Source organism: Dehalococcoidia bacterium (assembly GCA_030018455.1).
In the GTDB taxonomy this organism is placed as follows: domain Bacteria; phylum Chloroflexota; class Dehalococcoidia; order DSTF01; family JALHUB01; genus JASEFU01.
This window is the reverse complement of record JASEFU010000004.1, coordinates 1-57,671: the sequence shown is the minus strand read 5'-3', so window position 1 is coordinate 57,671 and position 57,671 is coordinate 1. Positions and strand designations below refer to the sequence as shown.

At 64.9% G+C, this 57,671-nt stretch carries 44 protein-coding genes, 6 tRNA genes and 1 pseudogene (1 of these 51 running past the window's edge); 32 read left to right on the top strand and 19 right to left on the bottom strand.

Annotation, left to right across the window (positions count from 1 at the left end):
* Together rpoD and QME71_06990 are read left to right on the top strand one after the other, a co-directional pair.
* Positions 1-106: the end of an RNA polymerase sigma factor RpoD gene (rpoD, locus tag QME71_06995; protein ID MDI6858039.1), read on the top strand. It extends 1,439 nt beyond the left edge of the window; only the last 106 of its 1,545 coding nucleotides appear in the window; its start codon lies beyond the left edge, outside the window; the stop codon is at positions 104-106.
* 147 nt (positions 107-253) lie between these two features.
* On the top strand, positions 254-481 hold the full coding sequence (locus QME71_06990) for a zinc ribbon domain-containing protein (protein ID MDI6858038.1): 228 nt from the start codon (positions 254-256) through the stop codon (positions 479-481).
* Positions 482-543: 62 nt separating this feature from the next.
* Here the strand turns inward: QME71_06990 and QME71_06985 are convergent, their stop codons facing one another.
* The gene (locus tag QME71_06985; protein MDI6858037.1) at positions 544-1,266 is read right to left on the bottom strand and encodes a TIGR01906 family membrane protein; all 723 of its coding nucleotides are present in this window, start codon (positions 1,264-1,266) and stop codon (positions 544-546) included.
* A 121-nt stretch (positions 1,267-1,387) separates the two neighbouring features.
* Here QME71_06985 and mazG point away from each other — a divergent pair, with 121 nt between their 5' ends.
* The 3 genes from mazG to QME71_06970 all read left to right on the top strand — a co-directional run bounded on the left by mazG (position 1,388) and on the right by QME71_06970 (position 4,350).
* A complete protein-coding gene (mazG, locus tag QME71_06980; protein MDI6858036.1) occupies positions 1,388-2,167 on the top strand; it encodes a nucleoside triphosphate pyrophosphohydrolase in 780 nt (259 codons plus the stop codon).
* A 264-nt stretch (positions 2,168-2,431) separates the two neighbouring features.
* Entirely contained in the window at positions 2,432-2,860 is a 429-nt protein-coding gene (locus QME71_06975; GenBank protein MDI6858035.1) for an archease, read from the top strand.
* Between the two features lie 26 nt (positions 2,861-2,886).
* Positions 2,887-4,350: an RtcB family protein gene (locus QME71_06970; protein MDI6858034.1), complete on the top strand. Its 1,464-nt coding sequence runs from the start codon at positions 2,887-2,889 to the stop codon at positions 4,348-4,350.
* A 105-nt stretch (positions 4,351-4,455) separates the two neighbouring features.
* Here QME71_06970 and QME71_06965 read toward each other — a convergent pair whose 3' ends face one another.
* From QME71_06965 to QME71_06955, 3 genes are all read right to left on the bottom strand, one after another.
* The gene (locus QME71_06965; protein MDI6858033.1) at positions 4,456-4,917 is read right to left on the bottom strand and encodes a hypothetical protein; all 462 of its coding nucleotides are present in this window, start codon (positions 4,915-4,917) and stop codon (positions 4,456-4,458) included.
* A 188-nt stretch (positions 4,918-5,105) separates the two neighbouring features.
* Positions 5,106-5,951, bottom strand: coding sequence for a mechanosensitive ion channel family protein (locus QME71_06960; protein ID MDI6858032.1), 846 nt, complete (start codon positions 5,949-5,951; stop codon positions 5,106-5,108).
* Positions 5,952-6,086: 135 nt separating this feature from the next.
* Positions 6,087-8,330, bottom strand: coding sequence for a UvrD-helicase domain-containing protein (locus QME71_06955; GenBank protein MDI6858031.1), 2,244 nt, complete (start codon positions 8,328-8,330; stop codon positions 6,087-6,089).
* 207 nt (positions 8,331-8,537) lie between these two features.
* Between QME71_06955 and QME71_06950 the strand changes: the two genes are divergently transcribed.
* Positions 8,538-9,071, top strand: a complete 534-nt coding sequence (locus tag QME71_06950; GenBank protein MDI6858030.1) for a zinc ribbon domain-containing protein — start codon at positions 8,538-8,540, stop codon at positions 9,069-9,071.
* Between the two features lie 160 nt (positions 9,072-9,231).
* Here the strand turns inward: QME71_06950 and QME71_06945 are convergent, their stop codons facing one another.
* Positions 9,232-10,188 (bottom strand): DRTGG domain-containing protein, encoded by a 957-nt coding sequence (locus QME71_06945; protein MDI6858029.1) that lies wholly within the window; start codon positions 10,186-10,188, stop codon positions 9,232-9,234.
* Positions 10,189-10,364: 176 nt separating this feature from the next.
* Positions 10,365-11,447 carry a hypothetical protein gene (locus QME71_06940; GenBank protein MDI6858028.1) on the bottom strand — a complete coding sequence of 361 codons (1,083 nt, stop codon included), beginning with the start codon at positions 11,445-11,447 and terminating at the stop codon, positions 10,365-10,367.
* A gap of 490 nt (positions 11,448-11,937) precedes the next feature.
* On the opposite strand from QME71_06940, the gene QME71_06935 reads away from it, so the two are divergent.
* The 9 genes from QME71_06935 (at position 11,938) to QME71_06895 (ending at position 16,276) form a co-directional block, all read left to right on the top strand.
* A tRNA-Phe gene (locus QME71_06935) sits at positions 11,938-12,013 on the top strand.
* 133 nt (positions 12,014-12,146) lie between these two features.
* The gene (locus QME71_06930) at positions 12,147-13,625 is read left to right on the top strand and encodes a right-handed parallel beta-helix repeat-containing protein (protein ID MDI6858027.1); all 1,479 of its coding nucleotides are present in this window, start codon (positions 12,147-12,149) and stop codon (positions 13,623-13,625) included.
* 159 nt (positions 13,626-13,784) lie between these two features.
* The gene (locus QME71_06925) at positions 13,785-14,357 is read left to right on the top strand and encodes a rubrerythrin family protein (protein ID MDI6858026.1); all 573 of its coding nucleotides are present in this window, start codon (positions 13,785-13,787) and stop codon (positions 14,355-14,357) included.
* A gap of 57 nt (positions 14,358-14,414) precedes the next feature.
* On the top strand, positions 14,415-15,194 hold the full coding sequence (locus tag QME71_06920; GenBank protein ID MDI6858025.1) for an enoyl-CoA hydratase-related protein: 780 nt from the start codon (positions 14,415-14,417) through the stop codon (positions 15,192-15,194).
* 105 nt (positions 15,195-15,299) lie between these two features.
* Positions 15,300-15,374: transfer RNA gene (locus QME71_06915), tRNA-Gly, on the top strand.
* 3 nt (positions 15,375-15,377) lie between these two features.
* Positions 15,378-15,466 (top strand) — tRNA-Leu (locus QME71_06910).
* Between the two features lie 56 nt (positions 15,467-15,522).
* Positions 15,523-15,596: transfer RNA gene (locus QME71_06905), tRNA-Gln, on the top strand.
* A gap of 26 nt (positions 15,597-15,622) precedes the next feature.
* A tRNA-Asn gene (locus QME71_06900) sits at positions 15,623-15,698 on the top strand.
* 305 nt (positions 15,699-16,003) lie between these two features.
* Positions 16,004-16,276, top strand: a complete 273-nt coding sequence (locus QME71_06895) for a hypothetical protein (GenBank protein ID MDI6858024.1) — start codon at positions 16,004-16,006, stop codon at positions 16,274-16,276.
* An 897-nt stretch (positions 16,277-17,173) separates the two neighbouring features.
* On the opposite strand, the gene QME71_06890 is transcribed toward QME71_06895, so the two are convergent.
* The 4 genes from QME71_06890 to QME71_06875 all read right to left on the bottom strand — a co-directional run bounded on the left by QME71_06890 (position 17,174) and on the right by QME71_06875 (position 18,913).
* Positions 17,174-17,329, bottom strand: coding sequence for a recombinase family protein (locus QME71_06890; GenBank protein MDI6858023.1), 156 nt, complete (start codon positions 17,327-17,329; stop codon positions 17,174-17,176).
* 32 nt (positions 17,330-17,361) lie between these two features.
* A complete protein-coding gene (locus QME71_06885) occupies positions 17,362-17,826 on the bottom strand; it encodes a type II toxin-antitoxin system VapC family toxin (GenBank protein MDI6858022.1) in 465 nt (154 codons plus the stop codon).
* A gap of 4 nt (positions 17,827-17,830) precedes the next feature.
* Complete coding sequence (locus tag QME71_06880; GenBank protein ID MDI6858021.1) at positions 17,831-18,175, bottom strand: hypothetical protein; 345 nt, start codon at positions 18,173-18,175, stop codon at positions 17,831-17,833.
* Positions 18,176-18,754: 579 nt separating this feature from the next.
* Positions 18,755-18,913 carry a hypothetical protein gene (locus tag QME71_06875; GenBank protein ID MDI6858020.1) on the bottom strand — a complete coding sequence of 53 codons (159 nt, stop codon included), beginning with the start codon at positions 18,911-18,913 and terminating at the stop codon, positions 18,755-18,757.
* 633 nt (positions 18,914-19,546) lie between these two features.
* Between QME71_06875 and QME71_06870 the strand changes: the two genes are divergently transcribed.
* From QME71_06870 to QME71_06820, 11 genes and pseudogenes are all read left to right on the top strand, one after another.
* Positions 19,547-22,852, top strand: a complete 3,306-nt coding sequence (locus QME71_06870; protein MDI6858019.1) for a helicase-related protein — start codon at positions 19,547-19,549, stop codon at positions 22,850-22,852.
* 700 nt (positions 22,853-23,552) lie between these two features.
* Positions 23,553-26,582, top strand: coding sequence for a DUF1156 domain-containing protein (locus tag QME71_06865; protein ID MDI6858018.1), 3,030 nt, complete (start codon positions 23,553-23,555; stop codon positions 26,580-26,582).
* 1 nt (position 26,583) lies between these two features.
* Positions 26,584-29,892, top strand: coding sequence for a DUF499 domain-containing protein (locus tag QME71_06860; GenBank protein MDI6858017.1), 3,309 nt, complete (start codon positions 26,584-26,586; stop codon positions 29,890-29,892).
* A gap of 58 nt (positions 29,893-29,950) precedes the next feature.
* The gene (locus QME71_06855) at positions 29,951-30,919 is read left to right on the top strand and encodes a DNA repair exonuclease (protein MDI6858016.1); all 969 of its coding nucleotides are present in this window, start codon (positions 29,951-29,953) and stop codon (positions 30,917-30,919) included.
* A 171-nt stretch (positions 30,920-31,090) separates the two neighbouring features.
* Positions 31,091-31,477, top strand: a complete 387-nt coding sequence (locus tag QME71_06850) for an AAA family ATPase (protein ID MDI6858015.1) — start codon at positions 31,091-31,093, stop codon at positions 31,475-31,477.
* 55 nt (positions 31,478-31,532) lie between these two features.
* Positions 31,533-31,775, top strand: coding sequence for a hypothetical protein (locus tag QME71_06845; protein MDI6858014.1), 243 nt, complete (start codon positions 31,533-31,535; stop codon positions 31,773-31,775).
* A 34-nt stretch (positions 31,776-31,809) separates the two neighbouring features.
* Positions 31,810-31,956, top strand: a complete 147-nt coding sequence (locus QME71_06840) for a hypothetical protein (protein ID MDI6858013.1) — start codon at positions 31,810-31,812, stop codon at positions 31,954-31,956.
* A 187-nt stretch (positions 31,957-32,143) separates the two neighbouring features.
* Complete coding sequence (locus QME71_06835; protein ID MDI6858012.1) at positions 32,144-33,715, top strand: class I SAM-dependent DNA methyltransferase; 1,572 nt, start codon at positions 32,144-32,146, stop codon at positions 33,713-33,715.
* A complete protein-coding gene (locus QME71_06830; protein ID MDI6858011.1) occupies positions 33,705-34,955 on the top strand; it encodes a restriction endonuclease subunit S in 1,251 nt (416 codons plus the stop codon). Before QME71_06835 ends, QME71_06830 begins: the two co-directional genes overlap by 11 nt.
* Positions 34,952-36,028: a hypothetical protein gene (locus QME71_06825; GenBank protein MDI6858010.1), complete on the top strand. Its 1,077-nt coding sequence runs from the start codon at positions 34,952-34,954 to the stop codon at positions 36,026-36,028. The genes QME71_06830 and QME71_06825 overlap by 4 nt, the downstream gene beginning before the upstream one ends.
* A pseudogene (locus QME71_06820) lies at positions 36,025-39,017 on the top strand (type I restriction endonuclease subunit R). The gene QME71_06825 and the pseudogene QME71_06820 overlap by 4 nt, the downstream one beginning before the upstream one ends.
* Positions 39,018-39,473: 456 nt before the next feature.
* Here the strand turns inward: QME71_06820 and QME71_06815 are convergent.
* On the bottom strand, positions 39,474-39,899 hold the full coding sequence (locus QME71_06815) for a putative toxin-antitoxin system toxin component, PIN family (protein ID MDI6858009.1): 426 nt from the start codon (positions 39,897-39,899) through the stop codon (positions 39,474-39,476).
* A gap of 161 nt (positions 39,900-40,060) precedes the next feature.
* Between QME71_06815 and QME71_06810 the strand changes: the two genes are divergently transcribed.
* The gene (locus QME71_06810; protein MDI6858008.1) at positions 40,061-41,068 is read left to right on the top strand and encodes an aldo/keto reductase; all 1,008 of its coding nucleotides are present in this window, start codon (positions 40,061-40,063) and stop codon (positions 41,066-41,068) included.
* Positions 41,069-41,236: 168 nt separating this feature from the next.
* Complete coding sequence (locus tag QME71_06805; protein MDI6858007.1) at positions 41,237-43,993, top strand: cation-translocating P-type ATPase; 2,757 nt, start codon at positions 41,237-41,239, stop codon at positions 43,991-43,993.
* A gap of 9 nt (positions 43,994-44,002) precedes the next feature.
* Here the strand turns inward: QME71_06805 and QME71_06800 are convergent, their stop codons facing one another.
* The gene (locus tag QME71_06800) at positions 44,003-45,397 is read right to left on the bottom strand and encodes a lactate racemase domain-containing protein (protein MDI6858006.1); all 1,395 of its coding nucleotides are present in this window, start codon (positions 45,395-45,397) and stop codon (positions 44,003-44,005) included.
* 128 nt (positions 45,398-45,525) lie between these two features.
* Here QME71_06800 and QME71_06795 point away from each other — a divergent pair, with 128 nt between their 5' ends.
* The 3 genes from QME71_06795 (at position 45,526) to QME71_06785 (ending at position 48,774) form a co-directional block, all read left to right on the top strand.
* Positions 45,526-46,527, top strand: coding sequence for a C-terminal binding protein (locus QME71_06795; protein MDI6858005.1), 1,002 nt, complete (start codon positions 45,526-45,528; stop codon positions 46,525-46,527).
* Between the two features lie 156 nt (positions 46,528-46,683).
* A complete protein-coding gene (locus QME71_06790) occupies positions 46,684-47,358 on the top strand; it encodes a TIGR00730 family Rossman fold protein (GenBank protein MDI6858004.1) in 675 nt (224 codons plus the stop codon).
* Positions 47,359-47,385: 27 nt separating this feature from the next.
* The gene (locus QME71_06785; protein MDI6858003.1) at positions 47,386-48,774 is read left to right on the top strand and encodes an MBL fold metallo-hydrolase; all 1,389 of its coding nucleotides are present in this window, start codon (positions 47,386-47,388) and stop codon (positions 48,772-48,774) included.
* Positions 48,775-48,832: 58 nt separating this feature from the next.
* Here QME71_06785 and QME71_06780 read toward each other — a convergent pair whose 3' ends face one another.
* Positions 48,833-50,047: a DUF3089 domain-containing protein gene (locus QME71_06780; GenBank protein MDI6858002.1), complete on the bottom strand. Its 1,215-nt coding sequence runs from the start codon at positions 50,045-50,047 to the stop codon at positions 48,833-48,835.
* 195 nt (positions 50,048-50,242) lie between these two features.
* On the opposite strand from QME71_06780, the gene QME71_06775 reads away from it, so the two are divergent.
* A complete protein-coding gene (locus QME71_06775) occupies positions 50,243-51,109 on the top strand; it encodes a DUF2520 domain-containing protein (GenBank protein ID MDI6858001.1) in 867 nt (288 codons plus the stop codon).
* A gap of 17 nt (positions 51,110-51,126) precedes the next feature.
* Here the strand turns inward: QME71_06775 and QME71_06770 are convergent, their stop codons facing one another.
* From QME71_06770 to QME71_06745, 6 genes are all read right to left on the bottom strand, one after another.
* Complete coding sequence (locus QME71_06770) at positions 51,127-54,498, bottom strand: methylmalonyl-CoA mutase family protein (GenBank protein MDI6858000.1); 3,372 nt, start codon at positions 54,496-54,498, stop codon at positions 51,127-51,129.
* A gap of 171 nt (positions 54,499-54,669) precedes the next feature.
* A tRNA-Arg gene (locus QME71_06765) sits at positions 54,670-54,745 on the bottom strand.
* A gap of 90 nt (positions 54,746-54,835) precedes the next feature.
* Positions 54,836-55,027, bottom strand: coding sequence for a hypothetical protein (locus QME71_06760; GenBank protein MDI6857999.1), 192 nt, complete (start codon positions 55,025-55,027; stop codon positions 54,836-54,838).
* 60 nt (positions 55,028-55,087) lie between these two features.
* Positions 55,088-55,504 (bottom strand): CBS domain-containing protein, encoded by a 417-nt coding sequence (locus QME71_06755; GenBank protein ID MDI6857998.1) that lies wholly within the window; start codon positions 55,502-55,504, stop codon positions 55,088-55,090.
* A gap of 145 nt (positions 55,505-55,649) precedes the next feature.
* On the bottom strand, positions 55,650-56,927 hold the full coding sequence (locus QME71_06750; GenBank protein ID MDI6857997.1) for an ArsB/NhaD family transporter: 1,278 nt from the start codon (positions 56,925-56,927) through the stop codon (positions 55,650-55,652).
* Positions 56,928-56,959: 32 nt separating this feature from the next.
* Complete coding sequence (locus tag QME71_06745; GenBank protein MDI6857996.1) at positions 56,960-57,496, bottom strand: CBS domain-containing protein; 537 nt, start codon at positions 57,494-57,496, stop codon at positions 56,960-56,962.
* Positions 57,497-57,671 lie beyond the last annotated feature (175 nt).

Sequence of the window (57,671 nt, the reverse complement as noted above, 5' to 3'; positions counted from 1 at the left end):
CGAATTCAACGTGACGCGCGAGCGCATCCGCCAGATAGAGGCGAAGGCGCTGCGCAAGCTGCGGCATCCCACGCGCAGCCGCAAACTGAAAGACTACCTCGAGTAGCGAGGCTTCCCCCAGTGGGCGTGTGGGCGCCTCACGTGGCGGGCATCCCGCCTGCGGCGGACAGGCCTGCCCGCCACGGCGTTTGACTTCTCCTTCGCCCCGTCCTACGATATCAATAGATGGCGTTATCGAAGTCAGGAGCGCAAGATGCCCCTTTACGAGTACTACTGTCCAACTTGCGAGAAGAAGTTCGAGCTGCTGCGGCCGATGAGCCGCGCCGGCGACCCCGCCTCCTGCCCCGAGGGACACGAGGGCGCCGAGCGCGTCATTTCCGTCTTCTCCGCCCTAACGAAGAGCGCCGAGGGCGACGTTTCATCTGTGGCCAGCGCCTGCAGCACCTGCTCGACGGGAGACTGCAGTAGCTGTTCTATCTAAGGTACAATCGAGGAGGGTTTGGAAAGGGAGCGACTCGCTCCCTTTCTCGTTTGCGGCCGGGGTCATACCCGTTCGCCGCTGGCCACGAACGAGGCCGCTTCCACCCGACGGCTCACCCCGATGTGTATCGTGGCCAGTATGCAGATGATCGCCGCCTCGACCACCGTCAGCAGGCCCGTCAGTATTGTCACGTCGAACCAGAACTCCTCCGGGAACATCTGGATCAGGCGGTCCGTCGCCGGGTCGAGCTGCCAGAGGTCGTTCGTGAAGGCGATGAGGTGAAACTGCTCGAACGCGCGCTCGAAGCCGCTGATAGCGAACACGGCCAGGAAGGCGATGAAGCCTATCGTCAGCGCGCTTCCGATGAGCGACTGCACGGCAAGCGAGCGCAGCGGTTTCTCCCGCGCCCAGATGAATATCGCAACCACGTACGCTAGTATGTACACGAAGGCTATTTCGTGCGCCGTGAACACGAAGCCGAAGAGCTGCTTGACGTCCTTCAGGTGGGCAATCTCGCGGTCGTTGAACAGCGGCACTTCCTTGCCGCCCGTCTCGACGCGGGTGAAGAACGCATCGGCGTCGTTGTTGAAGTACTCGCGCAGCTCGGCGCTCGCCCGCATGAGCTCGGCGCGCGCGATGCCCATCCGTGCGGGGGCGTCGTACTCATCGAAAGCGTACTCGTAGACGCGCTCCTCATTCGCCAGATAGCGCACGTTCGTCCCGATGAGGGCGACAGGGATAGCAATGATGAAGAGAAGTGTCGCCAGGCCGCGGATGACCCCCAAGCCGCTCCTCCTCCGGATATCAGCCCGCCGACAAGCAGGAGAGCTTAGAAGTATACTAGATAAGCGCTTTAGCACTGTCAAGCGTTTGGCAGACAGTTTTCGAACCTGAAGGGAGAGGCCCATGCCGCCGCTGCCGCCCGATCTCGACGTTCGCTCCTTCGCCGCCCTCGAACACATCATCACCCGCCTGCGCGCCCCCGACGGCTGCCCCTGGGACCGCGCCCAGACCCACGACAGCCTGCGCCCCTTCCTCCTCGAAGAAGCGTACGAGACCGCCGGCGCCCTCGACGACGGCGACATCACTAAGCTGCGCGAGGAGCTGGGCGACCTGCTCCTCCAGATCATGCTCCACTCGCAGATAGCCTCCGAGGCGGGCCAGTTCGACGTGCATGACGTCATCGAAGGCATCGCGACCAAGCTGCTGCGCCGCCACCCGCACGTCTTCGGCGACACCCCCGTCGAGACGGCGGAGGAGGTCGTGCTCAAGTGGGAGGCGATAAAGGAGCGAGAACGCGGCGAAGGTCGCTCCGCCCTCGAAGGCGTCACGCTGGCGATGCCCGCCCTCGCCTACAGCCAGGCGCTACAGGAGCGGGCCGCCGCGACGGGATTCGAGTGGCCGCGCGTGGACGACGTGCTCGACAAGCTGTCGGAGGAGGTGCGCGAGCTGCGAGAGGCGTCGACACCGGAGGAGCGTCGCGAGGAGCTGGGCGACGTGCTGTGGCTGCTGGTAAGCCTCGCCCGCAAGCTGGAGCTGGATGCAGAGGACTCGCTGCGGGCGGCCGCGCGCCGCTTCGTCGAGCGTTTCACGGCTCTCGAGTCGCTGGTGCGCGAGCGCTCGCTCGACCTGTCATCGCTGCCCATCGAAGAGCTCGAATCGCTCTGGCGGGAGACGAGGCGCTAGCGGCGCGGGTGCGCGAGGGTTGCTTGCAGCCAGGCGACGCTTCAGCAGAAAGACGCTGCGATGCTAGCGGCCCAAACGCCGCTTCAGCAGCGCGCCGACCACGCCGCCTAACGAGAAGCCGCGGGATTCATCCCGCAGAACTGTACACCAATCATACGCTCGCTCGCTCATCCGCTTATCCGTTAACCATCCGTTGACAGACCGCCCGCCCCCGTCATTGACCCCCTCGATCCGGCGATGCCATACTTGACCTGAGGGAGCCCGATGATGGAGCAGCCGCCGCCCTTCGAGGTCTTCGACCACACCGCCGACGTCGGCATCGTCGCCCGCGGCGACACCCTCGCCGAGGCGTTCGCCAACGCCGCCCGCGGCATGTTCTCGCTTATGGTCGATCTCGAGCGCGTGGCGGAGCGCGAGGAGCGCTGCATCGACGTGCAAGCGGACGACCCTGAGGGGCTCGTCGTCCACTGGCTGAGCGAGCTGCTGTTCATCAGCGAGGTCGACGGCCTCGTGTTCAGGCGCTTCGATGTCGACGCGCTGTCGGACACCAGGCTGGCCGCCCGCGCGTTCGGGGAGCCGCTCGATATCGGGCGGCACAACCCGCAGCTCATGATCAAGGCGGTGACGCGGCACCAGCTCCAGGTGGGCCGCGAGGACGGCGGCTACCGCGTCCGCGTAATCTTCGACATCTAGCCCGGCGGGACGATGGAGGTGTCGCCATGGCGAAAGGATGGTTCAATGTCCTCGAGAAGGTGGACGACTACCGCTGGCGCTTACCCACCGGCTACAAGACGGGGATGCGCGTCCCCGGCCTCATCTTCGCCGACGAGCCAATGCTCCGCTCCATGGCCGAGGACGAAGCGATCGAGCAGGTGGCGAACGTCGCCTTCCTCCCCGGTATCGTGGGCCACTCGCTCGCCATGCCCGACATCCACTGGGGCTACGGCTTTCCCATTGGCGGCGTGGCGGCGATGCGCCTCGACGACGGCGTCGTCTCCCCGGGCGGCGTCGGCTTCGACATCAACTGCGGCACCCGCCTCCTGCGCACGAACCTGATGGAGGACGAAGTCCGCCCCGTCATGAAGCCGCTTGTCGACCAGCTCTTCCGAGACGTTCCCTCCGGCCTCGGCGCCCACGGCCCGCTGCGTGTCTCCAACGCCGAGCTCGACGAGATCATGGTGCGCGGCGCCGCCTGGATGGTCGAGCGCGGCTACGGCACGGAAGCCGACCTCGACGCCACGGAGTCGCGTGGAGCGATTCCCGGCGCCAGCCCCGCGACCGTCAGCCAGCGGGCGCGTCAGCGCGGCCACGAACAGCTCGGCACGCTGGGCGCCGGCAACCACTTCCTCGAAGTGCAGGCCGTTGAGGCCGTGTACGATGAGGCCGCCGCCCGCGCCTTCGGCCTCGACCTCGGCGTCGGGCAGGTCGTCGTCTTCTTCCATTGCGGGTCGCGCGGCTTCGGCCATCAGGTCTGCCAGGACTACCTCGACGTCATGGAGAAGGCGGCCCGTAAGTACCACATCTCGCTGCCAGACAAGCAGCTCGCCTGCGCGCCCATCAAGTCGAAGGAGGGGAAAGACTACCTCGCCGCCATGGCCGCCGCCGCCAATTTCGCCTGGGCCAACCGCCAGGCCATCGCCCACTGGACGCGACAGGCCGTCGCGCGCGTCCTCGGCCGCAGCGTCGAAGAGATTGGCCTCCAGCAGGTGTACGACGTCGCCCATAACATCGCCAAGATCGAGGAGCACCGCGTCGACGCCCGGCGAACGCGCCTCTGCGTCCACCGCAAGGGGGCGACGCGCGCCTTCCCCGCCGGCCATCCCGAGGTGCCCACGAAGTACCGCGACGTCGGCCAACCCGTGCTCGTGCCCGGCGACATGGGGCGCTACTCGTACCTCTGCGTGGGGACGGAGCAGGCGATGGCGGAGACGTGGGGCTCGACCTGTCACGGCGCGGGACGGATGCAGAGCCGGGGCGCGGCGAAGCGGGCGCTGAAGGGCATCGACATCGCCGCGCGGCTACAGGCGCAGGGGATCGTGATACGGGCGCAGAACCGCGCGCTGCTGGCGGAGGAAGCAAGCGAGGCCTACAAGGACGTGGCGGACGTGGTCGAGGTGCTGGACCGCGCGGGGATAGCGCGCAAAGTCGCCCGCATGCGCCCGCTCGGCGTGATCAAGGGCTAACGACAGCGCGAGTCTCGGACCCGCTCCCAGTCCGGCAGGGTCGGCCTCCGTGCCCCGTCCGCACCCGCCTGCAACCACGCAGGGGAGGGCTTCACCTCATAGCATCTACGCCGCGTCTCTCTTACCGCGGCGGCCTCTCTTCGACAGCCGTTCGAAGCGCCGGTCAACCTCATTCCGGACGCTTTTCATCCTCGCGTTTTCGTTCGGGGACAAGGACGAGGGCAAACCATCACCCGCTTCCAACTCCGATCGTTGCGCCCTGAAAGCTTCCATGAAGACCAGATTCGCGGGCTCGGTTGGGACGTCCTCTCCGGGAGCGAGATCGACCGCTGAAGGAGGCAAAGGCTCTTCCGACTGTGCAGGAGTCTGCGCGGCGTCGTCATCTTCGCAGGCGGGCGCGGGAGAACGCCGTGCCGCGCTTCCGCGACGGGCGTCACCCGCCGCCTGCGGCTCGCCCGGCAGTCTTATCGCCGGCAGGGCAGGCCGGTTCTTGTCCAGACCCAGGATCCTGCCGACCGCCCAGCCGGTAGCGACCGTGCCAATGACAAGTGCCAGCAACTTGCGCATCGAATTCACGCCTCTCAACAGGATAATCGGCGCTTCCGGGTTCGCCCGCAGGCCGGGCGCGTCGCCGTGTCGGGACGACGATGCGGCTCAGCGACAGCGCAGAAGGCAGCGCCAGCCCGCGAGTCCGCGCCGGTCGCTGCAGATGTAGGGGAGGGCTTCAGCCCTGCCGAAGTCGAGTTGTGCCATGCCTACCAGCGGAGTTCGATGCCCTCTGACTCCAGCGCCTTCTTCAAGCGACGCCGCATCTCCCCCATCACCTCCCACTGACGCACCGGCTTGGTCACGCCCATCACCTTCAGCGATACCCCCGAGTCCTTGAACGCCTCCACCCGCACCACGTGCGGCGCCTCCACGATCTGCGGCCCCCACTCCGCGTCCGACGCCATCTCGCGGCCCACGGCGTCGATCACCGCCGTCGCCCGGTCGAGGTCGGCGCTGTAGGCCACCGTCACGTTCATGTTCACGCCCGACCATTCGCGCGTGTGGTTGCTCGCCACCCCAATCTGGCTGTTGGGGATGCTGTGCACCGTCCCGTCGAGGTCGCGCAGCACGGTGCGCCGCAGGCTCACGTCCTCCACGCGCCCGAAGATGCCCGCCACCGTTACGCTGTCGCCGATGCCGTACTGGTTCTCGATGAGGATGAACAGACCGTTTATCGTGTCGCGGACGAGCGTCTGGGCGCCGAAGCCGACGGCGATGCCGACGATGCCGACGCCCGCCAGCACGGGGGCGATGTTTATCCCCAGCTCCGGCAGGGCGGTGAACAGCCCGGCGACGACGATCACGACCTCGCCAGTGCGCACGAAGACCAGCGTCAGGGTGTTGACGCGCTTCACCGCCTCCTCTTCCGTGCGGCCGAGCAGGCGGCGTCGCATCATGGCGTCGACGGCGCCGGGGACGAGGCGTCGTAGCGCGACGACAAGAACGGCGGCGACGGCGGCGATAACGAGGATGCGCAGCCCGTGCGTGACCAGCCAATCGGTGACGCGGTCATGGCTGATCCCGGCGACAAGCGCGGTGGTCAGAGCCTCCATACTTCCTTCCCCCGTTGGTAGGCGCACACCACACCCGGCTTCGGCGCGGCGCACATGCAGACCCCCGGCAGAGGGATTCCCCTCTGCACTCCCCTTCGACCGGCGGGGAAGACGCCCGCCCTATGGCGCGGGCGGCTACTGGGGGACGCGCTCCAGCGGCGCGTAGCTCAGCAGCAGCTTCTTGATCCCCGCTTCGCCCTTGAAGGCCACCGTCACCTTCTGGTCCATCCCGTCGATCTCGCAGCTCACGACGATCCCCTCGCCGAAGCGGGCGTGCCGCACGCGGTCGCCGGCCACGAACGCGGGCTCCGCGGGCGTGTCGCGCGAGACATCGCTGGGGAACGACCACGCCTGCCGTCCCGCCGCTCCCGCCCGACGCCGCGTCACCGGCTCGCCATAGCGAGTCGACGTCTCCGCCGCGACCAGCAGCTCGGGCGGTATGTCCTTCAGGAAGCGCGACGGCGGGTTGTGCGTCCCCATCCCCATGTGGTGGCGGCGGAAGGCCCGCACCAGGTACAGCCGCTCCTTCGCGCGCGTCACGCCGACGTAGCACAAGCGCCGCTCCTCCTCCATCTGCGCCGGGTCGTCGTAAGAGCGGATGTGCGGCAACATCCCCTCCTCCATGCCGACGATGAACACCACTGGGAACTCCAGCCCCTTCGCCGCGTGCAGCGTTATCAGCGTGACGGCGTCCACCTTCTCATCGTACTCGTCCGTATCGGTCATCAGCGCCACGTCCTCGAGGAAGGAGATTAGCGCCTGCTCCGGCGCCAGGCCGTCGTACTCCGCGGCCACGTTGCGCAGCTCCTGGACATTGTCCCAGCGCTCTTCGCCGTCCTCGAACTCGCCCAGCAGGAACTGCCGGTACTCGATGCGCTCGATGAGGCGGGTCAGCAGCTCGGAGAGCGTCAGGTCGGGCGCTTCGGCGATGAGCTCGTTCACCAGGTCGAGAAAGGGTAGCAGGTTGCGCACGACGCGCGCCGCGAAGGGGTGCCGCGGCGTCTCCGCGCCCTCCCCCGTCGCTTCCGCCCGCTCCTGCTCCGCGACGAGCTGGAGGGCAGCGTACATCGGCACCTGGAGCTCGTTCGCCCAGCGCCCCAGTTCTTCCATCGTCCGCTGCCCGATGCCCCTCGCCGGGACGTTGATCACCCGCGCCAGGCTCACGCTGTCGAACGGGTTGTGGATCAGGCGCAGGTAGGCCATGATGTCCTTCACCTCGCGCCGTTCGTAGAAGCGGGTGCCGCCGATAAGGCGATAGCGTATGTTCTCGCGCACGAACGCCTCCTCCAGCGGCCGCGACTGCGCGTTCGTCCGGTACATCACCGCGATGTCTCCCCAGCGGTGCTCGCCGCCGCTCACCAGCGACTGTACCTGCGCCGCCACGAACTCCGCCTCCTCCTCTTCATCGTACGCCTCGTACGCCATGACCGGCTTACCCGGCCCCCTGTCCGTCCAGAGGCTCTTCTCCTTGCGCTGCTCATTTCGGCTGATTATCGAGTGCGCCGAGTCGAGAATGGTCTGCGTCGAGCGGTAGTTCTGCTCGAGATAGACCACACGCGCGTTCGGGAAGTCGCGCTCGAAGTTGAGGATGTTGCGCAAATCGGCGGAGCGCCAGGAGTAGATCGACTGGTCGGGGTCACCGACGACGCAGATGTTGCCGTGGCGGGCCGCGAGTTGCCGCGCCAGCGCGTACTGCGCGACGTTCGTGTCCTGGAACTCGTCGATCAGCAGGTAGCGATAGCGCTCCTGGTACTTTTCGAGCACGTCCGCATGCTCGCGAAAGAGCAGCACCGCCTTCAGGAGCAGATCGTCGAAGTCGAGGGCGTTGTTCTCCGTCAGCAGCGACTGGTAGCGCTCGTAGGCGCGCGCCACCACCTCCTCGAAGTAGCTCGACACCGACTGCGCGTACGTTTCGGGCGTCGCCAGTTCGCTCTTCGCCTTCGAGATGATCGCCAGGAGCGCCTTTGGGTGGTACCGCTTCTGGTCGAGCTGAAGTTCCGCCAGGGCGCGTCGCATGACGGCAATCTGGTCGGCCTCGTCGTAGATGGCGAAGCCGCGCCCGACGCCGGTCCGCTCGCCGTCGACGCGGAGGATGCGGGCGCAGATGGCGTGGAACGTGCCGAGCGCTATCGCCTGCATCTGCTCGCCTATCAGGCCGAAGACGCGCTCCTTCATCTCCCGCGCCGCCTTGTTGGTGAAGGTCACGGCCATGATCCGGTACGGACTGACGCGGCGGTGCGCGACCAGGTAAGCGATGCGATGGGCGATGACCCGCGTCTTGCCGCTCCCCGGGCCGGCGAGTATCAGCAGGGGGCCGTCCGTGGTCTCGACGGCTTCTCTCTGGGGCGGGTTCAGCCCTTCAAGGATATCGGTGGACAATTGCTGTTCCCTGACAAGGAGGATCGGGCGCTGAGACGGCTGCTGTAGACGCCGCAAACCTGGAGGCAGCTTCCGCAACAACATTCTATCATCGCCCTGTGGGAGCTTCAACGCGAGGCCCGGCGGCCCGCGAAGCAATAGCACGAGCCGCATTCTCGTGCTATAATCGCCGCGAATACAGACGGGGAACGCCTTCCGGGAGGAAACATGCTCGAAGTAGGCCCGTTCAGCGACTGGAACGCCGTGATCCGGCTGGTGGCAGCCCTCGCCGGCTCCTATCTCGCGATCCTCTGGCTAAGCGCCGTCGTCTGGACATACCGCGACGTGAAAGACCGCAGCAATGACACGCTTTCGCAGGTAATCGCCGTCCTCCTCGTCATCGTCTTCAACGTCCCCGGTCTGATCATTTACCTCATTCTGCGCCCGCATCAGACGCTGGCGGAAGCGTACGAGCGCAACCTGGAAATGGAGGCGATGCTGCACGAGATGGGCGAGCAGAGCTTCTGCCCCACCTGCCGCCGGCGTGTCCAGGCCGACTTCCTCTACTGCCCCCACTGCTCGGTCGCTTTGCGGACGCCCTGCTCCGACTGCGGCAAACCCCTCGTGCTGAGCTGGTCGGTTTGCCCCTACTGCGGCACGCGACAGCCCGCAGCGCGCCCACAGCCCAGCGTAGCCGCCGTGCCGGAAACGGCCCCGGTCGATACCGCCCCCAAGCTGTCGGTGACGCCGCCCCCTTCGTAGCCGGAATCTGTCGGTGGGAAACAGTTAAGCGGAAGGCTCTCCAGCCGTCTGGCTCCGCGTACGCGACGCGCTTTCGAAGCGAGGGCATCGCTGAAACAAACACCTGGTCAGGCGTGGCACATTCGCGAAACGGCTGGAGGGCAGGCGAAGATGACGGCTCTCAGATCGGCAGCATGTCCCGGCGCAGGCGTTCCTTCATTAGCTCGCCGGCGCGCTCGATCTTGCGCCGGCCCGTGAAGCGCGCGCCTTCGTACAGCCGCTCCAGACGCTGCATCACTGCGGGCGTCTCTTCGGCGACCAGCAGCACCGTCATCTTCTGCCGCGATGCCCTGTCGAGCAGGTACGGGCTGGGATCGACCCCGCCGGTCAGAATGATGTGCGATAGGCCGGTGTCGAGGGCGGCAAGCTGAAGATCGGTCCGGTCGCTGCGGGTCACTACCGTCTTGTCCGACCAGCGATAGAAGTAGGGGCGGCCGGCGTCGGCGCTGACGGGGCCGATGACGGGAAACTCCACCGGCTCCTGCCCGCTGCCGTTGCCCAGGAGCACCTTTGCCTGGAGGTCGGCTATCACCTGTTCGAGCGTGGGCGACGCCAGCGTCCGGTCTTCGGGGAGGGCTGCAAGGCAGCTCAGGCCTTCGCGGCCGAAGGCATCGAGGGTGCGTTGGAGGTTCTTCTCGGGCACGAAGTTGGCGACGACGCCGATGAGCTTTTCTCCCAACGACTGCGCCGTCGCCTGCACGCCGGCGAACGCCCCTGAAAGCGGGTCACGCATCGCCAGCACGATCTTTGCGCCCAGAGCGTCTGCGGCCTCCTCAATCGACGGTGCGGAGGCGTGCTCGATAAGGCACAAGTCGGCTCCTGTCTTCTTAATCTCCTGGTCAAGCTGTTTCAAGGTGAGCGCGTGTCCAGGCGTCTGAACACCGGGTAGCGACAGAAGGAGGTTTGCGTCCTCGTCGGCGCTCGCTTCGTCGGTTTTGTCGCTCCGGAGTCGGCAAGCCCAGACAGCGCGCCCCTCCGCGGCGAGGCACTGGGCGAGACCCGCGAGGACGGCCGTCTTGCCGACGCGCGCGTTGGAATCGGGCCTAGAGCGTTGGAACGCTATCAGCATCCTGTACATCGTTGCCTCCGGCCGGGGAATTGAGCTGGTCGCAGACGTCTCTAGACTAAGGGCATACCGCCTTAATCGCAAGAGCGGACCGGAAGCGGGCCGCCGGGCCGCTACGGCTCCAGGCAGAACGGGATACAGTTGCCGGGCCCCTCCGGGCTTTCCGTGGAGCCTTTGGGCACGCTGCGCTAGCGCGCCTTCCACCGTCTCCATCCGACCCAGGCGCCACCCACCACGGCCGCCGCCGCGATGAGCCCCACGACGATCCCCACAGTGGTGCCGGTTGAACCGCCCTCATCCGATTCGTCCCCGGCCGGCTTCGGGGTCGCTGTGCGGCCGGGGGTCTTCGCCGCAACGGCCGTCTGAGCGGCCGCCGCAGTCCTGGTAGCGGCTGTCAGGCCGGGCGTCCCTCCCGCTTCAGCCGTTTGGACGGCGGCAGCCGTCCCTGTGGCGGCCACGGGCGGAAGCGTGGCCCCGGGGGGCAGCGGCGTCTGGCCTGCGGGAGTTTGGCCTGCAGGTGCGCCTTCCCCTCCCGGCGGGGTGGGCGAGGGACCGGTGACGGGAGGCTCGGCGGTCGGCACTGCGGCGGCCCCGTTCACGTGAGTGCCCCCAAAGCACTGCATGGGGAAGAGCACGCCGGGACACGTGCCCATTTCGGTCGCATCGGTGTATCCCAGTAGACCGTCCGATACAGTGAAAACGTTAGACCCTTCCGCAAGGGCGCGGAACTCGATCACGGCTATCGCGCCCGATGTCTCATCATCCCCCAGCGTCCACGGGCCGAGGAGGCTTGCGCAGGTGATGAACGCCTCGCCGTTGCCCGCGCCGCTGGCCGGATTGAGGTCGCCCCTGGGCGGCGCTATGCCCATGCTCGAGCAGTCCCAGTCGGAGCCCAGGCCGTCGCCCCAGACAGTGTTGCCGCCGTTCGCGTCGGGGTTCGAGTCCAGGCAAGCCCCCGTGCACTCCACGTCGGGCGCCTTGTCGATGGTGTCGTCATAGGTCACTTTGAAAGAGATTGTGCCGGGTGGGTAGCCGGGGTAAAGGCCTGTCGCGCAGATGGCGACCCCGTACTCCTGCCCGACCTCGTGCCTGCTCGACGTATCGATGTCAGCGCAAGGGCCGTCGCTCGTATCCATGTCGAGGCGAATGGCCAGCTCTTCATCCGCCATGGCGTCGCTGTCTCGCTGCGAGAGGAGAAGAGCGGCGATCGCCAGGCAGGTCAACAACAAGAAGGAAAGCGCGAGGAGCGCTGTACGGTTGATGAGTCGCATGCCGTATCTCCTTCGAGGTACTCGCCCGTAGTGTCACTGATGACAGTCGTTGAACATAACGCGTTGTCAAGCGGCTTGTCAAGGAGAGCCGCCGGCAACCAAAGCGGCGGCCGGTAACAAGGTGTCTGATGGTTTATCGACCGAGGGCGGGAGAAGGCAAACCCCCCAGGCGCCGTGGGCAAAGGGCCTGCGAACGGCTCTACCTGACTGAACGAGAACGACGGCCGCCGCGCGAGGGGCCGCGCGCGGGAAGCGATGAGGCATATGCGCAGCCTCGGCCCGTTCGTGTTATGCGGGGGAGAGGGCGGGACTGGCGGTACGCCGTATCCTAAGTTCTATCCGATGAAGGGCCAACCTGCCCTGCTACGCGGCGACATCCGGTTGACGGGGCGGCGGCCCTTTTGCGACAATAAGAACGGTCAAATCCGCAGGCAGCTTCTCGCCCAGGTCGAAGAGCCGGGATTCTGCGTTTCCGAGAAGCGTTGCCGGTGCCGAGGTAGCTCAGTCGGTAGAGCACATGACTGAAAATCATGGTGTCGGCGGTTCGATTCCGCCCCTCGGCACCAACGACTGCTTCCCGCTTACCCGTCGCGGATGATCGTCCCATCGAACCGATTGCGCTGTCCGCGTTTCTCCTCTATGATTGCCGCGACGTTGAGCGTCGTCTGCCTCTGTCGCTGAACGGACAAGGAGGGAACCATGTCGAAGGGCATCCTTAAACTCGCCATCTCGACGCTGACGGTTCTCGTCGCCCTGCTCCTGGCGGGAATGCCTCCACAACCCGCTTCGGCGGCGGTCCTCACTGTGGATGATGACGGATCGGACTGCGTGGACGGGGGCGCGCCGGACTTTGCCACCATCGGCGCGGCGGTAGCAGCCGCCGCTCCCGGGGACACGATCCGCGTCTGCGAAGGCGACTACACACAGACTTCCCTCAGCATTAACTCGCCGAGCCCCCTCACGATTACCGGCCCGGGCGACACACCTGAGGCCGACGGCGAGGCCGTTGTCCACCACGGCGGCGGGTTCACGACCCTTTTCGACATCAACGCCAGCAACATCAGGGTCAGCGGCCTCATCCTTGACCTGACGCCGAGCGGCCCGGCCACCAGCGGCTTTGAGATTTCCGGCGACAACGTTGTCATAGCCAACAACGAGATCATGAACGGAACAGCGGGGGCGATGTCCATTACCGGTACCCCTAGGCCGGCGGGCGTAGTTGTGGACAACAACAACATCCACGACAACGGTGACGGCGTCGTAGCCTACTGCAACTCATGTGAGATCACAGACAATACCCTCGATGCCGAAGGCACGCGCGGGATCGACGTTAACGGCGATAATGCCGTCATTACCGGCAACACGGTCACGGAGGGCTGGTCGGCAATAAGAGTCGCCGGCAACAACGCGCTGGTCGAAGGAAACAACGTTTCTCCGGCCGCAGACCACGTGGCGATTCAGATACTTCCCGGCAGCGCAGTCGTGCGCGGTAACACGATTACGGGCGCCTCGGGGACGGGGATCTCTGCCCGAATCTCGAGTCCTGCCTACGCCGACATCGATGTCGACATCGTGGGCAACTCTCTCACCGGCCTCGATAAAGGGATCGAGCTCTACGACACCGATTTCGACGACGAATACGAGATCACGGCCCTCATAGGCGGTTCCGCCCCCGATGCCAACACCTTCCGGTCGAGCGGCGGCGCCCTCGGCGACAACCACTACCTGCTGGACAATGAGTCCCCCACTAACGTCAACGCTGAATACAATGATTGGGGGTGGTGCTTCGAGAACGAGATTGCCGGTGAGATAAGGGACCAGGCGGACGATCCGACCCGAGGCGTCGTCGATTTCGTGCCCTTCATCGAACCGGAAATCTGCAGCGAGCTGACGGCCACTCCTTCCCCCACCCCGTTCCGTCGCTCGACAAGCACGCCCGAGCCGACCGCGACCTCCACGCCGGGCGCGGCCACATCGACGCCTCTCCCGCAGCCCACGGCGCCGCTAGCGACCGCTACCGCAACACCGGGAGGTGCGCCGGCTGCGACCGTCATTCCGCCTCCCACCGGCAGCGGCCCCTCGGGAGGCCCCTTCTTGCCGGCAGCCGCGCTGGGATTCCTCGCGATAGTGGGAGCAGTGGCGGCGCTCAAGGCCGCGCGCAGGGCGCTGCGCCACTGACGAGCGCAGAGTCGTCGGCAGGACAACCGGCGGCAGCCGCCCCGTAGCGAAGCGGAAGGGACCGGCCAGTTGTCCCTCATCGCCGGGTTCTCTTCGACCGTAATCATTCCTTGGGCTACACTTGGCCTATCTCATCCTGCTTCAGAGAAGGAGGCGGCAATGGAGCTCAAGGGATCGCAGACGGAGAAGAACCTGCTCACCGCGTTCGCCGGCGAGTCGCAGGCCAGAAACCGCTACACGTACTTCGCGACGAAGGCCCGCGAGGAAGGCTACGAGCAGATCGCCGAGCTCTTCCTCGAAACGGCAGAGAACGAGCGAGAGCACGCCAAGGTCTTCTTCCAGTACCTCGAGGGCGGCGAAGCTGAGGTCAGCGCCGCTTTCCCCGCCGGCGTCATCGGCGACACCGCCGCAAATCTGGCAGCGGCGGCGGCCGGCGAGCGCTACGAGCACTCCCAGATGTACCCGGAGTTCGCGCGCGTGGCGCAGGAAGAGGGCTTCGCCGAGATCGCGAAGAGCTACCGCGCCGTCGCCGTCGTCGAGCGGCAGCACGAGAAGCGCTACAACGAGCTGCTGGCCAACGTGCGCGAGGGCAAGGTGTTCAAGAAGGACGAGCCTGTCCGCTGGAAGTGCCGCAACTGCGGCTACGTCCACACGGGGAAGGAGCCGCCGGAGACGTGCCCGGCGTGCCGCTACGCAAAGAACCACTTCGAAGTGCTGGCAGAGAACTGGTAAGCGCCCGGCCCCCACGCAACCGGCGCCGGTCAAGAAGGGTAGCGAAGGAGAACACCCATGTCGGTCGTGCTCTACGAGAAGAAAGGACATACGGTCGTAATCACGTTGAACCGGCCGGAGGCGATGAACGCCATCAACCAGGAGGTGCGGGCCGGCTATCGAGACGCGCTGCTCCGGTTCCGCGACGACGACGACGCCCGCACGGCTATCATCACCGGCGCGGGGGAGAAGTCGTTCTCCGCGGGCGCCGACCTCAAAGAGATGAGCCGGCGCCAGCTCGAGGGCGGCCCCAATCCCTTCTGGGGCGGGACGCCCGCCGTCCTTTTGCGCCAGATAGAGCTTTGGAAGCCGGTTGTCGCCGCCGTCAACGGCTACTGCATCGCCGGCGGGCTCGAGCTGGCGCTTGCCTGCGACATACGTCTCGCGTCCGAGAACGCCTCCTTCGCCCTCACCGAGGTCACCCGCGGCATCATTCCCGGCAACGGCGGCACCCAGCTCTTGCCCCGTACGGTGCCCCTCGGCATGGCGTTGCAGATGCTTTACACCGGCGAACGGATCGACGCCCAGGAGGCATACCGCATCGGCCTCGTGAATAAGGTCGTGCCCCAGGCCGAGCTGATGTCAGAGGCGCTGGCGCTGGCGGAGCGCATCAACGCCAGCGCGCCGATTTCGGTGCGGCTGGTGAAGGAGGTCGCGCTGCGCGGCCTCGACCTGCCCTTCGTCGATGGCTTGCGGCTGGAGTCGATGTTTTCGCTGTTCGTGCACACGACGGAGGACGCGAAGGAAGGACCGCTTGCGTTCGCGCAAAAACGGCAACCGGTCTACAAGGGACGATAGTACGCGCACGCTGATTTGCCCGCGCCTTGTCGATCGGTTACGGATTGGCTATAATTAGGGGCGCTGAGGTCAGGGTAGACTTACCGGCCGGCAGCAAGTTCGGGAGCGGAAGTAGCTCAGCGGTAGAGCACCTCCTTGCCAAGGAGGGGGTCGCGGGTTCGAATCCCGTCTTCCGCTCCAAACGCCGAAGTGGCGGAATTGGTAGACGCGACAGTCTCAAAAACTGTTGGGGGGCGACCCCCGTGCCGGTTCGATCCCGGCCTTCGGCACCAACCGCGCTCGGGAGCAAGGCGGGGATGAGCCCGCCTTATTGATGTCGCGAAGTCGCTGCCGAGTGGTGTAATGGTAGCACCAGGGACTTTGGATCCCTTAGTCCAGGTTCGAGTCCTGGCTCGGCAGCCAGAATACGGATCGTTCCACATCGGCGCTCCCCGATAGCTCAATCGGTAGAGCGGGCGGCTGTTAACCGCTAGGTTGCAGGTTCGAGTCCTGCTCGGGGAGCCAGTTCTCTCATTATCCGAACTCACAACGTAGGCCCGCTCTCCCAGGTCCACCCCTGGAAGATGGTGCAGGGTCACGTTGACTCGGTACCACTTCGAGCGCACCCTCGTCGCGAACGCTCCACGGGCCTTCGGCAACTTCTCCTTGGAGGGGTCGAACGGGTGGACCTCCACCTCCCGGATTAGCAGCTGGAACAGCTCCTTCTGGTCCTCCAGGGGAAGCAGGTTCACTAGCCTCTCGAAGTCCTGGAGACTCCGGCGGATGATTTCCGCGTCCAGGACCCGTTTCTGTCGCCGCTCGATGTCGAGTTGCAGCTTCTCGCACAAGGCGAGGAGCCGCTCCTTCTCCCGCACGAGTTGCTTGTACTCTTCTCGCACGTCCTCGGAGAGCATGTCCTCCTGCTTCATAACCTCGACGATACGCCGGATACCGACCGTCAAGTCGCCGATCTCCTCCTGGTGCCGGCGTTGCTCTTTTTTCAAAGAGGTCAACGACCGAGTCGCGTCGCGATTGGCGGCATCCACGCACGCCTGGAGGATGCTGGGGTTGTTGCCGAGGTCGGTCAGAACCTGCTTGATTAGGGCTTCGAACTCCCGTGCCGGCAAGGCGCGCACCGAACACCCCGAGTGGCTGCCGTCCTGTGTTACGGAAGTGCATGCGTAGTACAGGTAGGGCCTCCCGTCTTTCGTCTTCTTACCCGAAGGATACGGAGTCATTGCCAGTCCACACGCGCCGCACCGCAGGATGCCCTTCAAGAGGTGCACATGGTCATCCTTGTAGTGGAGGCCGTTGCCCTCTCGGCCATTCCCGATAGCTCTATTCGCTTGCTCCCAGGTCTCCTGATCGACGATGGGTTCGTGGTTGCCCGGGTAGAGGTCGCCGTTGTAGCGGATAAAGCCTTTGTAGATGGGGTTGCGCACAATCGCCTTCACCGTGTCCTCGTCGAAGCGCTTACCACCTACCTCTTGGCTGGACCCTTGGCGCCTAACGACGGTGCGCATCTTCGTTCGGTAACCGAGGCTGTTGGCCTCGTTGGCTACCGCGCGGGGAGAACGGGTCTCGACCAGACGCCGAAAGACGAATGTTACGGTCTCGGCCTCACGCTCGTTGCGCCGAAGCTGCTGGGTCTGCCGCGAATAGTCAAATCCGATGGGCACGTAGCCGCCGTTCCACAATCCCCTTTCTGCCCGGCCCGCCATCTTGCTCAGCGTTCTCTCCCTCGTGAGCTCCCGCTCGAACTGGGCGAAGCTGAGGAGGATGTTCAGCATGAGCATTCCAGTCGAGTCCGAGGTGTCGAAGTGCTGCGTCGCCGAGACGAACGAGACGCCGTGCTCCTTCAGCACCTCCCAGAACTCGTAGAAATCCTTCAGAGACCGCGAGATGCGGTCAATCTTGTAGGTGACCACGACGTCAATCTTGCGGTCCCTGACGTCCTGCAGGAGTTCTTGAAGGCCCGGGCGGCTGAGATCTTTCCCAGACTAGCCGCCATCCTCGTAGACGCCAGCGAGATGCCAGCCTTTTTCTTTCTGGATTTCGATGTAGCTGGCGCATACTTCTTTCTGTCGCTCCAGCGAACTGTATTCGCTCCTCGCCTGTTCGTCCGTGGAGACTCTGGTGTAGATCGCACACCTCATGTCTGTGCCTCCTCTGGTCCCATTCTCGTCGGTCACGCGTAATCTTCCGGGTTGATCGCGGTCAGCCCAGCCCAGGCTGCGGCTTGAGCCAGCGCCCTGTCTGCGGTTACGAAGGCTCCAGTCTCCAGGCCGCGCCGTCGAGCGTTGGCGAAGGCCACGCGCGCCCCCGCCAGGTGAAGCGCGTCCAACGTTCGCAGCGCCACCGAGGGTGGACTTGTGAGGAGCATGGAAGCAGCGTCCTCTGTAACGCCCTGCGTTACCGCCAGCATCACGTACTCCCTGGCGTCAGCAACGAAGGAGCGGAACACAATGTCCCGCTGTTCCGAAGTCAAGTCACCTTCACGCGTTCGGCGGGCCAGCGCTGACGCCAGCTCAACAGCAGCCAGCAGTGGAACCGCGACAGGCTCGGACGAGACCAGCGAGTTGACCCAACCCGAGCCTGGTTCCGGCAGGTATCGTTTGACCAGGGCGCTCGTGTCCAGATAGTGCAGCGGCATCGGTTCAGACGCGTTCTCTCCGCTCCTCCAAAATGGTCGAAGACAGGGGAGGAGACAGCGTGGGCAGCAACGCGACCAGCTCCTCACGGCTCGGCATTTCCTCCTCAGGAGGAAACTGGGCCGGGAAGCGGCTGACCTCGATGTCCACTGTTATTTCCCCCAGGGCCGTTTTGATATGCGATAGCTGCTCCATGAGGGCGCTATTCCTTTCGGGCACCTGATCGCCACGACCGAGCGCCTGCGCTAGGGCCGCTACGATAGTCTGATTCAGCGAGTTGCCCGTTCGCCGGCAGGCATCATGCAGGCGCCGGTGCAGGTCGTCCGGGAGTCGAAGGGTGATCCTGGCCACTGCGCTCTCTATGACACTATGGTGTCGCATCAATACTAGCATTGGGCCACGGCCGATGCAAGCAGTCATGCGCCTTACACCTGTTAGCCACATGCCGAAGCACCATCCCCAGAAGGGCCCTGCGTCTCGCGTCGGCCTTCGCAGGTCCTGTCATCCGGCGCTGCCTCGAGCCTCGCGTCACCAGCAGTCCGTTCTGGCCCACCGTGTTGCTCTGGAGACCGCAACGTCGCTTCGTCAGACAGCACTGCGTACAGGTAGACGCCCTGAAGGAGGACCTCACCTATCTTCGCCAGCCTCTCTTGAGGGGGCACCGACGGATTGTGGAACGTTATCTCGCCATTCTGGACTCGCTGCAGGCTGATGTTCGGGAGGTGACGGCGGAGGTTTACGGCCAGGCCCGGCAAGACCCCAGAGCCAGGCTGCTCATGACTATCCCAGGCATTGGGCCCCTCACTGCCCTGCTTTTCCTGGCCGAGGTTAGGGGTCTCCACAGGTTCCCAGATGCGGCGAAGTTGGTGTCCTTTGCCGGCCTGGCCCCTCGGGTACGGGCCTCAGGCGGCAGGGTGCATCTCGGACACATCACCAGCAAGGCTCCTCCTTGCTGAGGTGGACCTTCACCGAGGCAGCGGCTAGGACGGGCCAGAACCAGCGTTCGCCGGGGCAGTAGTACCGACGCATCCAGGCGCGGCACGGATCGCAGACGGCGATAACAGCGCTGGCACGCAAGCTGCTGACCATCGCCTATTTCGTGGTGAAGACCGGACGTCCCTATGAGGAACGGGGGTAGCTCCTTGGCAACATGGCCGGGAAAGAGGCCCATTTTTTGATTGAGCGCCCCCATCGGACTGAGATCATGTGCCGGAGAGCACGAATAGATATATGACGATTGGCTTGCAAGGCCCGTCCGGGGGATGGAGGGCTGGCTACCCTTTGCCCAATGCATTGTAGCGGCTCGTCAAGGCTCCCGACTTTGTCTGGACGCCTCACGGGGCTTCGGCCTTGACTTCGCCGCTGGCAGTTACCTGTCAAAAGGGCAGCCGCAGCGAGGACAGAACGCCAATTGGGCAGACGTTGAAATTGACTGTGGCGGATGTTATAGTTTGTTAAGTCTACTTCGTCAGGGGGCAGATGGTTACCGCTTCTGTCGGTTCACCAGAGTGGATCAGAGGTCTTCGGACTGAGCTAGGGCTTACGCAAAGCCAACTCGCCGAGCGTCTAGGCGTGACGGTAGTCACGATCAGTCGGTGGGAGAATGGCCAGTCGCGCCCGAACAGGCTTGCCGTCAAGGCGCTGACCACGCTGGCGGCGAGTGCAACAACGGCCCTTGGGAACGTGGATCGCCGGCTTGGGCACGCCCGCGTTGGCGAGCCGTTGGCCGTATACGCTGCGGCGGGCCAATGGCCAAGCCCCGACTTCAGGGTTGACCCCGGACTGGTCCGCCTGTTCGTGGAGGGCGAGCGTCTCCGCTACGGTCATCTCTTCAGCCCAACGTTCGGCACCGAGACCGCCCTCATCGACCCGCTCCCGCACCAGATTATTGCGGTCTATCAGAGGATGCTGACTCAGCCTCGCCTCCGCATGCTCCTTGCGGACGATGCCGGGGCAGGGAAGACGATCATGGCTGGCTTGTATGTGCGGGAAATGCTGAGCCGGCACTTAGTACGTCGCGTACTCATCGTCTCTCCAGCTGGCCTTGTCGGGAACTGGAAGCGCGAGATGCGGGTTCTGTTCTCGTTGCATTGTCGAGAGGTAACAGGCTTCGACTGTCGGACTGACAACCCGTTTTCAGGCCCAGGAAGCGACCTCGTGGTAGTGAGCGTCGACACTCTAGCCGCCGATCGGGCCTACGAGCGGTTGGCTCAACCTCACACTGTGCCCTATGACCTGGTGGTCTTCGACGAGGCTCACAAACTGACAGCTATCAGGAACGCCGATGGCACCTACGAGACGACCGACCGCTACAAGCTGGCTGAACTTCTAGCGGGCGCGGAGCCGCTGCAGGAGAGCCACCCGCCGCGCCACCTCTCATGGCACGCGCACCACCTGCTGTTACTGACTGCTACTCCCCACATGGGGAAAGACTTTCCGTACTACGCCCTATGGCGGCTGCTAGAGCCGAACGCGCTGAAAACGGTCGATGCATTCAACAGCTTCCCCCCTGAGGCGAGGGCGCGGCACTTTGTCCGCCGCACGAAGGAGGAAATGGTGCGGTTCGACGGGAGCCGTCTTTACCCGTCTCGAGAAAGCACAACCGTCAACTATGATCTTTCCCCCGTGGAAAAGGAGCTCTATGACCAGTTGACCTCCTACGTGCGCACGCACTTCAACCGAGCCCGCTTTCTAAACCGCTCGGCCGCTCGGCTCGCGATGAGCGTCCTACAGCGCCGCGCCGCGAGTTCCACCTGGGCCCTGCTTCGGTCGCTGGAGCGGCGACGCGACCGGCTGGGCGAATACATTCGGGCCTTCTCTGTCCGGGAGCTGACCGAGGAGCGGCTCGCAGCGGAGCAAGCACGCCTCAGGCTCCGCGACATCGAAGAGGAGATGACCAGCGAGGAGGAAGAGCCTGAGGATGGGCGGGAGGCGCGGGATGTCGCTGAGGAAGCAGCCATGGGCGCCACCGCTGCCACGACCCTGGCGGAACTCGAGGCGGAGCGACTGGAGGTGCTGCAACTCCTGGACCTTGCGCAGCGCGCCCATGAGACGGGGGACGAGTCGAAGTTCGAGAAGCTGCGGGAAGTCATCCACGATGAGCGGTTCAAGGGAGAGAAGCTACTGATCTTCACCGAGCATCGGGACACCATGGAGTTCCTGGTCCGTCGCCTGGAGGGGATGGGTTACACAGAGGAGATCGCGCGCATCCACGGTGGGATGCCCTACCAGGAGCGCGAGGCTCAGATGGAGGCGTTTCGGACCCGCTGCCGGTTCATGGTGGCGACCGACGCCGCAGGCGAGGGCATCAACCTCCAGTTCTGCTGGATCATGGTGAACTACGACATCCCCTGGAACCCCGCCCGTATTGAGCAGCGTATGGGCCGGATCCACCGCTATAAGCAACGGCATGATCCCGTCGTTCTTATCAACCTGGTGGCAGGGAAGACACGTGAGGGTAGGGTTCTCAGGACGCTGCTGGAAAAGCTCGAACGCATTCGCAGGGAACTGGGGTCCGACAAGGTGTTCGACGTGATCGGCCGGCAGTTCCAAGGCATCTCCCTGAGCGAGCTCATCATGAGGGCTGTGGTGGAGGGCGAAGAGGATGAGAGTATCGCCAAGATCGAAGGCACCCTTACTAAGGAGCAGGTGACAGCCATCGAGGAGGCCGACGCGAAGCTTCGCGCCACAGGCGGCGACGTCGCGTCGCAGCTTCCCACGCTTCGGGCGCAGCGGGACCAGGACCAGCTGCATCGGCTACTCCCCGGTTACGTCAGACACTTTCTGGAGAAGTCCGCGCCCTACCTTGGGGTGAACATCGAAGGCGATTTGGACGGCCGGTTCTGGCTCAAACGCTTGCCGCTCCCTCTTACGCTAGCGATGGAGGACGCGACGGGCGGCATGGCACTCCCTCTGACCGTCAACAAGCCGGAACCGACCGATGATGTCCTGTTCTTGCGGCCGGGCGAGCCGTTCTTCGACCGTTATCGGGCCTTCTTCTCTGAACGCTTTGCAGCAGACGCGCTCCGTGGCGCTGCCTTCATCGATCCCTACGCCACGGAGCCCTACCTTTACCACCTGGCCCTCGTCTCTACGGTGCGCCGCGCCGACCCGGACTACCCTGAAGCCTTTGGGTCAGAACAGACGCTCGACGTGCGGCTGGCTGCCATTACGCAGACCTTCGACGGGACGACATGCGCCTGCCCTGTCGAGCTACCCATGGTCCTTCAGCTTGCGAAGCGGGTGCCGCCCACAGCCCTGCCGCCCATGGGTCAGGTCACGGAAGCCATCGAAGCCGCCAGAGCGCATCTTATGGACACCATCGCGCGTCCTGCGGCCGAGCGGATCGCCGCTGGCCTCGCCGCTTCGATCCCGGAGCGGGAGGCGTTCCTGCAAGCGGGATTCGACTACCAGGAGGCGGAGCTCCTCGGGACCCGAACCCGCTTGCGGGAGCGGGCGGACGCCGGCGACGCCCCGGCGCGGCGGGCGCTGGAAGAGGTGCGCAGAAAGCAGACGGATCTGGCTGTCCAGCGGGACCGCGCCCTCGCGATCCTGCGCCGGGAGCCGGAACTCGTTGACGCCAACGGCATCGCCTTCCTGGCCCACGCCCTGGTACTGCCGTCCAGCGATCCCGACGAGCGCGAACGCCATGACCGCGAGATCGAGCAGATAGCGATGCGCGTGGCGCGGGCCTATGAGGAATCCCTGGGCGCTACCGTGCACGATGTGTCCGATCCTCTCCAGAAGGTGGGCTTCGACCTCCTCTCGCGCCGATCTGACGGAGAAGAGCGGTGCATCGAGGTGAAGGGCCGTCGCGCCGTGGGCGATGTCCAGCTCTCCGAGAACGAGTGGGCCCAGGCCGCCAATCTGCGCCAGCAGTACTGGCTCTACGTTGTGTACGACTGCGCCGCTACCCACCCGCGGCTCTTGCGCATTCGAGACCCCTTTGCGAAGCTCCTGGTGCGGGCTAAAGGAGGCGTGGTGATAGACGAGGCAAGCGTGTTTGAGGCGGCAGAGGACACAATCTAATGCCTACAGGATTTCCTTATGTTCCCGCTATATTCTGTGACGAGACGGGCATGCATGGAAGCCCGTATATCTACCTGGGTTGCCTGCGCTGTTCTTACAGGCGCTCCGAGATTATCCGTGAAAAGTTGGCAAGTATCAGGACGAAAGAAAAACTCACGGCAGAGATGAAGTGGACTAAAGTTTCAAGAAAGTTCCTGAACGCGTACCAGGAATGGGTTGAGGTGTTTCTAGGGGATAAGGCATGTCGCTTTTTGGTGATGCGAGCGCCGCGTTCGTCGATAAGTAGGCGAAGAGAGGAAGGCTTCTTCAACGTATACAGGCATTTTCTTATGAGAGTCGTACCTCCACGCACGGGGTGCTATGTCTGGGTCGACGGCGTAAGCCTTCGACGCCGCTCACGCTGGGCAGGTCTGTGGTATCGAATAAACAAGTCTAGGCGTGGAAGTTGGGGGTTGGAAGGTCGCAACATCTATAAGTTGAATGTTGTTGAGGAATCCAGATCTAACGACCTTATTCAATTGACCGACGTATTGCTAGGTGCCATTACCGCGTCAGCTGACGGATCGATAGCGGAGCCGAAACGTTGCTTGGCAAATCGAGTTGCCTCTCATGTTACTGAAACACTAGACACACATCGTGGATATAGCGCAAAAATATGGCTCTTTGACTACCAAGAGCCTTCATCAAGCAGGAGACCCCAATGACCCTTGACGACCGCCCTCGCCTCATCGAAGTCGCGTTCCCGCTGAAGCAGGCGTCGCTGGACTCCGTGCACGAGAAGAACGTGCGCCACGGCCACATCTCGACGCTCCACATCTGGCCGGCGCGACGCCCGCTGGCCGCCTGCCGCGCGGCCCTCATCGCCACGCTCCTGCCCGACCCCGGCAACAACGTCGAACGCCAGCGCCTCCTCGAGCGGCTCGGCGGCAAGGTCGTGACCAAGAACACCACCAAGCGCGTCGGCGGCCGCGAGGTGCCGGTGGTGAAGGAGGAGACGGTCGGCGGCATCCTCCACTGGGGACGCGAGAATGGGCCCGACCTCGAGTTCTTCCGCGAGGAGATCCGTAAGGTCTATGGCCGCCCGCCCCGGGTCCTCGACCCCTTCGCCGGGGGTGGGGCCATCCCCCTGGAGGCGATGCGACTGGGCTGCGAGGCCACGGCGATCGACATCAATCCCGTCGCGTGGTTCATCCTGAAGTGCACCCTGGAGTATCCGCAACGGCTCGCCGGCCAGACGCGCCCGCTGCCGAAATTCGCGCTCGAGTCGCCGGAGTTCATGGCGGAGTACCTGAAGCAGACCGGCAGGGCGAAGAAGGGGCGCGGACGAAGGGACGAGGGCCAGCAGGCGCAGATGCTGGAGCCGCCGGAGGCCGACCTGGCCTGGCACGTGCGCGCCTGGGGCCACTGGGTGCTCCAGCGCGCCCGGGCCGACCTGGAGCGCTTCTACCCCACGGTGGAGGGGAAGCCGACGGTGGCCTACCTCTGGGCGCGGACCGTCACCTGTAAGAACTGCCGCGCCACCTTGCCCCTGCTCAAAACGCTGTGGCTGTGCCGCAAGGAGAAGAAGCGTGTCCGGCTGAAGCTCGTGCCGCGGACCGACCGCTCCGGCGTGGACTTCGAGGTGGTGGAGGAACCCAGGGTGGGGGGGAACGGCGCCCAGCAGCGCGCCCACGACCGCCGTGTGGGGCGGGGGACCATGTCCCGTTCCGGCGCCTGGTGCCCAGTCTGTGGCGGCCCCGGCACTGTGGCGATGACCATGGAGGACATCCGCGCCGAGGGTATGAATGGGAACCTTGGCGCGCAAATGACCGCTGTGGTAGTGGACGCGGCCAAGGGCAAGGAGTACCGCCTACCCGCCAACGAGGAGCTCCGCGCTGCCGAGGAGGCCACCGGCTGCGTCGAGTCCACCTTCCAGGATGTCCCCTTTGGACTGCCGACGGAGCCCCTGCCTACCAAGGAGGCCCTGGGCTTTCGCGTACCGCTCTATGGCTTCGACCAGTGGTACAAGCTTTTCACGCCGCGCCAGCTCGTGGCCCTGGGCACGTTCGTGAAGCACACGCGTGCCGCCCGCGATGCCATGCGCGCCGAGGGCTACCCGCCGGAGTGGGTGGAGGCGGTGGGGGCGTACTTGGGCATCGGCGTGGATAAACTTGCGGATCGGTCATCGGCTTTGTGCCGCTGGGACGTGGGCTATACAAAGGTAAACAGCACGTTCACCCGCTTCGCATTACCCATATTGTGGGATTTCTGTGAAGGCAATCCTCTTTCAGACACCACAGGCAATTACCTGTCCTGCTTGGAGTGGGTTGCTGAGTGCGCTGCACACTGCTCCAGCGCTGCCATGCGAAAGCCTGCGCCAACACCCCTTGCGTGTTCCGCTTCGACAAGCCCTGAGGTCGGTTGCTTTGACGTCGTCGTCACTGATCCTCCCTACTATGACGCTATTCCCTATTCGGACCTGATGGATTTCTTTTATGTCTGGCTTCGGCGAGCCTTGTACGGTCTTTCACCTCAAACAGATTCAGCGCTCCAAGACGCACTAGGCCCGAAGTGGAACCACTCTCAAAATGACGGGGAGTTGATAGACGATGCCAGCCGCTTTGGGGGCGATGCCCGTCAATCCAAGGCAGCATACGAAGATGGCATGTTTCGCGCATTTCGGGCTTGCCAAGAGGTTCTGGAGCCAAACGGAAAGATGGTAATAGTCTTCGCGAACAAACAGCCGGAAGCCTGGGAGACATTGGTCTCTTCAATGATTCGGGCCGGGTTTGTCGTCAATGGAAGTTGGCCTATTCAGACAGAGATGAGCAACAGATCAAGAGCACATGGATCGGCGGCACTGGCTTCATCCGTCTGGCTCGTATGCCGGAAGCGGCCGGAGACGGCGCGGCCCGGCTGGGACACCCAGGTGCTGGAGGAGATGCGCACCAACATCTATCAGCGGCTCCGCGACTTCTGGGACGCCGGCATCCGTGGCCCGGACTTCGTCTGGTCCGCCACCGGCCCCGCCCTGGAGGCCTACAGCAAGCACCCCGTGGTCAAGAAAGCCGACGAGCCCAACGCCGTCCTCACCGTCTCGGAGTTTCTGCACCACGTCCGCCGTATCGTGGTGGACTACGTGGTGGGCCGCGTCCTCTCTCGCGACGGCGAGAGCGAGGAGGCCGCCAGCCTGGATAACCCGACCATCTACTACCTGCTCCACCGCCACGACTTCGGCTTCGCCGAGGCGCCAGTCGGTGCCTGCATCCTCTACGCGCAGTCGTGCAGCCTCCGCGACCGCGACCTGGCCGACCGCTACGATCTCGTCGCGTTCACCAGCGGCTCGGCAACCGAGGACGAGGAGGAAGAGGACGAAGAGGGGGACGAAGAGCCGGAGGAGCGGGGAAGCGGTAGCAAGGTGCGGCTCAAGCGCTGGGACCAGCGCCGGGGCAAGTCGCTGGGCCTGGACGCGGAGGGCCGACCGGCGCCGCTCATCGACCAGGTGCACCGCATCATGCGCCTCTGGCGCGAGGGCGACGTCCAGAAGGTAGACGCCTACATCGAGGACCGTGGCCTTCGCGGAAACGCGCTCTTCCCACGTCTGCTCCAGGCCCTGGTCGAGCTGGCGCGCAAGGACAACCAGCCGGAGGAGCGGGCGCTCCTGGAGGCCGTCATGAACCACGTCGCCGCCCGCGGCGCCCATCCCCAGATGCGGCTCAACCTTGAAGGCTCGCGCGAAGGAGGCGGGTAGGATGGTAAAGTCAACATACACGCCGTGGCATCAGGTCGTGACCTTGCGGGACGACCTCCGGACGGGTGAACTCACCCTCAGCATCTTCGCCGCCGACCTGTACGACGTGGTTATGGGACGGGCGCGGCCGATTTACCAAGACCCCCAACAGTTCTTCGCCCTCACATACCCCACCTTTAACCTACGGGAGCTGGTCAAGGATGTCCTACAGCGGCTCGCGGGCAAGAACGAGAAGGCCGTGCGTCAGCTAGAGCTGACTTACGGCGGCGGCAAGACCCACGCCCTCATCACCCTCTATCACCTGGTGAACGAGCCGGGAAGCCTGCCGGACCTACCCGCCATCCACGAGTTCATCCAGCACGCAGGGGGCGTCACGCCGCCCAAGGCGCGCGTCGCCGCTCTATGCTTCGATAAGCTGGACGTGGAGAAGGGGATGGAGGTGCATGGACCGAACAGAGAGTCGCGTTGGCTCCGGCACCCGTGGAGCGTGCTCGCCTTCCAGATCGCCGGCGCGGATGGCCTGCGTCTCCTCCATGCGGAAGACAAGGACGAGGAGCGCGAGGCTCCCCCGGCGGAGAACCTACTACGGGATCTTCTGGCATTTCCCTCCAAGGACGGGCTGACCACTCTCGTGCTTATCGATGAGGTGCTGATGTTCGCCCGCGAGAAGGTGGGCCTGGATCCGCAGTGGCGCCACCGCCTCCAGGACTTCTTCCAGGCCCTTACCCAGGCGGCAACCAAGGTCGACCGAGCGTGCGTCGTCGCGTCGCTGCTTGCCACTGATCCGCGCAAGAGCGACGAACTCGGCAAGGAAATCGCCAAGGAGCTATACGACGTCTTTCGTCGAGAGAAAGAAGAGGGCGTCCAGCCGGTGGAGAAGCAGGATGTGGCTGAGGTGCTGCGCCGTCGGTTCTTCACGGCCGATTCCATCCGCGACCGGGAAACGTTCCGTCCGCACGTGGTCGCCGCCCTTGACGGCATCCAGGCGCTGGACGAGGGGACGCGGAAGAACCGGCAGGGGGAGGAGGAGCGTTACCTTGCCAGCTACCCCTTCCACCCTGAATTAACCGAGGCGTTCTATACCAAGTGGACGCAGCTCGAGGGATTCCAGCGCACCCGCGGAGTGCTCCGGACGTTTGCCATGGCCCTTCGGGACGCGGAGAAGTGGGATACCTCTCCGTTGGTCGGCACGAACGTGCTCCTCAACGCTCCGGGTCAGACCGGTCTCTCTGAGGCGGCCCGCGAATTGGCCTCCATTGCTGCGACGGAGGAGTACGAAGGTAAGCGGCAGGAGTGGTCGGCCATCCTGGAGGGAGAGCTTGCGAAGGCCCGTGACGTCCAGCAGGAGTTTCGGGCACTCAAGGAACGCGAGGTTGAACAAGCTGTGATGGGAACCTTCCTTCACTCGCAGCCCATCGGCCAGCGAGCGTTGACCCGCGATCTGCTGGTTCTGCTCGGAGCAGCAAAGGCGGACAAGATCGAGTTGGAAAAGGCGTTGCGGCGGTGGACCGAGGTCTCCTACTTCCTTGACGAGGCGGCGATTGCGGAGACGAACGGAGGCAACGGCACGGCATCGGTAGAGGAGTTGCCAAAGTGGTGGCGTCTCGGGACCAAGCCGAACCTACGTCAGATGCACAGCGATGCTTGCGCCCGCGTGCCTGCGGACGTTATTGAGGTGAGCATACGGGACCTGATCGCCAAGGAGAGACGTCTAACTGCCGGCGCCTCGGCTGCTGGTGCTCGGGTGCACAACGTACCGGAGCGGCCCCGCGACGTCGAGGATGACGGCGAGTTTCACTATGTAGTTCTCGGTCCCCGAGCAGCCTCCGAGTCCGGCAAGCCAAGTTCAGAGGCACGGCGCTTCATCGATGAGACGACGGGCCCTGACCGGCCACGCGTGTACCGCAACGCCATCCTACTGGTCGTCCCTTCCAAAGATGGGCTTGAGCTAGTGCGAAGTCGTGCACGGGACTATCTTGGCTGGGAAGAGGTTAGGAATCTGCGAGAAGCGAAGGACTTCGACGAACTCAGAAAGACGCTGCTCGCGGCGTACACCGATGAAGCCCGGAAGAGAATCCCCGACGCCATCGTCCAAGCCTATTGCATCGTGGTCGCCGTGTCAGCCAAGGGCGAAGTAGAGGCGTTCCGGATCACGCCCAACAGTGAGCCGGTGTTCGAAACCATCAAGAACGACAAGCGCTCACGAATCCAGGAATCAGCGATTAGCCCGGAGGCCCTCCTGCCCGATGGTCCATACGCGCTCTGGCGAGATGGGGAGACCTCACGGCGCGCGAGTGACCTAACTCGCGCTTTCGCCCAGTTCCCGCATCTACCCAAGATGCTTCGACAGAAGGATATTGTCGACACGCTGGCCCTCGGCTGCCAACAGGGATACTTCGTGCTGCGTCTGACGCGTCCCGATAAGAGCGTCCGTACCATCTGGCGGTCTCACCCTACCGAGAATGACCTTACAGAGCGGGACCTCGAGGTTGCTCTGCCTGAGGCCTCTGAGCTCACACACCTTGACGGGGGACTCCTGGCCCCTGGCGCGCTGCCCGGACTGTGGCCGGAAGCGGCAGAATCGATAGCAGTGGGCGATGTATTGTCCTTCTTCGACGGATCCCACACGTGCAAAGTGATGCGCGAAGGCTACGAAGAGGTCTTCCCTGTCCCCAGGGCAGCCAAAGAAGTTGTGGAGGAAGCGATTCACGAAGCGGTCAGGGCGGGGTCGGTCTGGCTCACGGCAGGTCCGGCCAGCCTGTACCGCGAGGAAATTCCCTACGGAGTCCTGAGCGAGACCGCGGTGCTACACCCGCCCCCGACAGACCTCCCGGCCACTGCCGTGCTCCCCCAGAACCTAGAGGCAGCATGGAGGGACCCTGTCACCACAGCGGCCTCGGTCGGTGACGCCCTCTCTGTCGTTGCTGGTAAGACGCTGCCCTGGACCATCGTCCGCTCCGCCATCGACGCGGCTATCCGCGGCCGGCTCTTGGAGCGCACGCCGGATTCGGGGCCGTGGCCGTGTGATTGGCCGGAGGCTACGAATGTGCGCCTGCGCGTGCCGGAAGAGGCGCCACCTCCATCATTCCCCAGGCGACACGTGGCAGAGGCTGAACTCGAACCCGCCGAGCTCCAGGATCTGGTAGATGGTCTCCCTGAGATCGTCAACGCAGGCGCTGGGCTAGATCTGCGCTTCGTCTTGCGCCTGGAGTTGGGACAGCGTGCTGAGCCATCGCAGGAGCAGCTAGCAAAGCTTAACGACGCGCTAAGAAAGGCCTGCGCGAAGCTCGAATTCGGAAAGGAGCAGTGACACCGACCGTGCCCAGTCCTCGGGGAAATGTGGAGCAGCAGCCTGTGGGACAGTGCCTATGGCTCGCATCCTTCACTTCGCAGACCTGCATCTGGACTCGTCGTTCGCCGGCGTGGGGATGGCCTCAAGTGAGGCCAGCAGGCGTCGCGAGGAGCTCCGCGCCGCCTTGCGTCGCATCGTCGACCTCGCCCTGGAACACGACGTGGACGCCCTCACAGTGGGCGGCGACCTTTACGAGCATGACCGCGTAACGCTGGATACTGGCCGCTTCATCGCGAGCCAGTTTGAGCGGCTTATGCCGCGGCCAGTGCTGGTCGCCCCAGGGAACCACGACCGATGCGTGCCCGACAGCATGTACCGCCGCCTCGACTGGCCTGGCAACGTCCACATCTTCGACAGCACGCAGTGGCAGTCAGTCAGGATTGCGGACAATGTCGCCGTCTGGGGCGTGGGCCACACCGGTCCCGCCGTGCGGGAGAACCTCCTTCGTGGACTGAGACTCGACCGTTCGCGGAGCGCCGTGGCGCTCTTGCACGGCTCCGACATCTCCGCCGTACCCGAGGGCAAAGCGGCCCATTGCCCGTTCGAATCCGCCGACATCGAGTCATGTGGCGTAGTGTTCGTGCTGCTGGGTCACTACCACCGGATGCGGCTCTGGCCACGCGACCTGCCACGCTGCGGATACCCTGGCAGCCCCAAGCCGCTGGGGTTCGACGAAGAGGGGCCGCACTACGTCCTCCTGCTAACGATTGGCGACGGCGGGGCGACAGCACAGCCACTTCACGTCAACGAGGTCTCCTATCGGACTGAGCGGATAGACGTGACGGGCATGTCGACGTGCGATCAAATCAGGGAAGGGATAGCAGCCCTCGCCGGCGACCATCCACCTACACTTGACATCGTCAGGGTGGTGCTGGATGGGCAATCGGACCCAGACGTGGACATCGATGTGGCCGGCCTCCTGTCGGCCACGGCCGAGCGCTTCAGGTACCTAGACACCGTCGATGGAGACCCAGGCCGCGTTTGACTTAGAGGAGCTAGGGGATGAGGCGACCACTCGCGGAGCGTTCGTCCAGCTGATGCGGGAGCGAATAAACGCAGCGGAAGGGACAATCGAGAAGCAGCGCCTCGAGAACGCTCTTCACTACGGGCTGCAGGCGTTCGCAGGCCACGAGGTGCGGCCTCGAGGTTCACGCGAATTGAGGTCGACGGCTTCGGCTGCCTCACTGACCTTCGGGAGGACCTGGCACCAGGGCTCCACCTCTTCCATGGTCCAAACGAATCGGGCAAGTCTACCCTGCAGCAGGCAGTCCTCCCCCTTCTCTACGGCTTCTCCAGGGAGACAAAGCACGACGGAGTGAAAACGAAAAACGCGAGAGGTACGCGCCCTGGAACGGAGGCCCCTACCGTGGTCGCCTGGAGTACGAGTTGGGGGACGGCTCTCGGTTCCGCGTGCAACGCGAGTTCGACAGCGCAGACATGCCGACCTCTGTCTGGGACCTTAGCACGGGCAGGGACGTCACGGATCAGTTCGGGCGGGGCCGTCACGGCAATATACCCTTTGCACGTCAGCATATGGGGATGACGAAGAGCGTCTTCGAGGCGTGCGCGTTCGTCTCGCAGGGGGGAGCTGTTCGCGATTGCAGACGAGGATCGTGTTTCGCCCCAGGAGATCGGCGGTCACGCTCGAGGCGATCCTGGCGGGCCTGGAGCGGCTGGTCTTCGCCGCTTCCGGGGACCACAGCCGCCGCAGCCGCTGGGTGCGCAAGGCGGTTGTCCGGGCGTCGCTGGACGGCGGGGGCTTCTGGGAGCTGCCGGTCGCCTTCCGGGGAGGCGCTGGCCGACCCCCGCGACGCCTGGTTCGCCGTGCGGAGCGCCATTGAGCGGCACCCGCCACAGCGGCCCGTAGACGAACTGGTGGTAGAGCTGGTGGGCCTGAGCGCCGAGTCCGGCAAGCAGATCACCATGTTCGACGGCGACCGGGCGAAACTGCGGCGGCAGGTGAAGGAGGCGGTGCGACAACTTCAGGCGCAGCAGGGGCGCAGTCTCAGGCGGCGCGCTTGAGGGTGGCCTTCCGACGTGGTGGGTTCGCCGCATGAGGAAGGCCGCGCTGCAACGTGGCCGGAGCACGGACACGAGTGCGAACGATGCGCTCCGGCGGCCGCCCTAGAAGGGTGGCCTTCAGTTGAGGAATGGGTGCGACAACAACTGCGCCACACTGGTGTATACTACGTGGCCGAAAGGAGGAACGATGCCTCGCGGAAGAGCCGTCCGGCGCAACCAACTGCCGTTGGCGGACAACGGCGCCACGCTCGGCTTCGAGGCCCAACTGTGGGCCACTGCCAACGCCCTGCGCGGCTCGATGGACGCCGCCGAGTACAAGCACGTGGTGCTGGGGCTCATCTTCTTGAAGTACATCTCCGACGCCTTCGAGGCCCACCACCAAAAGCTCGAAGCGGAACGTGACCAGGGCGCGGATCCCGAGGACCCCGACGAGTACCGGGCGGAGAACATCTTCTGGGTACCGGCCGAGGCGCGCTGGTCCCACCTCCAGAAGAACGCCCGCCAGCCCACCATCGGCCAGCTCGTGGACGACGCCATGGCGGCCGTGGAGCGGGACAACCCCTCGCTCAAGGGGGTGCTGCCCAAGGACTACGCGCGCCCCGCGCTCGACAAGCAGCGCTTGGGGTCGCTCATCGACCTCGTGACCAACATCGATCTGGGAGGCGGCGACAACCATGCCCGCGACATCCTGGGGCGGGTCTACGAGTACTTCCTCGGCCAGTTCGCGACCGCCGAAGGCAAGAAGGGCGGCGAGTTCTACACCCCCCGCTGCATCGTCAAGCTCCTGGTCGAGATGCTCCGCCCGTACAAGGGCCGGGTCTACGACCCCTGCTGCGGCTCCTCGGGGATGTTCGTGCAGTCCGAGGAGTTCATCCGCACCCACGGCGGGCGGATCGGCGACATCAGCATCTACGGCCAAGAGCTCAACTACACCACCTGGCGGCTGGCGAAGATGAACCTCGCCATCCGCGGAATCGACGGGAAGATCGAGCAGGGTGACTCGTTCACCAACGACCGCTTCCCCGACCTCAAGGCCGACTACATCCTGGCCAATCCGCCGTTCAACATGAAGAGCTGGGGCGGGGAGCACCTGCGGGAGGACCGCCGCTGGAAGTTCGGCGTGCCGCCTGCCGGCAACGCCAACTTCGCCTGGGTCCAGCACATGATTCACCACCTGGCGCCCACGGGGCTCGCCGGGTTCGTGCTTGCCAACGGATCGATGTTTCGCAACCAGTCGGGCGAGGGCGAGATCCGCAAGAACATCATCGAGGCCGACGTGGTGGACTGCATGGTGGCGCTGCAGGGGCAGCTCTTCTACTCGACCCAGATCCCCGCCTGCCTGTGGTTCCTAGCGCGGGACAAGAAGAACGGCCGCTTCCGCGACCGCCGCGGCCAGGTGCTCTTCATCGACGCCCGCACGATGGGGCAGATGGTGGACCGCACGCACCGGGAACTCACCGACGAAGATATCAGGAAGATCACCGGCACCTACCATGCCTGGCGGGGGGAGAAGGACGCGGGCGAGTACGAGGACGTGCCCGGCTTCTGCAAGAGCGCCACGCTGGAGGAGATCCGCAAGCACGGCTACGTGCTCACGCCTGGGCGCTACGTCGGCGCCGAGGCGGTAGAAGATGACGGCGAGCCGTTCGACGAGAAGATGGCGCGGCTCGTGGCGCAACTGCGCGAGCAGCAGGCAGAGGCGGCGCGGCTGGATGCCGCCATCGCCAGGAACCTGGAGGAGCTGGGGTATGGCGGGTGAGTGGCGGAAAACTACGGTTGGGGAGTTTGCTCCGTTTGCCTACGGCAAGGGGTTGCCCGAGCCGCAGCGCGACCCGCTTGGTAATGTTCCTGTGTTTGGTTCGAACGGAATTGTCGGTTTCCACAGTGAGGGTTTTACCTCTGGCCCTACCATCATTATCGGGCGCAAGGGCACGGTTGGTGCTGTTCACTTCAGCCCGAAAGGATGCTGGCCCATTGATACGACGTTCTTTGTGGTGGATGAAGATCACGAAATAGCGCGTTTCAAATACTATCTCCTTAAGTCGCTCGACCTCGAGCACATGAACGCTGATAGCGCCGTGCCAGGCCTCAACCGCGAAGCAGCACACGCGCGGCAGGTCCGCGTGCCTCCCCTCCCCGAACAGCGCGCCATCGCCCACATCCTCGGCACGCTGGACGACAAGATCGAGCTGAACCGGCGGATGACCGAGACGCTGGAGGCGATGGCGCGGGCGCTGTTCAAGTCGTGGTTCGTCGACTTCGAGCCCGTGCGGGCCAAGATGGAGGGCCGCTGGCGCCGCGGCGAATCCCTCCCCGGGTTGCCCGCCCACCTCCACGACCTCTTCCCCGCCCGCCTGGTGGACTCCGAGCTGGGAGAGATTCCGGAGGGGTGGGAGGTGGCATCCCTACCAGAGCTGATCGAAATCAACCCGCCGCGAGTGTTACGCAAAGGCGAAATTGCGCCCTACTTGGATATGGCGAACATGCCAACTCGCGGACACGCGCCTAGCGATATTGTCGAGCGGGCCTTCGGATCCGGTATGCGCTTCACGAACGGCGACACGCTCGTGGCACCCATCACGCCGTGCTTGGAGAACGGCAAGACTGCATTTGTCGACTTTCTTCAGAACGGACAGATTGGCTGGGGCTCGACCGAGTACATTGTGTTGCGCCCAAGGCCGCCGCTGCCTGAGGAGTTCGCTTACTGTCTAGCTCGCAGCGATACATTCCGTGAATTTGCCATCCAGAGCATGACGGGAACGAGCGGTCGGCAACGTGTCCAGGCCGACTCGCTTGCACACTTCCCCTTGCCACGAGTTCCGGAGCCGGTCGCAGAAGCGTTTGGCTGTGCGATCAAACCCCTGTTCGCACGGTCATCCGCCGCAGTGCGCGAATCCCGCACCCTGGTTGCGCTGCGCGATGCGCTGCTGCCCAAGCTCATCTCCGGCGAGCTGCGGGTGCAGGATGCGGAGCGGTTCCTGGAGGACACCGTCGCATGAAACGCGAGGCCAAGCTCCTGCTCGAGAAGGCCTGCGATGCACTGATCCTGAGCATCGAGCTGTTCAACCGGCCGTACGATCGCGGGCGAGTCAGCAGTACTCTCATCCTCCTCGACCACGCGTTCGAGATGCTGCTGAAGGCCGCCATACTCCACCGGGGCGGCCGCATCCGGGAGAAGCGCGCGAAGGAGACGATCGGGTTCGACGCCTGCGTGCGTCGGTCCCTCAGCGACGGCAAAATCAAGCACTTGAACGAGGAACAGGCCCTCCTTCTCCAGACCATCAACGGCCTCCGGGATGCTGCCCAGCACCACTTGCTCGACATCTCGGAAGGCCAGCTCTACGTGCACGTCCAGTCGGGCGTCACGCTGTTCCGGGATCTGTTGAAGAGCGTCTTCCACCGGGAGCTTGCTACCGACCTCCCGGCCCGCGTGCTCCCCGTCTCGACCTCGCCTCCCACGGACCTCGCCACGTTGTTCGAGTCGGAGGTCGTCGAGATCAGGAAGCTGCTGAAGCCAGGGCGTCGGAGGCGATTGGAAGCCTTAACACGGCTTCGCCCTCTGGCGATCTTAGACGCCACGATCCAAGGCGAAAAGGGCCAGCCCAGCGACGCGTCTCTGCGTCGGATGGGTCGAGATCTCTCGCAGGGTCGCGATTGGGCCGACGTGTTCCGCGGCGCCGCGGCCGTCGAGATCGCAGCCGACGGCACCGGCCCGAGCCTCTCGCTTCGATTGACGAAGAAGGAAGGCATTCCAATCCAACTGGTGCCAGAAGGGACACCTGGCGCATCGGTTGTTGCCGTCAAGCGCGTAAACGAACTCGCCTACTACAGCCTCGGCGCGAAGCAGCTTGCGGAGAAGGTTGGCCTAAGCATGCCGAAGACGGTTGCGGTCGTTGATTATCTTGGCCTTCGTAACGTGGTGGACTGCTACAAGGAGTTCCAGATAGGCAGTCAAACGCACAAGCGGTACTCGCCCAAGGCGATTACGAAGATCAAGGAGGCTTTGCAAAAGGAGAGCGCCGACGAAATCTGGCAGAAGTGTAAGAGTGCGAAGGCCAAGGGTAGGGCATGACTTCCTTCACCGAATCCGACGTCGAATCCTCCGCCCTCGCCTGGCTGGAGGCCACCGGCTGGCAGGTCGCCCACGGCCCGGACATCGCGCCGGACATGCCGACGGCCGAGCGTTCCGACTACGGCCAGGTGGTCCTCTCCCAGCGCCTGCGCGATGCGCTGGCGCGGTTGAATCCCGACCTTCCCCCTGAGGCGCTGGAAGACGCCTTCCGCAAACTCACCCGTCCCGAGGGGGCGACGCTGGAGCAGCGCAACCGGGCTGTGCACCGGATGCTCGTGGACGGCGTGACGGTGGAGTGCCGCACAAGCGAAGGCGCGATCCGCGGCGGCCAGGCACGCGTCATCGACTTCGACGATCCCGACAACAACGACTGGCTGGCGGTGAACCAGTTCACCGTGGTCGAGAACCGCCACACCCGGCGGGCGGATGTCGTGCTGTTCGTCAACGGCCTTCCCCTCGCCATCATCGAGTTGAAGAATCCCGCCGACGAGCAGGCCACCATCTGGTCCGCCTACCAGCAGCTCCAAACCTACAAGGAAGAGGTCCCCTCGCTTTTCGCCTACAACGAGGCGCTGGTCATCTCAGATGGCCTCGAGGCGCGCATCGGCACGCTCACGGCCGACCGAGACCGCTTCATGCCCTGGCGCACGGTCGGTGGCGAGACCGTGGCGCCAGCGGACGTCCCGCAGCTCAAGGTGCTGCTCGAGGGGGTGTTCGAGAAGGGTCGATTTCTCCAGCTCGTCCGTCACTTCGTGGTGTTCGAGGACGAAGGGGGCGGGAAGCTGGCCAAGAAGATGGCCGGCTACCACCAGTTCCATGCCGTGAACGTGGCGGTGGAGGAGACGTTGCGGGCGGCAGCGCTCCGGGCCGATCAGATCCGCGAGGCGGAGGGACTCTACGAGGCCGGGCGCAGGCCCGGTGGGGAGCCCGGCGACCGCCGCATCGGCGTGGTCTGGCACACCCAGGGCTCGGGCAAGAGCCTGACCATGGCGTTCTACGCGGGTCGGATCATCCGCCATCCCGAGATGGAGAACCCCACCATCGTCGTCCTGACCGACCGCAACGACCTGGATGGCCAGCTTTTCGGCGTCTTCTCCCGCTGCCGGGACCTCCTGGGACAGGACCCGATCCAGGCGGAGAGCCGGGCCGAGCTGCGCGGGTTGCTCCAGGGGCGGCGGTCGGGCGGCGTCATCTTCACCACCATCCAGAAGTTCCTGCCCGAGGAGAAGGGCGACCGATACCCGCAGCTCTCCGGTCGGCGCAACATCGTCGTCATCGCGGACGAGGCCCACCGCAGCCAGTACGACTTCATCGACGGCTTCGCGCGCCACATGCGCGATGCCCTGCGCAATGCCTCGTTCATCGGCTTCACGGGGACGCCGCTAGAGCTCGAGGACAAGAACACCCGCTCAGTGTTCGGCGACTACATCAGTGTCTACGATATTCAGCGCGCGGTCGAGGACAAGGCCACCGTACCCATCTACTACGAGAGCCGGCTGGCCAAGCTCGATCTCCCAGAGGAGCTGAAGCCGAGGGTCGACGAGGAGTTCGAGGAGGTCACCGAGGGCGAGGAAGTTGAGCGCAAGGAAAAGCTCAAGACCAAGTGGGCGCAGCTCGAGGCGATCGTCGGGGCGGAGAAACGCCTCCGCCTGGTGGCCCGGGACATCGTCGAGCATTTCGAGAAGCGCCTGGAGGCCATGGAAGGGAAGGCGATGGTCGTCTGTATGAGCCGGCGCATCTGCGTCGAGCTCTACAACGAGATCGTCCGCCTCCGCCCCGCCTGGCACGAGGACGATGACGACCGAGGCGAGATCAAGGTGGTGATGACGGGCTCGGCCTCGGACACCCCAGAGTGGCAGCCGCACATCCGCAACAAGCCGCGCCGGGAGTTCCTCGCCAAGCGCTTCCGCGACCCGAGCGACCCCTTCAAGCTGGTCATCGTCCGCGACATGTGGCTCACGGGCTTCGATGCCCCTTCGCTGCACACGATGTACCTCGACAAGCCGATGCGCGCCCATGGGCTGATGCAGACCATAGCGCGGGTGAACCGGGTCTTCCGCGACAAGCCCGGGGGGCTGGTGGTCGACTACCTGGGTCTCGCCCACGAGCTCAAGCAGGCCCTCGCCACCTACACCGAAAGCGGGGGAACGGGGCGGACCGCCGTCGACCAGGGCGAGGCGGTGGCAGTAATGGAGGAGAAGTACGAGATCTGCTGCGACCTCTTCTACGGCTTCGACTGGTCCCCCTGGAAGACGGGGGGACCGGAGCAGCGCCTCTCGCTGCTGCCGGCGGCCCAGGAGCACATCCTGGCCCAGGAGAACGGCAAGGAGCGCCTCCTCCAAGCCGTCTCGGACCTCTCGCGTGCCTTCGCCTTGGCGGTGCCGCACGAGAAGGCCCTGGCCATCCGCGACGACGTGGCCTTCTTCCAGGCGGTGCGGGCGGCGCTCGCCAAGCGCGCCCCGAGCGAGCAGCGCACGGAGGAAGATCTCGAGCACGCGAGCTCCTCCGGAAGCTCCTCGAGGGCGAGATCAAGACCCGCCGGCGGAAGAACGTGGTCCAGGCCCGCTCCTTCGCGGAACTCCTGGAGCAGGCCATCCGCCGGTACCAGAACCGGGCCATCGAGGCCGCCCGCGTCATCGAGGAACTGATCGCCCTCGCCAGGGAGATGCGGGAGGCGGACCGCCGGGGCGAGGCGCTGGGTCTCTCCGAAGAGGATCTGGCCTTCTACGACGCGCTGGAGACCAACGACAGCGCCGTCAAGGTGCTCGGGGAGCCGACCCTGCAGCAGATCGCCCGCGAGCTCGTCGAGACGGTTCGCCGCAACGTCACCATCGACTGGACCGAGCGCGAGAACGTCCGGGCCCACCTTCGCCGGCTCGTCAAGCGCGTGCTGCGCACGTACGGCTACCCGCCGGACAAGCAGGAGAAGGCGACCCTCACGGTCCTGGAGCAGGCGGAAGTGCTGTCGCAGGAGTGGGCCACGGCGTGACATTCGGTCACGGTTGCTCGGGCTGCCTCTGGAGGGAAGAGCGTCAGCCACGGGCGGTTGCGCGGCAGGGAGGCCGAATGTTCAGCCTCACAGAATCTGCTGACGCTCTGCCAACCGACTGCTTGGCAGAAGGGACCATAGGAAAGGGCGGAGCACCACGGACGAGGCCCCGCCCATGTTCGTGCAATGGGAGCTAAGTCCTGCGGGAAAGCTTCCGTCCTGTGGCGGGGTCACCCGTCGGACCGATCGATCAGGCCGTTACCCCTGAAGGATCGCCCGCCAGCGGATGGGCCGCTTGCGACGGTCAGCGGCAGCGAGGACACTAAACGTCAGAAAAGTTCGGATATTTCCCCCGGTGCGGGGAGCCATCCCATTTCGTTCCAGATGAAGAGGCCCAGTTGGTCTGCGTCTACCCAGATCGAGACCCGGCAGACGCATGAGGAGCGAAGCCCCGGTTCACGATTTCAACCGCCGCTTCAACATCCCGAGAAGCTCCGATGGGGTGACGAACTCAACGCTTCCATACCCCCGCTTCAGCAGCAACTCCCGGTCCGAGGTCACCACGTAGGAAGCGTCGCCCGCTACCGCCGCCTCCACCAGCCGCAGATCGCCCTCATCCTTCAGCCGCAGGTCCGATATGGGCGCCGGACGAACCCGTACTCCTTTTGTCCGCAACTCAGAGAGCAGTCGCTCGATCTCGCCACGCGGCGTCATCCGCGCCAGCCACTCCGAATCGAGGACCGCCTTCACCTCCCGCAGCGTCGCCTCTGAACAGACGATTTCCAGCTCGCCCTCGCGCCAGGCTCGCAGGATGCGCGCTCCGCTGCCTCTCGGCTTCGTGAGGGCGGCGATGAGCACGTTAGTGTCAATCGCGACTCTCAAGTCTCCTCCGCCGACTCCATTGTATCAGGCGTCCCGCGGAGATTGGCCCGGCTGCCCGTATCCTCGTTCTGGCCCGCCTCTGGATTCAGAAAGCGTCGCGGCGTACTATCGAAGTGGGCGCCTTCGCTCCGTTTGTCTTCTAAGCCGCGAGGAGGACCGCGATGGAGTACCGTTCGTTTGGCCGCACCGGCGTAAAGGTCAGCTGCCTTTGCCTCGGCTGCATGATGTTCGGCGGAAAGACGGATGCTACCGAATCGGCGCGAATAATCGACCGCGCCCTCGATGCAGGCATCAACTTTCTCGATACGGCGAACGTCTACAACCTCGGCAAGAGCGAGGAGGCCACCGGCAAGGCGCTGAAGAACAACGGCAAGCGCCGCGACGTTTTCCTGGCGACGAAGGTGCACTGGAAGATGGGAGAGGGTGTCAACGATTGGGGCAACAGCCGGCGCCACATCATCGAGCAATGCGAGGAAAGCCTCCGCCGCCTCCAGACCGACCACATCGATCTCTACCAGATCCACCGTCCGCAGCCCGACATCCCCATCGACGAAGCGCTGCGCGCCCTCGACGACCTGATACGCGCGGGGAAGGTGCGCTACATCGGCAGCAGCACGTTCGCCGCCTGGCAGGTAGTGGAAGCGCTGTGGGTCTCGAAAGAGCTGGGGCTGAACCGCTTCGTCTCCGAACAGCCGCCGTACAACCTCCTCGACCGGCGCGTCGAGCGCGAGCTCCTCCCGATGGCGCAGACGTTCGGGATCGCCGTCATACCCTGGAGCCCGCTCGCCGGCGGCCTGCTGACCGGAAAGTACCGCCGTGGCGAGGAGCCGCCCGAGGGCAGCCGCTTTGCCGACTACGAGAACAACCCTCTCCTGCGACGCCGCATGACCGACCGCATCTGGGACGTCATCGAAGGGTTGCACCCCCTTGCCCAAGAGAAGGGTGTGACGCTCTCCCAACTGGCGCTTGCCTGGTGCATGCAACGGCCCGCTGTAACGAGCCCGATCATCGGGCCCCGCACGATGGAGCAGCTCGAAGACAACCTCGGCGCCCTCGATGTGAGGTTCAGCGAGGACGAGCTGAAAAGCATCGATCGCATCGCCCGCCGCGGCGATGCCGTCGCCCCCTTCTACGAGGCGGATTTCGGGCCCCACCCGTATCGTGTCTAGCCATACTGGGGCCCTCCGGCGGCGGCCATGTGACACGCCAGTCGACGGCCAGATGCGCGTGCGCAGGAAATCCGCGAAAGGGGCCCTGACATCCGGCCGTCCGCATTGCCCCGTGGTCACCCGTCGTAAGCTTAATCTCAGACCGATGTCTGCACTATAATCAGAGTTGTGAAGGACACCACCGTCAAGAGTCCCGACGCCGGCTTCGCCCCTCACTCCGTCTCCGTCGAAGAGGTCATCGCTACCCTGGCGACCGACCTCACGGAAGGGCTCAGCAGCGCCGAAGTCGAAAGACGCCTGCAGGAGTACGGGCCGAACACCCTCCCCGAGGCAAAGGGCCGCACAATCCTCGAAGCCTTCCGCGACCAGTTCGCCAACTTTCTCATCATCCTTCTGCTGGCGGCCACCGTCCTCTCGGCCGCCATCGGCGAGTACCTCGATGCCGCCGCCATCGCCGCCATCGTCATACTGAGCGCCGTCCTCGGCGTGGCCCAGGAGTGGCGGGCGGAGCGCGCCCTGCAGGCCCTCCGTTCGATGATGGCACCGACGGCGCGCGTGCTGCGCAACCGCCGCGTGGAAGAGGTCGCGAGCCCTCTGCTTGTGCCCGGGGATATCGTCTTGCTTGAGCCCGGCCAGTACGTGCCCGCCGACCTGCGCCTCGCCGACACGAAAGAGCTAAAGATGAACGAGGCGTCGCTCACCGGGGAGTCGACGCAGGTGGACAAGGACGCCCGCTCCATCGTCGATCTCGATACGCCCATCGCCGACAGGACGAACTCCGCCTTCGCCGGCACCATCGTCACCTACGGCAGGGCGACGGGCGTCGTCGTCGCCACCGGCGCGGGAACCGAGGTCGGACGCATCGCCGCCCTCGTCGGAAAGCAAGAACAGGAGCAGACGCCGCTGCAGCGCCGTATGTCCGGCCTCGGACGCTGGCTCGGCAGCGCCGCTATCGCCGTCTCGGTCGTCGTCTTCGCCGTCGGCGCCGTCCGCGGAAACGACATCGTCGACATGCTGCTTACGGCTGTCAGCCTTGCCGTCGCCGCCGTGCCCGAGGGGCTGCCCGCGGTGGTCGCCGTCGCGCTCGCCGTGGGGATGCAGCGCATGGCCCAACGTCACGCCCTCATCCGCAGGATGTCGGCGGTGGAAACGCTTGGCTCCGCTACCGTCATCGCCACCGATAAGACGGGCACCCTCACGAAAGGCGAGATGACGGTAGTGCGCGTCTACCTGGGGCCCGGCGAGCCCGTGCTCGATGTGACCGGCGCCGGCTACGAACCCTCAGGTGACTTCCGCCGCGATAGCGAGACCATCGACCCGCGCCGGCATCATCACCTCCGGCTGCTTCTTCTAGCCTCCGTCCTGTGCAACGACGCCTATCTCCAACAGAAGGACGAACGCTGGCACGTCGTCGGCGACACGACGGAGGGCGCGCTGCTTGTCGTGGCCGCGAAAGGCGGGCTGACCCGCGAAGCGCTGGAGGCGGAGCACCCGCGCGTCGCGGAGGTGCCTTTCACATCCGACCGGCGGCTCATGACCACTCTCAACGAGCGCGATTTCGGCTACGTCGCCTACTCGAAAGGGGCGCCGGGCGCTCTCCTTCCGCTGTGTTCGCAGCGGCAGGACGGCGATGCCACGAGGCCGCTCGAGGAAGAAGACAAACGGCAGATACTGGCCGCGAGCGACGAACTGGCGGCGGCAGGACTGCGCGTTCTCGCCCTCGCTTACCGCCCGCTCGAACAGCGGGTCGCCGAAGAGAAGCTGGAGGAGCAACTAATATTCCTCGGGCTGGCCGGCATGCAGGACCCGCCACGCCCCGAAGTCCGCGACGCCGTCGAGCTTTCGTACCGGGCCGGAATCATCCCCATCATGGTCACCGGCGACCACCGCGCGACCGCCCTCGCCATCGGCCGCGACCTCCGTATCGCGAGGGACGGCGATAGCGTACTTACCGGGCCCGATATCGATCGCCTGACGGACGCCGAGCTGCGGCGCGTCGTCGATCAGACGCGCATCTACGCGCGCATCTCGCCGGAGCAGAAGATGCGCATTGTCGACGCCCTCCGCGAAAAGGGCCACATCGTCGCGGTGACCGGCGACGGCGTCAACGACGCGCCTGCTCTGCGAGGCGCCGACATCGGCGTGGCGATGGGGATCACTGGGACGGACGTGGCCAAGGAAGCGGCCGACATGGTCATCACCGACGACAACTACGCGTCCATAGTCGCGGCCGTGGAGGAAGGACGTAAGATATTCGACAACATACGCAACTTCGTTATCTACCTCCTTGCCGCGAACCTCGGCGAAATCCTGATCATATTCGCCGCCGTCGTCGCCGGCACGCCCGTGCCCCTGCTGCCGATCCAGATCCTTTGGGTGAACCTGGTGACCGACAGCTTCCCCGCGCTCGCGCTGGGAATGGAGCCCGCCGACCCCGACATCATGTCGCGTCCGCCGCGTCCGCCGCAGGAGTCGGTGGTGACGCGGCCCATTGCCCTTGTGCTCGTCATTCGAGGTGTCGCGGAAGCGATTGCCGTGCTTGTCGCCTTCCTCGTTTGGCTCTACGCCTTCGACCGGCCGGAAGAGGAGGCGAGGACGATGGCCTTCGCAACGCTCGTCGTGGCAGAGCTCCTGAAGGCGCACGGTTCGCGCTCTCTGTACCGCACGATCATCGACCTCGGGCCGTTCAAGAACATGTATGTCGTCGGCGCGACCATCCTCTCGTTCGGCCTGCTCCTTCTGGTCATGTACGTGCCGCCCCTGCCCGATGCCTTCGAGGTAAGCCTGCCCGAACCGTGGGAGTGGCTGGTAATATTCGGACTGGGCAGCACTCCCCTGATCGTGATCGAGGCGATGAAGCTCATGCCGTGGGTGCCCACTTCCGAACCCAAGGAACGCCGCACCCGACCCAGACCTGCGCCGTAACCAGTCCGGCTAAGCGACGCACGTGATCGAGCAGTCGCGCCCGTGGATGCGCTCCGCCTCTCTGACGGCGTCTTCCACGCTGCTCGCGGGGATGAACCCGAGGTGCCGGGGCACTGCCGCGTCGTCCGCCCCCGCCACGAACACGCGCCCGGCATGGCCCAGCCGCTTCAGCGGATGCGTGGCGAGCACCGCATGAACGGGATGATACGAGTACCCGAAGCGGTAGTTCTCAATGTAGAAGTCGTTCGCGGCGAACTTCTCAATGTAGCGCTCTGTGATCTCGTAAGGGTCTCGCGTCTCCGGCAGCACGCGAGCCCATACCTCGGGATAGGCCAGGTGGTGCTCCAGGTCCCACTGCTCCGTGCACGGCGTCGCCATGATGACGGAGCAGCCGGGCTTTCCCAGCGCCTCGATGTAACCGCCCAGGTAGCCGAGGCCGGTGGAGATAAGCGTGAGGATGGGGTTCATGCGCGCGAAGGTGGCGTACGGGCTCCAGTTGGGCACGCCGTAGATGATGACGTCGGCGGGCTCCGCCAGAGAACGCCGCGCCGGGTAGCGCGGTAGCATGAACTCGAGCGCGGCCGCCCGCGTCTCCGACACGGCTCCCGCCCACACGCGCGCCGCCCGCGTCAGTCCCGCCGTCACCGTCTCGATCTTGAACACGCGCTTCCCAAGCGCCGACTCCAGGTGCGCCCCCATCTCGTCGAGGACGGCGTGCATGCGGTTGTCGCGCATCGACATCGAGGTGCCGTGCGGGGTGTGCGTCCAGCGGATCGAGCGCCACGTCGAGAGGCCGACGCAGACCGATTTCCAGCCGCCGCTGAAGCCGAGATGCACCTGCGCGTTCACGTACACCGTCAGGTCGCAGTCCGCTACCAGCCGGTTCACCTCGACATCGTAGCCGGACGGGGTCTGCCCCAGGTAAACGAGTCCGTACGCGTCCTCGCCGTCGTGGCAGAGGAGCCGCTCTCCGAAACGTCGCACCAGCTCCTCGCCCAGCACCGACGCCAGCTCCTCGCGCGTCCAGCGCCTGTGCAGCGCGTTCGCGCAGAGCAACGTCACGTTCGACTCCACCACGCCCGCGGCCGCGATCTCTTCGAGCAGGGCCTCTATGGCCAGCCGGCGGAAGGGCCCGTAAGAGACGACCGTGGGGTCATCGAAGGCGATCAGCACGCGCGACGAGGGGCGCAGCATCTCAGCGAGGCGCGGCATACCCAGCGGATGCGCAAGCGCCTCACGCACTGCGGCCGCTTCATCCCCCAGAGGCTCGACGCCCTCGGTCCTGCCACCCATGCGCTCCGCCAGTCCGGCGACGACGCGCGTCCGCGCGGGCAGCGTTACCTCCAGCCTCTCGTCACCGTACGGGAGCGCGCAATTCACCACCGGCGGACCTCCTGTTCTCATGCAAGCGTGTCTTGGCGGCCGAAGCATACATCAAATCGCTCTCGCCCGCGAGCGCGTCCTCGCGTAAAGAGCTCGCTCCGCGTATCCTTAGGCCATCGCCTCATTCAAAGTACAGCCGGGAGGACCTCATGGGCAGCGTAACAGTCCTTCACCTCGACGCCGGGCCGGACCAGTCGCTTGACGAGGAGCTGGCGCAACTCGCGCCGCTCGACGTCAACCTCGTGAGAGGGCGTCTGCTGTCCCCGGAGGAGCGAGAGCGCCGGCTGCGCGAGGCCGACGCCGTGCTTGTCGCGATGACACAGGTCGATTATGACGCCATCAACTGCCTTGAGAAATGCAAGGTGATCGTTCGCTACGGCGTCGGCGTCGACAACATCGATCTCGCCGCGGCGACAGAACGGGGCATCGTTGTCGCCTATCTCCCCGGCTATTGCACGGAGGAGGTGGCGAACCACGCCCTTGCCCTCCTTCTCGCCTCCGCGCGCAGCATCCTCGCGCTCGACTCGCACGTGAAGGGCGGCGGCTGGACGCGCCGCGGAGAGACGCCGCGGCCTCTCTACGGCGAGACGCTTGGCATTATCGGTTTCGGGCGCATCGGCAGGGCGCTCGCCCGCCGGGCGCTTGCGCTGGACATGCTCGTTGTTGCGCACGACCCCTACGTCAGCCGGGAAGTGGTCGCGGAGCACGGCGCAACGAAAACAGACCTCGACTCTCTCCTGCGTGAGTCGGATTACGTCTCGCTGAACGCGTCGCTCACGCCGGAAACGCGCGGCCTCATAGGGCGCCGCGAGCTGGCGCTGATGAAGGAGTCGGCCTTCCTCATCAACACGGCGCGCGGCCCCGAAGTCGACGAGACGGCGCTGGTGGAAGCGCTTCGCGATAGGCGCATCGCCGGCGCAGCCCTCGACGTCTTCGAGGAGGAACCGCTTCCCGCCGACAGTCCGCTCCGCAGCCTCGACAACGTCGTCCTGACGCCTCACATGGCGTTCTTCTCCCGCCGGTCGATGGCACGGGCCAGACGCGAGGTCGGGCTGGCGGCGGCCGCGGTGCTCAACGGACGCTGGCCGAAGTGGGTGGCCAACCCCGAGGTGGCGGAGAAGCTAAGTCTCCTCCCTAACGACGAGCAATAGCAGCCGGCAACGGAACGTGCCGACGGCCGGCGAAAGTCGCTTGCGGCCGCTGGCGCTTATCCGTTTCAGCCATCCGTTGAGCAATGCGTCGGCCCTCTGGCACCTATCACTGCCCGGTGCTACTGTTAGCCCGGTGAAAGCCACCCGGAGGAAAAGATGGACGGGCGAGACACCTACATAATCAACGAGCTCCGCAAAGAAGAAGCGTGGCGCATGTTCCGCATAATGGGCGAGTTCATCGAGGGCTTCGACGCCCTCGCCGGCCTCCTGCCAGCCGTTACCGTCTACGGCTCCGCGCGCGTCAAGCCAGACGACCCTTGGTACCAATTTGCGGAAGACCTCGGCCGGCGCCTCGCCCTTGCCGGATACGCCGTCGTCACCGGCGGCGGACCCGGCATCATGGAAGCGGCGAACAAGGGCGCCCTCGAGGCGGGCGGCGTCTCCGTCGGACTGACAATCGAGCTGCCGGAGGAGCAGCCCCGCAATCAGTACCATACTCTCACCCTGCACTTCCACCACTTCTTCGTGCGCAAAGTCATGCTCGTCAAGTACGCCACCGCCTTCGTGCTCCTGCCCGGCGGCTTCGGCACCCTCGATGAGCTGTTCGAGACGGTCACCCTCATCCACACCCGGAAGATACGCCCGTTCCCCGTGTTCCTCGCCGGCCGCGAATACTGGGGAGGGCTCCTTGCCTGGCTCCGCGATCAGCCGTTCGGCAGGGGCTACATCGATCCGCCCGACCTTGACTGTGTGCAGATAGTCGACGACCCGGCGGAGATCGTCGCCAAAGTCGAGAAGTGGCGCGAAATCAGCGGCAAGGAGAAAGGCTAGCCGTTTCCGCCAGGAAAGGATGCTCTCTTGCGGGTAACACCCTACGGCGCCGCCGGAGAAGTCACCGGCTCTTGCCACCTCCTCGAAATCGCAGGCCGCCGCGTCCTCGTTGACTGCGGCCTCTTTCAGGGAGACGAGACTTCCTACGCTCGCTGCGCCGAGCCCTTCGCCTTCGACCCCAAGGGTATCGATGCGGTATTCCTGACGCACAGCCACCTCGACCACATCGGGCGCCTGCCGCTCCTCGTGCGCGAAGGTTTTCGCGGCCCTATCTACGCTACTGCCGCCACCCGCGAGATCGGACGCCTGATCCTGATGGACGCCGCCCACGTGATGCACGAGGAGTACACGCACCGCCTCCGCAAGGCCCAGCGGCAGGGCGTCGACCTCGAGCCGCCGCCCTACGCCGTCCAGGATGTCCTGATTGCCCTCGACCGCTTCGGCCCGCCCGTTCCCTACGACTCGCCGCTATCGCTCGGCAGGAACGCCAGCTTCACCTTCCGCAACGCCGGCCATGTCCTCGGCTCCGCCTTCTTCGAGTTCGAAGAGCGGAAACGGGGCAGCATTCAGCGCGTTACCTTCAGCGGCGACCTCGGCTACAAAGGGCGCGAGGTCATGCCCGATCCCGTCCTCCCCTCTCCCTGCGACCTCGTCGTCAGCGAGTCGACGTATGGCGACCGCCCGCACAGGCCGGTCGAGGAGTCGCGGAAGGAGTTCGAGCAGGCGATAAAGGATGCCGTGGCGCGTGGCGGTAACGTCGTCATCCCTTCCTTCGCCCTCGAGCGCACCCAGGACGTGCTCTACTTCCTGAAGATGATGTGGGAAGCCGGCGAGATGCCGGCCAGGCGCGTCTTCCTCGACAGCCCGCTCGCGATAAGCATAACGAGAGCATACGAGTCCCGCCTGCGCGAGCTCAATTCGCGCCTCGTTGCCCGCCTTGACGCCGGCGAGGAAGCCTTCGACTTCCCCGGCGTCGAATTTTCCCACAGCACCGAGGACTCGCGCGCCATCAACCGCTGGGAGTCAGGAAGCATCATCATCGCCGGAAGCGGCATGGCGAACGGCGGCCGCGTGCTCCACCACCTGCGCCACAACCTCTGGCGGGACAACTGCGCCGTCATCTTCGTGGGCTTCCAGGCGATGGGCACACTCGGTCGCGCCATCGTCGATGGGGCGCAGAAAGTCCGCATCTTTGGCGAAGACGTCGCCGTTCGCGCCCGCGTCTACACGATCAACGGCCTCAGCGCCCACGCCGATCAGAACGGCCTTCTCGAATGGCTGGCAGCGACGGGCGACGCCGGTGTGCTACTCGTGCACGGCGAGCCGAAGAGCATGGAAGCGCTGGCGGGCCGCCTGCGCGAGGCGGGGCGTCGCGTTACCATCGCCGAGCGCGGACAGTCCTATCCCGCCGCTTGACGAGGCCGCCTGTGGGCACCGCAGGCCCTGGCCGACGGTCCACCATTTCCGACAAGCTCTAGTCGTCAAAGGCGGTCGACTGCTTGCGGACGAGGTCGACCAGGTTCCCGAGGGCGATGTTCACGTCGACCAGGTGCAGCCCCCATGTCGGCCCCAGCACCTGCCCGACAACGGGCCTCTCGTCGCCGGGAATGTCCGTGGTGTCGACCTGCAGCCAGTTCGCCTCCCCGTTGCTTTCGCAATGTGCGGTATAGAGCCCGGGGTACGTCAGCCATTCCGTCGGCGCATCAGGCGGCTGGCCCATTAGGTCCGCGAATACCCCCATCAGCCTAACCGTCGAGTAGTACGGCTTGAGCTCGCCTGTTCCCCCTTCGGGCGAAGCGGGATTGACGCACAGCACCTCCAGGTCCCTGCCGTCGGGCTCCGACGCGCTCGGGCCGGAGCGTGGGCGCCCGAAGATCGTGTTTGCGGGCGGAGTCTCGCTGAAGGCGGAATAGGCCACGACGCAGCCCGTTTGCGTTTCTGAGCGGCAGGCGGGAATGTTCTGGAAGTCGCCTCCCACGTCCTGGCCGCGGGCCACCGTCACGTTGCCGCCGATCAGCAGCGCCGACACCAGAAGACGCCGCATCTCCGGGTCGGGGTCGATCTCCTCCGCGACCAGACGCGTGAGCATCATCGTCCCCTGCGAGTGCCCGATGAAGACGACCCCGCGGCCGTCGTTGTAGTGGGCAAGGTAGTCCTGCCAAGCGGAGAGCACGTCGTTGTACGCAAGGTCGCGGGCCTCCGACGTCGCCGTGCCCGGTGAACCGATCGCCTTGAGCGTGAGCTGGCGGTACATCGGCGCGTACACACGGCATACTTCAGAGAAGCGCGACGCCTGCTGCACGGCCACTATCCTCTGGTCGGGGTCGATCGTCAGGTCGGCGTTCACCGTTTCCTGCCTGCTGACCGTGGGGTAAACGTAAAAGCAGTCTATCGGCGGGTCTTCTAGCGGGACCGTCGTCTCGGTTGTCGTTGTGCCGTCTGCCAGGAACACGGTGGCCGTGAGATCGTTCTCGCAGGGGTTGTCGGCGATCCCGGGACGACACAGCCACACCGTGTTCGAGGGCGCTTCGGTAGGGGTCGGCGCGCTCTCGTCAGTGGAAGAATCGCCGCAGGAAATCGCGACGGCGGCGAAAAGCGCCGCGCCGAAGATGAACGCCCTCCGGAACAGCGCAGCGAGACTGCGCCCTCGCCCCGAGTGTTTCCGGCGGTCGATAAGCAACGCGATCATCCCGCTCACCTCCTGATGCGAGGCGCCGCCGTCCGGTAGGATACGCAAGCCATTGGCGGCGCTTTCTGGGTAATCGACATCAGTGGCATAATGGGGACGCGACGCGCCTGAGTCAAGCCGTCATGCGGGGAGCGCTGACCGGCGCGACGGCCGCGGGAGAATTCGGGAGATTCGAGACGAGAGGAGGTGGGACTGATGCGTATCGGCTTCATTGGTGCCGGGGTTGTCGGCACTGCCCTTGCGCGCGCCCTGAACCAAGCCGGCTACACGGTTGTCGCCGCTGCCAGCCGTCGCTTTGAGTCCGCGCAGCGCCTGGCGGAGTCGGTGCCCGGCTGCGCCCCGTACCCCGAGCTACAGGCGGCGGCCGACGCCTCCGACCTCGTGTTCGTCACCACTCGCGACGACGCCGTCGAGGCGGTGGCGCGCTCGGTCCGATGGAGACGCGGGCAGATGGTCGTCTACACCAGCGGCGCCACGACGGTATCAACGCTGGCGGCGGCGAAGGAAGCGGGCGCGCAAACGGCCGGTTTTCACCCCCTGCAAACGTTCGCCAATGCCGAGCAGGCCCTGGCGAACCTGCCCGGCACGACGTTCGTCCTCGAGGGCGAAGGCGAGGTAATGGCCCTCCTCGAGAAGATGGCCGAAGACCTGGGCGGCCGCCACCTCACCCTCCGCTCCGAAGACAAGGTCCTCTACCACGCGGCGGCCGTCGTCACCAGTAACTACACCGTGACGCTGATGCAGATGGCGGCGGACCTGTGGCGCGCCTTCGGCGTGGAGACGGATGTGGCGGTGCAGGCGCTTCTTCCGCTGCTAAAGGGGACGGTGCGGAACATCGAGGCCGTCGGCCTGCCGCGCTGCCTTACGGGGCCCGTTGCGCGCGGCGATATCGGCACGATCAGGGCCCACCTTCAAGCCATGGAAGAACGCGCGCCCGAGCTTCTCCCCGCCTACCGCGAGCTTGCTCTGCGGGCGATCCCGATAGGGATTGCGAAGGGCACTCTGGACCCGGCGGCGGCGGAAGCGCTGCGGGAGACGTTGAAAGCCCACGATGCGGACTAGGGAGGGAGCCGTCGAGGCTAGAGCGAGCGCCGGTACCGGCCGCCGACGGCGTACAGCGCCTCCGATATCTGCCCCAGACTGAGGTACGGCGCCGTCTCCATCAGCGTTTCGAAGAGGTTCCCGCCTTCCACGGCGCAGCGTTGTATCGCCGCGATTGCCGCCGGCGCTCTGTCGGCGTTGCGCGCGTGGAACGCCTCCAGTTCGCACAGGCGCGACTCCTTCTCCTCCGGCGCGCAGCGGGCCAGCTCTATCGGCTGGTCCGACGCCATGACGCCCTCGCCCTTTGGGTTGAGGAAGGTGTTGACCCCCATGATGGGCAGCTCGCCGGAGCTCTTCTTCGCCTCGTAGAGAAGCGACTCCTCCTGTATGCGCGAGCGCTGGTATTGGGTCTCGATGGCGCCAAGCACGCCCCCGCGATCGGAAAGGCGGCGGAACTCCTCCAGCACAGCCTCTTCGACGCGGTCGGTCAGCCACTCGATGAAGTGCGAGCCCTGAAGGATGTTCTCGTTTTTCGCCTGGCCCAGCTCCCTGGTGATGATGAGTTGGATGGCGAGCGCCCGCCGCACCGACTCCTCGGTGGGGGTCGTGATCGCCTCGTTGTAGGCGTTGGTGTGCAGGGAGTTGCAGTTATCGTGGTAGGCCATCAGCGCCTGGAGCGTCGTCCGTATATCGTTGAAGTCGATCTCTTGGGCGTGCAGCGATCGCCCCGACGTCTGGATGTGGTACTTGAGCTTCTGCGAGCGCTCGTCGCCGCCGTAGAGTCGGCGCATCGCCACCGCCCATATGCGGCGGGCGACGCGGCCAATGACCGTGTATTCGGGGTCGAGGCCGGTGCTGAAGAAGAAGCTGAAGTTGGGGGCGAAATCATCGATTCTGAGGCCGCGGGCGAGATACGCCTCGACATAGGTGAAGCCGTTAGCGAGCGTGAAGGCAAGCTGGGTGATCGGGTTCGCTCCTGCCTCGGCGATGTGGTAGCCGGAGATGCTCACCGAGTAGAAGTTGTTCACCTTGTGCTTGATGAAGTACTCCTGCACGTCGCCCATCATGCGCAGGGCGAACGGCAGCGAGAAGACGCAGGTGTTCTGGGCCTGCTCCTCCTTGAGGATATCGGCCTGCACCGTCCCGCGGACGCTCCGCAGCGCCTTCGCTTTGCACGCCGCGTATTCCCTGTCGCTGAGGAGGGCGCGCGTGTCCTCCCACGTCTTGCCGTCCGCTTCCGGCCGGCAGATATCCTCGTCCGCAATGTCGAGGCGCCCCTGTTCGCGGAGATAGCGGCGGCAGGCCTGCCGGATTGCCGTGTTCATGAAGAAGGCGAGGATTGCGGGCGCCGGCCCGTTGATCGTCATGCTCACGCTGGTGGCCGGGTCGCAGAGGTCGAAGCCGGCGTACAGTTGCTCCATGTCCTCGACGGTACAGATGGAGACGCCGCCCTCCCCGATCTTGCCGTAGATGTCGGGACGACGGGCTGGTATTTCTCCGTACAGCGTGACGGAGTCGAAAGCGGTCGAGAGCCGTTTCGCGGGCTGCTCACGCGACAGGTAGTGGAAGCGGGCGTTCGTCCGCGCGGGGCAGCCCTCGCCCGCGAACATGCGCGTGGGATCCTCTTCCTGGCGCCTTAGCGGGAAGACGCCGCCGGTGTAGGGGAAGAATCCGGGCACGTTCTCGAAGTAGACGAACCGGAAAAGCGAGGGCCAGTCGCCGGCGGACGGCAGCGCGACTCGCGGCACTTCGAGTCCCGCCAGCGATTCCACCGTCAGCGGCTGCCGCACCTCGCGGTTCCTCACTCGATAGGCGTACTCTTTGCCGCGGAAAGCCTCAAGGTGGGGGACCATAGACAGGAAGACCGCGCGCGCGTCCGCGCCCAGGCGATCGAACGCCTCGCGGTACGCCGTCTTCAGCGCCCGCACCGCCTCGGAATCGCGCTCCTCCACCGGTAGCGGCTCGTGCGGCGTATCGGGGACGCGCGCGCCGAGCGACTTGAGCGCCCGGTTGATGCCGAACAGGTCGGCGACGGTCTCCACGCCGCGTTGCCCTTCCTCGCGGTAGCTTTCAACGCAGCGCGCGATCTCGCTCAGGTAGAGCTGGCGGTCGGGAGGCAGCGCGGACCCGGCCGCCCGCGAGTGGCGCTCGCGGCTCGGCTCGTGGCCCAGGTCCCAGGAGCGAGCAGTGTCCATCACCCCGATTCGGGCGACGAGGTTCTCGAAAAGCGCCGTGACGCCGTTATCGTTGAAGCGCGAGGCGATTGTGCCGAAGACCATCACCTCAGCGTCGTCGAGCGTGGGGTCGAGCCGGCGGTTCCGCTTGACCTGCTTGACCACGTGGCGGAGCGCGTCTTCCGAGCCGCGGCGCTCGAACTTGTTGATAGCCACGAAATCGGCATGGTCAAGCATCTCGATCTTCTCGAGCTGAGTAAGTGAGCCGTACTCCGATGTCATGACGTAGACGTTGATGTCGCAGAAGGCCGTGATCGCTGAGTCGGCCTGACCGATCCCCGCCGTCTCGAGGACGAGCAGGTCGAAGTCCGCCCCCTTCATCACCTCCAGCGCCGGCCCGATTGCCCGCGGCACCTCCGAGCGCGCCTCACGGGTCGCCATCGAGCGCAGGAAGACGTTCTCGTCGAGCGAGTTCATGCGGATGCGGTCGGCGAGCAGGGAGCCGCCCGTCTTCTTCTTCGATGGGTCGACGCAGAGGATGCCGACCTTTCGGTCCGGGAACTTCAGGCGGATGCGGCAGACCAGTTCATCGATGAGCGACGACTTGCCCGCGCCGCCCGTGCCCGTCACGCCGACGACGAGCGGCCTGTCCGGTCTCTTCCGCGCCTCTTCGAGTCGGCGCTGGAGCGCTTCCCGCAGCGGCGCCGGCAGGCCGTCCTGGCGCTCGGCGAGCGTGAGGAGAGCGGCAACATCCAGACGCTTCTCGTCCAGCGTGTCAAGGATGTCGAAGTCGGACTTCTCCAGTACGTCATTGATTATGCCCGAGAAGCCCATCTTCTGCCCGTCGGCGGGACTGTAGATGCGGCAGACGCCGTACTCTTCGAGGGCCGCGATCTCCGAGGGGAGGATGGTGCCGCCGCCGCCGCCGAACACCTTGACGCAGGACGCGCCGGCGTCCCTCAGGACGTCGACCAGATAGCGGAAGAACTCATTGTGCCCACCCTGGTAGGAGCTGACGCAGACGCCGTTCACGTGCTCCTCGAGGGCGGCCTTGGCGATCTCCGCCACCGACCGGTTATGTCCGAGGTGGATGATCTCGGCGCCGCCCGCCTGGAGGAGACGGCGCACGATGTTGATAGAGGCGTCGTGGCCGTCGAATAGCGACCCGGCGGTCACCAGGCGGACCCTGTGTTTCAGCCGGTAAGTGGGCCAGGGTGAGCTTCTGGCCGTAGTCATCGCTTGCTCCTCGATTCGGGGCAGCCCTTTCGAGGCCGATGATGCGCCCCGGAATGCTAGTATGTTGTCGCGGGCGTGAGGAGTCAAGCGAGAACCGCCCAGCGAACTTATCGCGCCGCGAAGGGTTGCAGCACAACGGTCAGCATCCGATGGAAGAGGTAGGTTCGAAGGTGGTACCCCCGGCGGGACTCGAACCCACGCACCCGGCTCCGGAGGCCGGCGCTCTATCCGACTGAGCTACGGGGGCACACTCATATGTTAGCCGCTGCCCGGCCCGTTGACAAGCTGGACGCGCCCCCTGCTACAACCGGGGTGATTGAAAGGTCGAGGGTGAGACTCAGGAGGCCTTCCGCATCTGGGAGCGGACCATCCCCCGCATCTCCTCTTCCGAGACGTTGGAGCTCTCGGGGTGCATCTCCAGCATGTGGGACTCGCCGCGCTCCATCAGCCTCTCGACCGCGTCCTCGTCGTTCTGCGCTTCGACAGTCAGCGGGTGCCCGCAGGCGGGACACGTGAAGGAGTACTTCATCTCGCAACCTCCTTGTCTGACCAGACTTTCGTAGCGCCGTAGCTTTGTCTGGTGGCTTCCTCAGCTCGCGCGACGTGCGGCGCCCATCCCGAGCAGCAGGTCGTGCATCGGCCTGTCCATCGCCTGGGCGATGTCCGACATCGATATCAGCCCCTTGAGCTGATCGCCCTCGACAACCGGCAGCCGCTTCGTCTTGTTCACGATGATGGTGTGAGCCGCGTCGAGCATGTCCACGTCGGGCCGTATGGTGATGACGGGCTGGCTCATGTGGTTGCCGACCCTGCACTGCTCGGGGTTGTGCCCTTTGGCCGTGCAACTCACCGTAAGGTCGCGGTCGGTGACGATGCCCTGGACTCCCGAACCCACGACTATCAAGCACCCCACGTTGGCGTCCCGCATCAACTGCGCCGCGTGCAGCATGTTGTCGTCCGGCGATATCGTGATGACCCTCTTGCTCATCACGTCTTCGACTTTCATCGCTCCCCTCCCGTTCGTCTTCTCGCCCATACTACGTACCCTTCTGCGTGGAATTCATAAAAGCGCGGGTGCAATACCATAAAGAGAACGTAACAAGGGGCAGCGATAAGCAGGCCAGCCGGCGCAAATGAGCCCCGAGCGCCTATCACATGAGGTAGCGAAGCCAGATGTAGACGCTAGAGATGAGAATGGATGCGAACGTCACCGCCGCCCCATAACGGAAGAACTCCCAGAACCGAATCGGCTGGCCACCCTTCGTTGCGAGATTGGCCACGAGTACGTTGGCGGCCGCCGCCACCATAGTCAGGTTGGCGCCCAAACACGCTCCGAGCGATAACGCCCACCACAGAACGTTGCCCGGTTGCCCCATTTCCATGCCCATCTGTCTCACAACCGGGATCATCGCCGTCGTGTACGGTATCTGGTTCACCAGGCTGGAGAAGAGCGCCGACGGCCAGAGAATGAGCATCGCCGCCGCCGTCTGGCTGCCGCCCGCGATCTCAGCCATCTTTTCGCCGAAGTCACTTAGCAGACCGACGGAATCGACACCCCCCACGACAATGAACAGCCCGATAAAGAAGAGCAAGGTAGACCACTCTACCTCTCGCAACACGTCCTGCGGGTCTTGGCGGCTGAAGACAAGCAGCACGGCGGCGCCGAGCAGGGCCACCGTCGCGGGCTCATAGTCAAACGCGCCGTGGAGAACGAAACCAACGAGGGTCACACCCAACACCATTATCGAAAGCCGCAGCAGGCGTGGATCGGTGATAGTGTCTCTCTCGTCCATGGCCATTATGCGGGCGCGCGTCTCGGGATGGTTCGTCAGCTTGCGCCCAAATAGCAGAGGCGCCAGCAGCACGTACACAACCAAGATAAGCAAAACAACCGGCATTACGTTCAGCACGAACGCCATGAAGTCGAGGTCGGCCGCGCTCCCGATGAGGATGTTGGGCGGGTCACCGATCAAGGTTGCTGTGCCCCCGATGTTGGAAGCCAGCGCTTCCGAGATGAGAAGCGGTACAGCGCTAACCTGGAGAACGCCCGCCAGAAATATTGTGATGGGGGCGATAAGAACGACCGTCGTCACATTGTCGAGGAACGCGGAGAGGACAGCCGTGACCAGCGACAGGCCAACAAGAATCCGCACCGGCTCTCCTCTCCCCAGCTTCGCCGTGCGTATCGCCAGCCACTGAAAGACGCCCGTCTTGCTGAGGATCGCGGCGATGATCATCATGCCGGCGAGAAGGAAGATGACGTTGAAATCGATGGACTGAAAGGCTTCACTCTGATCGAAGCCCTCGATCTTCACGAGGATCATGACAACGGCGCCAGCAAGGGCCGCCGCCGTCTTGTGCACCCGTTCGGAAACGATGACCACGTAGGTGGCGCCGAACACAATGCCGGCTATTACGGTTTCAGGCAAACGCGCTCCTTTCCGATAGAGCCGGCCTCGCGCTAGCCTTCTTTTTTCGACCGGTGGGTCTCGAGCCAGATGGATAGGAGCTGAAAGCGGTCCAGGTAGCCCACGGGCTTCTTCTCCGCGTCGACGATCGGCACGCCCTCCAGCCTGCGTTCGCGCATGATCTCGTACGCGTCACCGACCGAGTCGTCCATCGTTACGAAAGCAGGCGCCTCCATGAGTTCCCCCGCGGTCTGGGCCGTCGATATCTTACTCAATTCGCCCATGTCTCCATCGGACAGTATTCTGGTGAGAAAGCCCTCGGGCGCCACGCGGAAGAACAACTCGTCGAGCAGGAGTCGCACGGGTATGACGCCGACGAGGCGGCCGTCCTCATTCACAACCGCAACAGTGTTGACGCCGCGGCACTCGACGATGCGCTCGGCCAAGTCCTTGATATTGGCGCTCCGGGCAATCGTTACCGGCTCCTCGCTGCAAAGCCTCCATGCCACCTGGACGGGGGTATCCCTCGTTACCAGGTCCTGGCCCCTCTCCGGGCTCGGATGTTTCTCGCCTTCACTGCTTTCCGGCACCTGTTCCCCTTCCTCTCGCTTACGGGGTAGCCTGCATGGCGCCTACATAGAAAAGGCCCCCGAACGGACCCGCTGTTTGCGGCGCAATTATATCATCTTTCCACAGTGCTTAATAGGCACTGTACTCGTTCAGTACATTGGTGACACTATGCCGTCCGCCGTTGTCGTTCTTCAC

What these genes read in the sequence shown, in the direction of transcription:
- QME71_06990 (MDI6858038.1), top strand. Translation starts at nt 254, where the DNA reads ATGCCCCTTTACGAGTACTACTGTCCAACTTGCGAGAAGAAGTTCGAG.
- mazG (MDI6858036.1), top strand. Translation starts at nt 1,388, where the DNA reads ATGCCGCCGCTGCCGCCCGATCTCGACGTTCGCTCCTTCGCCGCCCTC.
- QME71_06975 (MDI6858035.1), top strand. Translation starts at nt 2,432, where the DNA reads ATGATGGAGCAGCCGCCGCCCTTCGAGGTCTTCGACCACACCGCCGAC.
- QME71_06970 (MDI6858034.1), top strand. Translation starts at nt 2,887, where the DNA reads ATGGCGAAAGGATGGTTCAATGTCCTCGAGAAGGTGGACGACTACCGC.
- QME71_06965 (MDI6858033.1), bottom strand. Translation starts at nt 4,917, where the DNA reads ATGCGCAAGTTGCTGGCACTTGTCATTGGCACGGTCGCTACCGGCTGG.
- QME71_06960 (MDI6858032.1), bottom strand. Translation starts at nt 5,951, where the DNA reads ATGGAGGCTCTGACCACCGCGCTTGTCGCCGGGATCAGCCATGACCGC.
- QME71_06950 (MDI6858030.1), top strand. Translation starts at nt 8,538, where the DNA reads ATGCTCGAAGTAGGCCCGTTCAGCGACTGGAACGCCGTGATCCGGCTG.
- QME71_06945 (MDI6858029.1), bottom strand. Translation starts at nt 10,188, where the DNA reads ATGTACAGGATGCTGATAGCGTTCCAACGCTCTAGGCCCGATTCCAAC.
- QME71_06940 (MDI6858028.1), bottom strand. Translation starts at nt 11,447, where the DNA reads ATGCGACTCATCAACCGTACAGCGCTCCTCGCGCTTTCCTTCTTGTTG.
- QME71_06930 (MDI6858027.1), top strand. Translation starts at nt 12,147, where the DNA reads ATGTCGAAGGGCATCCTTAAACTCGCCATCTCGACGCTGACGGTTCTC.
- QME71_06925 (MDI6858026.1), top strand. Translation starts at nt 13,785, where the DNA reads ATGGAGCTCAAGGGATCGCAGACGGAGAAGAACCTGCTCACCGCGTTC.
- QME71_06920 (MDI6858025.1), top strand. Translation starts at nt 14,415, where the DNA reads ATGTCGGTCGTGCTCTACGAGAAGAAAGGACATACGGTCGTAATCACG.
- QME71_06890 (MDI6858023.1), bottom strand. Translation starts at nt 17,329, where the DNA reads ATGAGGTGTGCGATCTACACCAGAGTCTCCACGGACGAACAGGCGAGG.
- QME71_06885 (MDI6858022.1), bottom strand. Translation starts at nt 17,826, where the DNA reads ATGCCGCTGCACTATCTGGACACGAGCGCCCTGGTCAAACGATACCTG.
- QME71_06875 (MDI6858020.1), bottom strand. Translation starts at nt 18,913, where the DNA reads ATGGTCAGCAGCTTGCGTGCCAGCGCTGTTATCGCCGTCTGCGATCCG.
- QME71_06865 (MDI6858018.1), top strand. Translation starts at nt 23,553, where the DNA reads ATGACCCTTGACGACCGCCCTCGCCTCATCGAAGTCGCGTTCCCGCTG.
- QME71_06860 (MDI6858017.1), top strand. Translation starts at nt 26,584, where the DNA reads ATGGTAAAGTCAACATACACGCCGTGGCATCAGGTCGTGACCTTGCGG.
- QME71_06855 (MDI6858016.1), top strand. Translation starts at nt 29,951, where the DNA reads ATGGCTCGCATCCTTCACTTCGCAGACCTGCATCTGGACTCGTCGTTC.
- QME71_06835 (MDI6858012.1), top strand. Translation starts at nt 32,144, where the DNA reads ATGCCTCGCGGAAGAGCCGTCCGGCGCAACCAACTGCCGTTGGCGGAC.
- QME71_06830 (MDI6858011.1), top strand. Translation starts at nt 33,705, where the DNA reads ATGGCGGGTGAGTGGCGGAAAACTACGGTTGGGGAGTTTGCTCCGTTT.
- QME71_06825 (MDI6858010.1), top strand. Translation starts at nt 34,952, where the DNA reads ATGAAACGCGAGGCCAAGCTCCTGCTCGAGAAGGCCTGCGATGCACTG.
- QME71_06810 (MDI6858008.1), top strand. Translation starts at nt 40,061, where the DNA reads ATGGAGTACCGTTCGTTTGGCCGCACCGGCGTAAAGGTCAGCTGCCTT.
- QME71_06800 (MDI6858006.1), bottom strand. Translation starts at nt 45,397, where the DNA reads ATGAGAACAGGAGGTCCGCCGGTGGTGAATTGCGCGCTCCCGTACGGT.
- QME71_06795 (MDI6858005.1), top strand. Translation starts at nt 45,526, where the DNA reads ATGGGCAGCGTAACAGTCCTTCACCTCGACGCCGGGCCGGACCAGTCG.
- QME71_06790 (MDI6858004.1), top strand. Translation starts at nt 46,684, where the DNA reads ATGGACGGGCGAGACACCTACATAATCAACGAGCTCCGCAAAGAAGAA.
- QME71_06780 (MDI6858002.1), bottom strand. Translation starts at nt 50,047, where the DNA reads ATGATCGCGTTGCTTATCGACCGCCGGAAACACTCGGGGCGAGGGCGC.
- QME71_06775 (MDI6858001.1), top strand. Translation starts at nt 50,243, where the DNA reads ATGCGTATCGGCTTCATTGGTGCCGGGGTTGTCGGCACTGCCCTTGCG.
- QME71_06770 (MDI6858000.1), bottom strand. Translation starts at nt 54,498, where the DNA reads ATGACTACGGCCAGAAGCTCACCCTGGCCCACTTACCGGCTGAAACAC.
- QME71_06760 (MDI6857999.1), bottom strand. Translation starts at nt 55,027, where the DNA reads ATGAAGTACTCCTTCACGTGTCCCGCCTGCGGGCACCCGCTGACTGTC.
- QME71_06755 (MDI6857998.1), bottom strand. Translation starts at nt 55,504, where the DNA reads ATGAAAGTCGAAGACGTGATGAGCAAGAGGGTCATCACGATATCGCCG.